This is a genomic window from Mycobacterium sp. SMC-19, from assembly GCF_045310815.1.
Classification (GTDB): Bacteria; Actinomycetota; Actinomycetes; order Mycobacteriales; family Mycobacteriaceae; genus Mycobacterium.
The window spans coordinates 173,015-230,685 of record NZ_JBJIAM010000009.1; the positions used below are offsets into that span (position 1 = coordinate 173,015).

44 protein-coding genes (2 of these 44 running past the window's edge) are annotated in these 57,671 nt (G+C 68.2%); 22 read left to right on the top strand and 22 right to left on the bottom strand.

Features of this window, described 5'->3' with window-relative positions; all coding sequences use genetic code 11:
• The 6 genes in view from ACJH5R_RS19065 to fadD3 are tightly spaced (at most 20 nt apart) and all read right to left on the bottom strand, a layout consistent with a single transcriptional unit that may run on beyond the window.
• A protein-coding gene (locus tag ACJH5R_RS19065; protein WP_406782587.1) for an alpha/beta hydrolase family protein crosses the window boundary here: on the bottom strand, window positions 1–748 show its 5' portion. The gene continues 422 nt to the left of window position 1, outside the view; only the first 748 of its 1,170 coding nucleotides appear in the window; it begins with the start codon at window positions 746–748; its stop codon lies off the left edge, out of view.
• A gap of 14 nt (window positions 749–762) precedes the next feature.
• Window positions 763–1,749 (bottom strand): linear amide C-N hydrolase, encoded by a 987-nt coding sequence (locus ACJH5R_RS19070; protein WP_406759725.1) that lies wholly within the window; start codon window positions 1,747–1,749, stop codon window positions 763–765.
• Between the two features lie 20 nt (window positions 1,750–1,769).
• Window positions 1,770–2,717, bottom strand: coding sequence for an acyl-CoA dehydrogenase family protein (locus tag ACJH5R_RS19075; protein ID WP_406759726.1), 948 nt, complete (start codon window positions 2,715–2,717; stop codon window positions 1,770–1,772).
• Window positions 2,718–3,683, bottom strand: coding sequence for an acyl-CoA dehydrogenase family protein (locus ACJH5R_RS19080; protein WP_406759727.1), 966 nt, complete (start codon window positions 3,681–3,683; stop codon window positions 2,718–2,720).
• A complete protein-coding gene (locus ACJH5R_RS19085; RefSeq protein ID WP_406759728.1) occupies window positions 3,680–4,813 on the bottom strand; it encodes an acyl-CoA dehydrogenase family protein in 1,134 nt (377 codons plus the stop codon). The genes ACJH5R_RS19080 and ACJH5R_RS19085 overlap by 4 nt, the downstream gene beginning before the upstream one ends.
• Window positions 4,814–6,358 (bottom strand): 3-((3aS,4S,7aS)-7a-methyl-1,5-dioxo-octahydro-1H-inden-4-yl)propanoate--CoA ligase FadD3, encoded by a 1,545-nt coding sequence (gene fadD3, locus ACJH5R_RS19090; protein ID WP_406759729.1) that lies wholly within the window; start codon window positions 6,356–6,358, stop codon window positions 4,814–4,816.
• Between the two features lie 106 nt (window positions 6,359–6,464).
• Here fadD3 and ipdE1 point away from each other — a divergent pair, with 106 nt between their 5' ends.
• The 5 genes from ipdE1 to ACJH5R_RS19115 are packed head-to-tail and all read left to right on the top strand — an operon-like array spanning window position 6,465 to window position 10,841.
• A complete protein-coding gene (gene ipdE1 / locus ACJH5R_RS19095) occupies window positions 6,465–7,613 on the top strand; it encodes an acyl-CoA dehydrogenase IpdE1 (protein WP_406759730.1) in 1,149 nt (382 codons plus the stop codon).
• Window positions 7,610–8,413: a (5R,7aS)-5-hydroxy-7a-methyl-1-oxo-2,3,5,6,7,7a-hexahydro-1H-indene-carboxyl-CoA reductase gene (ipdF, locus tag ACJH5R_RS19100; protein ID WP_406759731.1), complete on the top strand. Its 804-nt coding sequence runs from the start codon at window positions 7,610–7,612 to the stop codon at window positions 8,411–8,413. Before ipdE1 ends, ipdF begins: the two co-directional genes overlap by 4 nt.
• 4 nt (window positions 8,414–8,417) lie before the next feature.
• A complete protein-coding gene (kstR2, locus tag ACJH5R_RS19105) occupies window positions 8,418–8,996 on the top strand; it encodes a TetR family transcriptional regulator KstR2 (RefSeq protein WP_406759732.1) in 579 nt (192 codons plus the stop codon).
• A 1-nt stretch (window position 8,997) separates the two neighbouring features.
• On the top strand, window positions 8,998–10,164 hold the full coding sequence (fadA6, locus tag ACJH5R_RS19110; protein ID WP_406759733.1) for a steroid 3-ketoacyl-CoA thiolase FadA6: 1,167 nt from the start codon (window positions 8,998–9,000) through the stop codon (window positions 10,162–10,164).
• A gap of 11 nt (window positions 10,165–10,175) precedes the next feature.
• Window positions 10,176–10,841: a TetR/AcrR family transcriptional regulator gene (locus ACJH5R_RS19115; protein ID WP_406759734.1), complete on the top strand. Its 666-nt coding sequence runs from the start codon at window positions 10,176–10,178 to the stop codon at window positions 10,839–10,841.
• A gap of 18 nt (window positions 10,842–10,859) precedes the next feature.
• On the opposite strand, the gene ACJH5R_RS19120 is transcribed toward ACJH5R_RS19115, so the two are convergent.
• Entirely contained in the window at window positions 10,860–11,465 is a 606-nt protein-coding gene (locus ACJH5R_RS19120) for a TetR/AcrR family transcriptional regulator (RefSeq protein WP_406759735.1), read from the bottom strand.
• 86 nt (window positions 11,466–11,551) lie between these two features.
• On the opposite strand from ACJH5R_RS19120, the gene ACJH5R_RS19125 reads away from it, so the two are divergent.
• From ACJH5R_RS19125 to ACJH5R_RS19135, 3 genes are all read left to right on the top strand, one after another.
• A complete protein-coding gene (locus tag ACJH5R_RS19125) occupies window positions 11,552–12,238 on the top strand; it encodes a DUF899 domain-containing protein (protein ID WP_406759736.1) in 687 nt (228 codons plus the stop codon).
• A gap of 44 nt (window positions 12,239–12,282) precedes the next feature.
• Window positions 12,283–12,672: a VOC family protein gene (locus tag ACJH5R_RS19130; protein ID WP_406759737.1), complete on the top strand. Its 390-nt coding sequence runs from the start codon at window positions 12,283–12,285 to the stop codon at window positions 12,670–12,672.
• A gap of 126 nt (window positions 12,673–12,798) precedes the next feature.
• Window positions 12,799–13,716 carry an endonuclease domain-containing protein gene (locus tag ACJH5R_RS19135; protein WP_406759738.1) on the top strand — a complete coding sequence of 306 codons (918 nt, stop codon included), beginning with the start codon at window positions 12,799–12,801 and terminating at the stop codon, window positions 13,714–13,716.
• A gap of 15 nt (window positions 13,717–13,731) precedes the next feature.
• Here the strand turns inward: ACJH5R_RS19135 and ipdC are convergent, their stop codons facing one another.
• Genes ipdC through echA20 form a run of 4 tightly spaced genes read right to left on the bottom strand, consistent with a single transcriptional unit; the run spans window position 13,732 to window position 17,243 of the window.
• Window positions 13,732–14,802 carry a (3aS,4S,5R,7aS)-5-hydroxy-7a-methyl-1-oxo-octahydro-1H-indene-4-carboxyl-CoA dehydrogenase gene (gene ipdC, locus ACJH5R_RS19140; RefSeq protein ID WP_406782588.1) on the bottom strand — a complete coding sequence of 357 codons (1,071 nt, stop codon included), beginning with the start codon at window positions 14,800–14,802 and terminating at the stop codon, window positions 13,732–13,734.
• A gap of 46 nt (window positions 14,803–14,848) precedes the next feature.
• Window positions 14,849–15,601 carry a cholesterol ring-cleaving hydrolase subunit IpdB gene (gene ipdB / locus ACJH5R_RS19145; protein ID WP_406782589.1) on the bottom strand — a complete coding sequence of 251 codons (753 nt, stop codon included), beginning with the start codon at window positions 15,599–15,601 and terminating at the stop codon, window positions 14,849–14,851.
• A complete protein-coding gene (gene ipdA / locus ACJH5R_RS19150) occupies window positions 15,598–16,488 on the bottom strand; it encodes a cholesterol ring-cleaving hydrolase subunit IpdA (protein WP_406759741.1) in 891 nt (296 codons plus the stop codon). Before ipdA ends, ipdB begins: the two co-directional genes overlap by 4 nt.
• On the bottom strand, window positions 16,485–17,243 hold the full coding sequence (gene echA20, locus ACJH5R_RS19155) for a (7aS)-7a-methyl-1,5-dioxo-2,3,5,6,7,7a-hexahydro-1H-indene-carboxyl-CoA hydrolase (protein ID WP_406759742.1): 759 nt from the start codon (window positions 17,241–17,243) through the stop codon (window positions 16,485–16,487). Before echA20 ends, ipdA begins: the two co-directional genes overlap by 4 nt.
• A 68-nt stretch (window positions 17,244–17,311) precedes the next feature.
• Between echA20 and ACJH5R_RS19160 the strand changes: the two genes are divergently transcribed.
• The 3 genes from ACJH5R_RS19160 (at window position 17,312) to ACJH5R_RS19170 (ending at window position 20,157) form a co-directional block, all read left to right on the top strand.
• Window positions 17,312–18,088 carry an SDR family oxidoreductase gene (locus ACJH5R_RS19160; RefSeq protein WP_406782590.1) on the top strand — a complete coding sequence of 259 codons (777 nt, stop codon included), beginning with the start codon at window positions 17,312–17,314 and terminating at the stop codon, window positions 18,086–18,088.
• Window positions 18,089–18,101: 13 nt separating this feature from the next.
• Entirely contained in the window at window positions 18,102–19,007 is a 906-nt protein-coding gene (locus ACJH5R_RS19165; RefSeq protein WP_406759744.1) for an SDR family oxidoreductase, read from the top strand.
• 184 nt (window positions 19,008–19,191) lie between these two features.
• A complete protein-coding gene (locus ACJH5R_RS19170; protein WP_406759745.1) occupies window positions 19,192–20,157 on the top strand; it encodes a fatty acid desaturase in 966 nt (321 codons plus the stop codon).
• A gap of 23 nt (window positions 20,158–20,180) precedes the next feature.
• On the opposite strand, the gene ACJH5R_RS19175 is transcribed toward ACJH5R_RS19170, so the two are convergent.
• Both ACJH5R_RS19175 and ACJH5R_RS19180 read right to left on the bottom strand, forming a co-directional pair.
• On the bottom strand, window positions 20,181–23,420 hold the full coding sequence (locus ACJH5R_RS19175) for a LuxR C-terminal-related transcriptional regulator (RefSeq protein ID WP_406782599.1): 3,240 nt from the start codon (window positions 23,418–23,420) through the stop codon (window positions 20,181–20,183).
• 150 nt (window positions 23,421–23,570) lie between these two features.
• Window positions 23,571–23,783: a hypothetical protein gene (locus tag ACJH5R_RS19180; RefSeq protein WP_406759746.1), complete on the bottom strand. Its 213-nt coding sequence runs from the start codon at window positions 23,781–23,783 to the stop codon at window positions 23,571–23,573.
• Window positions 23,784–24,269: 486 nt separating this feature from the next.
• On the opposite strand from ACJH5R_RS19180, the gene ACJH5R_RS19185 reads away from it, so the two are divergent.
• Entirely contained in the window at window positions 24,270–35,429 is an 11,160-nt protein-coding gene (locus ACJH5R_RS19185) for a hypothetical protein (protein ID WP_406782591.1), read from the top strand.
• A gap of 87 nt (window positions 35,430–35,516) precedes the next feature.
• Here the strand turns inward: ACJH5R_RS19185 and ACJH5R_RS19190 are convergent, their stop codons facing one another.
• From ACJH5R_RS19190 to ACJH5R_RS19200, 3 genes are all read right to left on the bottom strand, one after another.
• Window positions 35,517–35,933, bottom strand: a complete 417-nt coding sequence (locus tag ACJH5R_RS19190; RefSeq protein WP_406759787.1) for a nitroreductase family deazaflavin-dependent oxidoreductase — start codon at window positions 35,931–35,933, stop codon at window positions 35,517–35,519.
• Window positions 35,934–36,014: 81 nt separating this feature from the next.
• Window positions 36,015–36,404 carry a hypothetical protein gene (locus ACJH5R_RS19195; RefSeq protein WP_406759748.1) on the bottom strand — a complete coding sequence of 130 codons (390 nt, stop codon included), beginning with the start codon at window positions 36,402–36,404 and terminating at the stop codon, window positions 36,015–36,017.
• Window positions 36,404–37,555, bottom strand: coding sequence for a steroid 3-ketoacyl-CoA thiolase (locus ACJH5R_RS19200; protein ID WP_406759749.1), 1,152 nt, complete (start codon window positions 37,553–37,555; stop codon window positions 36,404–36,406). Before ACJH5R_RS19200 ends, ACJH5R_RS19195 begins: the two co-directional genes overlap by 1 nt.
• A gap of 159 nt (window positions 37,556–37,714) precedes the next feature.
• Between ACJH5R_RS19200 and ACJH5R_RS19205 the strand changes: the two genes are divergently transcribed.
• From ACJH5R_RS19205 to ACJH5R_RS19230, 6 genes are read left to right on the top strand one after another with little or no spacing between them, the layout of a single operon-like run.
• Window positions 37,715–38,965: a cytochrome P450 gene (locus tag ACJH5R_RS19205; RefSeq protein ID WP_406759750.1), complete on the top strand. Its 1,251-nt coding sequence runs from the start codon at window positions 37,715–37,717 to the stop codon at window positions 38,963–38,965.
• A 36-nt stretch (window positions 38,966–39,001) separates the two neighbouring features.
• Complete coding sequence (locus ACJH5R_RS19210; protein WP_406782592.1) at window positions 39,002–40,006, top strand: acyl-CoA dehydrogenase family protein; 1,005 nt, start codon at window positions 39,002–39,004, stop codon at window positions 40,004–40,006.
• Window positions 40,007–41,170 (top strand): acyl-CoA dehydrogenase FadE29, encoded by a 1,164-nt coding sequence (fadE29, locus tag ACJH5R_RS19215; RefSeq protein WP_406759752.1) that lies wholly within the window; start codon window positions 40,007–40,009, stop codon window positions 41,168–41,170. It abuts the gene before it with no gap.
• A gap of 13 nt (window positions 41,171–41,183) precedes the next feature.
• Complete coding sequence (locus tag ACJH5R_RS19220; RefSeq protein WP_406759753.1) at window positions 41,184–42,167, top strand: bifunctional MaoC family dehydratase N-terminal/OB-fold nucleic acid binding domain-containing protein; 984 nt, start codon at window positions 41,184–41,186, stop codon at window positions 42,165–42,167.
• On the top strand, window positions 42,164–42,565 hold the full coding sequence (locus tag ACJH5R_RS19225; RefSeq protein WP_406759754.1) for a MaoC family dehydratase: 402 nt from the start codon (window positions 42,164–42,166) through the stop codon (window positions 42,563–42,565). Before ACJH5R_RS19220 ends, ACJH5R_RS19225 begins: the two co-directional genes overlap by 4 nt.
• The gene (locus ACJH5R_RS19230; RefSeq protein WP_065039216.1) at window positions 42,565–43,722 is read left to right on the top strand and encodes a lipid-transfer protein; all 1,158 of its coding nucleotides are present in this window, start codon (window positions 42,565–42,567) and stop codon (window positions 43,720–43,722) included. Before ACJH5R_RS19225 ends, ACJH5R_RS19230 begins: the two co-directional genes overlap by 1 nt.
• A gap of 44 nt (window positions 43,723–43,766) precedes the next feature.
• Here the strand turns inward: ACJH5R_RS19230 and ACJH5R_RS19235 are convergent, their stop codons facing one another.
• From ACJH5R_RS19235 to ACJH5R_RS19245, 3 genes are all read right to left on the bottom strand, one after another.
• The gene (locus ACJH5R_RS19235) at window positions 43,767–45,278 is read right to left on the bottom strand and encodes a PPE domain-containing protein (RefSeq protein ID WP_406782593.1); all 1,512 of its coding nucleotides are present in this window, start codon (window positions 45,276–45,278) and stop codon (window positions 43,767–43,769) included.
• A gap of 383 nt (window positions 45,279–45,661) precedes the next feature.
• Window positions 45,662–47,419 (bottom strand): PE family protein, encoded by a 1,758-nt coding sequence (locus ACJH5R_RS19240; RefSeq protein WP_406782594.1) that lies wholly within the window; start codon window positions 47,417–47,419, stop codon window positions 45,662–45,664.
• Window positions 47,420–47,805: 386 nt separating this feature from the next.
• On the bottom strand, window positions 47,806–49,323 hold the full coding sequence (locus ACJH5R_RS19245) for a PPE domain-containing protein (RefSeq protein ID WP_406782595.1): 1,518 nt from the start codon (window positions 49,321–49,323) through the stop codon (window positions 47,806–47,808).
• Between the two features lie 215 nt (window positions 49,324–49,538).
• Here ACJH5R_RS19245 and ACJH5R_RS19250 point away from each other — a divergent pair, with 215 nt between their 5' ends.
• Entirely contained in the window at window positions 49,539–49,802 is a 264-nt protein-coding gene (locus ACJH5R_RS19250) for a hypothetical protein (protein ID WP_406759758.1), read from the top strand.
• Between the two features lie 234 nt (window positions 49,803–50,036).
• On the opposite strand, the gene ACJH5R_RS19255 is transcribed toward ACJH5R_RS19250, so the two are convergent.
• Together ACJH5R_RS19255 and kstD are read right to left on the bottom strand one after the other, a co-directional pair.
• On the bottom strand, window positions 50,037–50,897 hold the full coding sequence (locus tag ACJH5R_RS19255) for a MaoC/PaaZ C-terminal domain-containing protein (RefSeq protein WP_406759759.1): 861 nt from the start codon (window positions 50,895–50,897) through the stop codon (window positions 50,037–50,039).
• 2 nt (window positions 50,898–50,899) lie between these two features.
• Window positions 50,900–52,582, bottom strand: a complete 1,683-nt coding sequence (gene kstD, locus ACJH5R_RS19260; protein ID WP_406759760.1) for a 3-oxosteroid 1-dehydrogenase — start codon at window positions 52,580–52,582, stop codon at window positions 50,900–50,902.
• A gap of 264 nt (window positions 52,583–52,846) precedes the next feature.
• Between kstD and ACJH5R_RS19265 the strand changes: the two genes are divergently transcribed.
• Complete coding sequence (locus ACJH5R_RS19265) at window positions 52,847–54,106, top strand: cytochrome P450 (RefSeq protein ID WP_406759761.1); 1,260 nt, start codon at window positions 52,847–52,849, stop codon at window positions 54,104–54,106.
• Window position 54,107: 1 nt separating this feature from the next.
• Here ACJH5R_RS19265 and ACJH5R_RS19270 read toward each other — a convergent pair whose 3' ends face one another.
• Window positions 54,108–56,330, bottom strand: a complete 2,223-nt coding sequence (locus ACJH5R_RS19270) for a TIM-barrel domain-containing protein (RefSeq protein ID WP_406759762.1) — start codon at window positions 56,328–56,330, stop codon at window positions 54,108–54,110.
• Window positions 56,331–56,535: 205 nt separating this feature from the next.
• On the opposite strand from ACJH5R_RS19270, the gene ACJH5R_RS19275 reads away from it, so the two are divergent.
• Both ACJH5R_RS19275 and ACJH5R_RS19280 read left to right on the top strand, forming a co-directional pair.
• Window positions 56,536–57,321 carry a 2-keto-4-pentenoate hydratase gene (locus ACJH5R_RS19275; RefSeq protein WP_406759763.1) on the top strand — a complete coding sequence of 262 codons (786 nt, stop codon included), beginning with the start codon at window positions 56,536–56,538 and terminating at the stop codon, window positions 57,319–57,321.
• Window positions 57,322–57,341: 20 nt separating this feature from the next.
• Window positions 57,342–57,671, top strand: partial view of an acetaldehyde dehydrogenase (acetylating) gene (locus tag ACJH5R_RS19280; RefSeq protein ID WP_406759764.1) — the 5' portion only. The gene runs 603 nt beyond the window's last position; only the first 330 of its 933 coding nucleotides appear in the window; its start codon is at window positions 57,342–57,344; the stop codon falls past the right edge of the window.

Consider the following 57,671-nt stretch of genomic DNA (forward strand, 5'->3'; position numbering starts at 1 on the left):
TGTACGAGGTGTAGCTGATCGCCGCCGGTGGCACCGACTGCGGCGGCAGATCGGGGCCGGCCTCCATGACCAGCCGTTCGATGTTGGCCGGGGTCCCGGTGGCCACCACGCCGCGATAGTCCAGGCCGGTGCCGGCGGTGAGCCGGGCGGCCCACCAGGCGCTGTTGATCGCCGCACCGCCGCCCTGGGACTGCCCGACGATCGCCCACTTGGGGGACAGCGGCAGGTCCAGCTGGTGGACGGCTCGCACGGAGTCGATCACCGAGTGCGCTTCGGTGGCACTGTTGAGATAGCTCATCAGGCCTGGAGTACCGAGCCCGACGTAATCGGTGCCGACCACCACATAGCCCTGGTCGAGCCAGTGCGACAGGTATTGGTTGTCGCGGGGGCTGCGTGGCCGGGCCGACGGGGTGCAGTCGTCGCCGAGACCGACGGTGCCGTGCGCCCACGCGATCACCGGCCATCCCCCCGCCGGGGCCGCGCCGCGCGGCACGAAGACCGCTGCGGTGCTCACCGCGGGTCGATCGTGCTGGTCGGGCGTGGCGTACAGGATCCGGAATGCTTGGGCGGCGCCGGTCACCGACAGTGCCGGGTCCAGTGGTGCCGAGGTGATCAGCTCCCCGTCGGCGGGAATGGCACCGGCGTAGGCGCGCGCATCCAGTCCCGACCACTGCGGCCCCGGCTCAGCCGTGGCCGATGCGGCCAGCACCAGGGCGGCCAGCCCGACCGACAGCGAGGCGGTGGCCACGCGACGAAGTGTGCTCACGTGTTCAGGGCCAAGAAGGTGAATGGTTCGGCGACTTCGAAGTTCGCCGATGTCTCACCGGCGAAGATATTGCTGTCGTCGGAGCCGAGGTCGAGTTTGCGCACCGCGGCGCCGTCGGCGAAGTCGAGCTTGGCCAGGTCCACCCAGAACACGTTGGGCGTCAGCGCCGACTCGAAGCAGTACAGCTTGCGGGTGTGGTGGGCGACGGTGCGCCAGCGGGTCGAGGAGATATTCGGCTCGCCCGGTGTGGAGATGCCGAACGGCACCGACACGTTGCGCACCACGCTGAGCACCGAGGCGAGCGCGATCTTCATGTCGTCGGCCTTCGGAATCGCGTTGACGTAGAACGAAGCCCGCGCGAACCGGTCCGCGGCTCGATTGGTGCCCGGCAGCATGACGGTGCCGCCAAGCTGTTCCCAATAGGCGTTCACGGCGAGCTGCTGGTCGAAGATCGGCGAGTTCGTCATCACCTGGTACTGGCGCCCGTGGTGGATCACCTGCTTGCCGTCAACGTATTCCACGATCGCACTGTCACCGGTGGCGTCCGACAGTGACAGGTGCAGAGTGGCCAGCCGGTCCTCGCCGGGTACGCCGTCGGTGACCACCTGGAACGCTTCGGTGCTCAGCGCTGCGACCGCTTCGGCGACCGTGGCGAAGTTGTCCAGGGCGTACTGCGCCCAGACCGAGATGCACAGGCCGGGCCGGCTGCCGTCGTATTGCGGATACACCGATTCGGCCAGCCAGAGCAGGTTGGCGGACAACCCGGCTTCGTTCAAACCGTCGGTGGTGCAGATGTCGTAGCCGGTGGCCACCACACTGCCGTACTTCGCGGTCCACGTGGCGGAGTTCGCCCCGGCCCGGCCGTCGCGCTTGATGCCTCGCGGCAACGACCACAGATTGGTCGCCAGATCCAGCTTCCAGTCCATGGACCGCCCGGTGATGATGTTGCCGTTCGGGCCGAGATAAACCAGTCGGGTGCACATGCGGCTACCGTACGGGGCTGCTACAGCACCTCGGCCTGCAACCGGAGAAGATGTTGTGCCGGCAGGCCGAACAACTGTGAACTGCCGTGCGCGCGTTTGAAGTACAGCTGGATGTCGCTTTCCCAGGTGATCGCGATACCGCCGTGCAGCTGCACGGCCTCGCCGGCCACCTTGGAGAATGCCTCGCTGGCGACCACGCGCGCCAGCGCAGCCGAGGTCGCCGATGGCTCGGCGATCGCGTCGTCGACGACGGCGCGGGCGGCCGACACGGCTACGTACAGGTCGGCCATCCGGTGCTTGAGCGCCTGGAAGCTGCCGATCGGCCGGCCGAACTGCACCCGGCTCTTCGTGTACTCCACGGTGAGCTCCAGGCAGCGGGTCGCGGCGCCGATCTGCTCGGCCGCCAGCAGGATCGCCGCGTAGTCCGCGATGCCCGGGTCGTCACCGATGGTTGCGGTCGCGGTGGGGGTGATCCGGCCCAGGCGCCGGGTGGGGTCCATGGTGGCCACCGGCTCGGTGCTGAATTCGGTCCAGCGCTGCAGTTGCCCGTCTTGGGCGCCCACGACGACATCCGCGATATCACCGTTGGCGGCGTAGTCGTCACCGAAGACGACCGCTCCGATCGCGCCGCCCTCCGCCAGCTGTTCCAGCGTTTCGGCGTCGGGCTCGGGGGCGGCCAGCAGTGCCAGCTCGGCCAGGATGGTGCCCAGCAGCGGGGTGGGCACCAGGGCCTTGCCCAGCTCCTCGAGAACGACTGCGGCATCACCCAGTTCGCCGCCGGCGCCGCCGAGCTCCTCGGGCACCACCAGGGCGGCGGCGCCGACCTGCTCGCACAGCAGCTGCCACAGGGATTCGTCGTAGCCGCGCTCGGACTCCATCGCCACGCGCACGGCTTCGGGTGTGGCGTGCTTGTCGACCAGTGCGGCCACGGTCTGGCGCAGCAGGTCGCGTTCGTCGTTACGGGCCACTTAGATCGCCTCCAACACTCGACGCCGGTGCGCGGTCGGATCTCCCCACGCGGGACGCAGGGCCTGCACCCTCAGTAGCCACAGCGACAGGTCGCACTCGCTGGTGAAGCCGATGGCTCCGTGGGTCTGCAGCGCCGAATGCGCGGCCAGCAGGGCGGCGTCGGATGCGGCCACCTTGGCGGCGCTGACGTCGCGGGCAGTATCGGAAGAGTTGTCGGCGAACGAAAGCGCTGCCCCGTACACCAGCGGGCGGGCCAGCTCGAGCGCGATGTGCACGTCGGCCAGCTTGTGCTTGATGGCTTGGTAGCCGCCGATCACGCGGCCGAACTGGGTGCGCTGCTTGGCGTAGTCGACGGCGGTGTTCAGCATCGCCTGCCCGGCGCCGATCAGCTGCGCGGCGGTGGCCAGGGCGCCCATCTCGTAGGCGCGGGCGGTGTCGGTGTCCCAGGCCGCTCCGTTGGCGGTGACATCGAAAAGCGCCCGGCTGGGGTCCACCGAGGCGTGACGGGTACCGGCCTGGGCGATCGACGCCGTCCCGTTCTCGGCCAGCAGAACAAGGTCGGCGATCTGTGCATCCAGGGCCCGCGGGGTGCGCGGCGGCAGTGCCGCAGTCGCGATCAGCTCACCGGCGGCGAGGCCGGCCAGCTGCGTGCCGGCATCGGGCGAGCCGGCCAGCAGGATTGGCGCCACCGCAATGGACTCCACCACCGGGCCGGGCACGCACCAGCGGCCGAGCGCCTCGATGGCCAGCACCACGTCGACGGGATGGGCGCCGATGCCGTCGAACTCCTCCGGCACCGCCAGCGCAGTCACGCCCAGCTCGGCCAGCTGATTCCACACCTGACGACCCCGCTCGGCGTCGCCCTGCGACCAGGCGCGCACCGCGCCGGGCACGTCGGCGGCACCCAGGGCCGCGTCGATGCTGGCCGCAAAGTCGCGCTGCTCTTGGTCTAGATCGAATTTCATTTCTTCTCCCGGGGCAGGCCCAGCAGCCGCTCGGCGATGATATTGCGCTGAATCTCGTTGGTGCCGGCGTAGATCGGGCCGCCGAGCGAGAACAGGTAGCCGTGGGTCCAGGCGTCGGCGAGTTCGCCGTCGGCGCCGCGGATGTCCAGGCCGGTCTGGTGTAGGGCAACGTCGAGGTCGGACCAGAACACCTTGGTCACCGAGGACTCCGCGCCCAGTTCGCCGCCGGCAGCCAGCCGGGTCACGGTGCCGAACGTCTGCAACCGGTAGGCCTGCGCGTTGATCCAGGCGTCGGCGACGCGGTCGGTGAACACCGGATCGCTGCCGTGCTGCTTCCACATGGCCGCCAGCTTCTCGGCGCCCACCACGAATCGGGCCGGGCTGCGCAGGCTCATGCCGCGCTCGTTGCTCGACGTACTCATCGCCGCGCGCCAGCCTTCGTTGGGCACACCGATCACGTCGTTGTCCGGCACGAAGACATCGTCGAGGAAGATTTCGCCGAAGCCGGTCTCACCGCCGAGCTGTTCGATGGCACGCACGGTGATCCCGTCGGCCTTGAGGTCGAACATGAAGTAGGTCAGGCCGTGGTGGCGCTGGGCCTCGGGGTCGGAGCGGAACAGCCCGAAGCCGCGCTCACCGAACGGGGCGCGTGAGCTCCAGATCTTCTGCCCGTTGAGCTTCCAGCCACCGTCGACCTTGGTGGCCGTCGAACGCAGCGAAGCCAGGTCACTGCCGGACTCCGGCTCCGACCACGCCTGCGCCCAGATCTCTTCGCCGCTGGCCATCTTCGGCAACACCCGGTCCAGCTGCTCTTGCGTGCCGTGCGCGAACAGCGTCGGCGCCAGCATCGAGGTGCCGTTGGCGCTGGCCCGGCCGGGCGCACCGGAGCGGAAGTACTCCTCCTCGTACACCACCCACTGCAGCATGCTGGCGTCGCGCCCGCCGTACTTCTTCGGCCAGGCGATCACCGACAGGCCGGCGTCGAAGAGCACCTTGTCCCAGCGACGGTGCTGCTCGAAACCCTCGGCGGTGTCATAGGACTCAGTCGGGAACTTGTCGGAGTTCGCGGCCAGGAAGTCGCGGACCTCCAAACGGAACTCCTCGACCTCTGCATCAATATTCAGGTCCATCTAGGCCCACTCTCTCAATTCATGCTTGACCACCTTGCCGCCGGGATTGCGCGGTAGGGAGTCGGTGAAGGTCACCGATCGCGGTGCCTTGAAGTTCGCCAAATGTTCACGGGCGTAAGCGATCACCGCTTGCTCGTCCAGAGTCGACCCGGCCCGGCGCACGATGAAGGCGCGGCCCACTTCGCCCATCCGTTCATCGGGCACGCCGATCACCGCCACGTCGGCCACGCCGTCGAGGCGGGCCAGGACCTGCTCGATCTCGGCCGGATAGACATTGAAGCCGCCGGAGATGTACATGTCCTTGAGCCGGTCGGTGATTCGCAGGTTCCCGGCGGCGTCCACGGTCCCGATGTCGCCGGTGTGCAGCCAGCCTTGCTCGTCGATCGCCGCGGCGGTGGCCTCCGGATCATCGAGATAGCCGATCATGATGTTGGCGCTGCGCAGCAGTACTTCGCCGGAATCCGAAGCGCCGCCGGTGCTTTCCAGCCGCAGCTCGAAGTCGCCGATCGGACGCCCGCAGGTGGTGGCGACGGTGACGGCGTCGTCATCGGCGCGGCACATGGTGCCGAACCCGCCGGATTCGGTCAGCCCGTAAGCGGTGAGCACGATGTCGATGTCCAGTTCGGTCTGCATCCGCTCGATCAGCACCACCGGGACGGTGGCCGCTCCGGTGACCGCGAACCGCAGCGAGCTCAGATCGTGTTGGTCACGCTCGGGGTGATCCAGCAGGGTCTGGTAGATGGTGGGCGGTCCGGGCAGCACGGTGATCCGGTGGGATTCGATTGCGCGCAACGCGCCGGCCGGGTCGAAGGTGAGCTGCGGGATCAGCGTGGCCCCGGTCTGCAGGCAGGCCAGGATGCCGGCCTTGTAGCCGAAGTTGTGAAAGAACGGATTGATGCACAGGTAGCGGTCCTGCTCGGTCATCTGGCCGCACTGGGCCCAAGCCGCCGGGCCGGCCAGCGACTGGCGGTGTGCGCAGAGCACGCCTTTGCTGCGGCCGGTGGTCCCGGAGGTGAACAGGATGTCGGAGAGATCGTCAGGTCCGACGGCGGCGGCACGGGCGTCGACGTCGGCGGCCGGCACCGCGGCCCCGGCGGCGATGAACTCGTCCCAGGTTCCGTCGGCGACATCCACCGGAATCCGGATGACGTGCTGCAGATCGGGCAGTTGGTCCCGGTCCAGTTCGGTGAGCCGGTCGGTCTTGAGGAAGCGGCCCATGCCGACCAGCACCTTGGCCTGGCTGCGGGACAGGATGTCGGCGGCCTCTGGCGCGGTGTAGCGGGTGTTCAAAGGCACCAGCACCCCGCCGGCGTAATGGGTGCCCAGGCAGGTGATCACCCAATGCCAGGTGTTGGGCGACCACAGCGCAACCCGGTCGCCGGGCTCCACGCCCAGGGCGATCAGGGCCGCGGCGGCCCGTCGCACTTCATCGCGCAGGCCGGCGTAGGTGAAGCGTTTGTCCTCGGTGACCAGGGCGTCATGGTCGGGAAGCGCACGCGCGATGTGGTCCAGGGCCGCAGGTGTGGTCTGCGGTTCTGTACTCATAGGCGCTGCTCCTCCCCGTCGCTGAACTCTGCATCGCCGTCAGCGCGGGCTCCCGGGGCTCGACGGCTCGTAGCCGAGCAAGTGCTTGGTAGGTTAGCCTACAAGGGTGCAAGCAGTCGAGGAGTTCCGGGCTGAGGTCCGTGCATGGCTGGCCGACAACCTGGTCGGGGAGTTCGCCGAGCTCAAGGGCCTCGGCGGCCCGGGGCGGGAGCATGAGGCGTTCGAGGAGCGGATGGCGTGGAACCGCCATCTGGCCGACGCCGGCCTGACCTGTCTGGGCTGGCCGGTGGAACACGGCGGGCGCGGCCTGTCGGTGGCGCACCGGGTGGCGTTCTATGAGGAGTACGCCAAAGCCGACGCGCCCGACAAGGTCAATCACCTGGGCGAAGAGCTGCTGGGCCCGACCCTGATCGCCTTCGGTACGCCCGAGCAGCAGCAACGGTTCCTGCCCGGCATCCGCAATGTCACCGAGCTGTGGTGCCAGGGCTACTCCGAGCCCGGTGCCGGCAGTGACCTGGCCAATGTGGCCACCACCGCGGTGCTCGACGGCGATGCGTGGGTGATTAATGGCCAGAAGGTCTGGACGTCCCTGGCGCACCTGTCGCAGTGGTGCTTCGTGGTGGCCCGCACCGAGAAGGGCTCCAAGCGGCACAACGGGCTGTCGTACCTGTTGGTGCCGCTGGACCAGCCCGGCGTCGAGATCCGGCCGATCGTGCAGCTCACCGGCACCTCGGAGTTCAACGAGGTGTTCTTCGACGACGCGCGCACCGACGCGGACCTGGTGGTCGGTGAGCCCGGTGACGGCTGGAAGGTCGCGATGGGCACGCTCACCTTCGAGCGTGGCGTGTCGACACTGGGCCAGCAGATCCGTTACGCCCGTGAGCTGTCTTCGCTGGCTGAGCTCGCGGCGCGCAACGGGGCCGCCGAAGACCCGCTGATCCGTGAGCGGTTGACCCGGTCCTGGGTCGGCCTGCGGGCGATGCGGTCGTATGCGATGGCCACCATGGACGTCGAGCAGCCCGGCCAGGACAACGTATCGAAACTGTTGTGGGCCAACTGGCACCGTGACCTGGGCGAGCTGGCGATGGACGTGATCGGGCGCGACTCGCTGGTGCTGCACGAGGGCGAATTCGACGAGTGGCAGCGGCTCTACCTGTTCACCCGCTCGGACACCATCTACGGCGGGTCGAACGAGATTCAGCGCAACATCATCGCCGAGCGGGTTCTCGGCCTACCCCGGGAGGCAAAGGGATGAGCTCGACGTCCAAGGATCTGTCCAAGACGCCGGAAGAGATCGCCGGGCACGGCCTATTGGCGGGCAAGACGGTCCTGGTGACCGCCGCCGCGGGCACCGGGATCGGCTCCACCACCGCGCGGCGTGCGCTGCTCGAAGGCGCGGACGTGGTGGTCTCCGACTACCACGAACGCCGCCTCGGCGAGACCCGCGACGAACTGGCCGGCCTCGGGCTGGGCCGGGTGGAGGCGGTGGTCTGCGATGTCACCTCCACCGCAGCGGTCGACGCGCTGTTCGACGAGGCCGTGGCGAAGATGGGCCGTCTCGACGTGCTGGTCAACAACGCCGGACTCGGCGGGCAGACCCCGGTCATCGACATGACCGACGACGAGTGGGACCGCGTGCTCAACGTGACGCTCACCTCGGTGATGCGGGCGACCCGGGCGGCGCTGCGCTACTTCCGCGACGCCCCGCACGGCGGGGTGATCGTCAACAACGCCAGCGTATTGGGTTGGCGTGCACAGCATTCGCAGTCGCATTACGCCGCGGCCAAGGCCGGCGTGATGGCCCTGACCCGGTGCAGCGCGATCGAGGCCGTCGAGTACGGGGTACGGATCAACGCCGTCTCGCCGTCGATCGCCCGGCACAAGTTCCTGGAGAAGACCAGCTCGTCCGAACTGCTGGACCGGCTTGCCGACGACGAGGCGTTCGGCCGGGCCGCCGAGCCGTGGGAGATCGCCACCACCATCGCGTTCTTGGCGAGTGACTACTCCAGCTACCTGACCGGCGAGGTCATCTCGGTTTCCAGCCAGCGCGCCTGATGCCATGACGCGCCGTGACGAACTCCTGAACCTGGCGGCGGCGATGATCGCCGAGCGTGGCCTGCGTGCCACGACTGTGCGCGACATCGCCGACGCCGCTGGGATCTTGTCCGGCAGTCTGTACCACCACTTCTCCTCCAAAGAGGAGATGGTCGACGAGGTGCTGCGCGACTTCCTGGACTGGTTGTTCGCCCGGTATCAGCAGATCGTCGACAGCGAAACGGATCCGCTGGCGCGCCTCAAGGGACTGTTCTTGGCCTCCTTCGACGCGATCGAGCATCGGCACGCCCAAGTCGTCATCTACCAGGACGAAGCCAAGCGGTTGTCATCTCACGAGCGGTTCTCCTACGTCGAGGAACGCAACCGGCAGCAACGTAAGATGTGGCTTGACGTGCTGCAGCAGGGCATTGAAGCGGGAATCTTCCGCCCCGACCTCGACGTCGACCTGGTCTATCGCTTCATCCGCGACACCACCTGGGTATCGGTGCGTTGGTACCAACCCGGTGGTCCACTGACCGCCGAACAAGTCGGCAGACAATACCTCGCCATCGTGCTGGGTGGTATCACCAAAGAAGGAGTCTGAAATGGCCGCACAAGTTTCGCAGGCGTATGTCATCGACGCCGTTCGTACCGCCGTCGGCAAGCGCAATGGGTCGCTGGCCGGTATCCACCCGATCGACTTGGGCGCGTTGGCCTTTCGCGGCCTGCTGGACCGAGTCGACGTCGACCCGGCCGCCATCGACGATGTGATCGCCGGCTGCGTGGACGCTGTCGGCGGCCAGGCCGGCAACATCGGCCGGCTGGCGTGGCTGGCAGCCGGCTTCCCGGAAGGGGTGCCGGGCGTCACCGTTGACCGGCAGTGCGGTTCGTCCCAGCAGGCCATCTCGTTCGGTGCGCAGGCGATCATGTCGCGCACCGCGGACCTGATTGTGGCCGGCGGGATGCAGAACATGAGCTGGATCCCGATTTCGTCGGCGATGGTCGTCGGTGAGCAGTTCGGCTTCACCTCGCCGACCAACGAGTCGAAGAAGTGGCTGGAACGCTACGGCGACGAGGAGGTCTCGCAGTTCCGCGGCGCCGAGATGATCGCCGAGCGCTGGGACATCTCCCGCGAGGACATGGAGCGCTTCGCGCTGCAGAGCCACCAGCGGGCGTTCACCGCGATCGCCGAGGGCCGTTTCGACAACGAGATCATCGACGTCGACGGTTTCCGGGTGGACGAGTGCCCGCGCGAGTCCACGCTGGAGAAGATGGCCGGTCTCAAGACGCTGGTCGAGGGTGGCCGGCTGACCGCCGCGCTCTCCAGCCAGATCTGCGACGGGTCGGCTGCGGTACTGCTCGCCTCGGAAAGCGCAGTGCAGGCGCACGGTCTCAAGCCGCGCGCCCGCATCCACCACATCAGTGCCCGTGGCGACGACCCGGTGATCATGCTGACCGGCCCGATTCCGGCCACCCGCTACGCGCTGGAGAAGACCGGCCTGAGCATCGACGACATCGACGTCGTGGAGATCAACGAGGCGTTTGCGCCGGTGGTGCAGGCCTGGATGAAGGAATTCCCGATCGACCCGGCCAAGGTCAACCCCAACGGCGGAGCGATCGCGCTGGGCCACCCGCTCGGGGCGACCGGGGCCAAATTGTTCACCACCATGCTCAACGAACTGGAGCGCACCGGCGGCCGGTACGGTTTGCAGACGATGTGCGAAGGCGGGGGCACCGCTAACGTCACGATCATCGAGCGCCTTGGCAGCTAAAATCGGGCCTTATGGAAACACCGACTCCGACGGCACCAGGGGGGCGCCGGATTCGCGGGCTTGACGCTGATCAGCGTCGAGCTCAGCGCCGCGAGCAACTCTTGACCGCAGCGTTCGAATTGTTTGCCCGAGACGGTTACGTCAACACCTCGATCGAGCAGATCTGCCAAACCGCCTACGTGGGCAACAAGGCGTTCTACGAGCTATTCGACAGCAAGGAAGACTGTTACCTGGCGCTGATGAACGAGATCGGCGAGCGCATCGAGGCGCGGGTCTCGGACGAGTTGCTCCACGGTGCTCCCGACGAGACCGAAGAGGCGACGGTGCGCCGTGTCCTAACGGTGTTCGCCCATGAGCTGGTCGTCGACCCCCGAGTGGCCGTCGTTGCGTTCCGGGAAAGCACCGGAATCTCGCCGCGGGTCGAGGCGCAACGGCGGGCGAACCGCAAGTGGGCCGCGAACTTCATCGAGTCGTTCTGGCGCAGCAAGGCCCTACCCGGCCAGACCGTCGACTACCGGGCGATGGCGGTAGCCACCGTCGGGGGACTCTTCGAGATCATCGTTGATTTCTTGCACCAGACCGACCCGCCGCGATCGATCGACGACCTCACGCGCGACCTCACCACGTTCCTGATCACGGTCAGTAACGGGATCCATCTGCCCGCCCAAGCCAGCTGAACCGGCGCGGTCGCGGCCTCACCCCACCAGCCCGGCGATGATGTCGTCGACCGTTCGCCCTGCCAGCGCATCCAGGTCGGGGCGGGGGGCACCGCGCAGCGGCCCGCGCAGGGCCAGTTCGGCGAATCCGTGCACGGCTGACCAGCACGGCCACTCCGCGCCCGCACGCCGGTTCGCGTGCAGCACACCGGCCTCCGTCATCGCATCCAGTGCGGTGACCAGTGCGCGAAACGGTGGTGGGACTCCGTCGTCGTCGACCGAGGTGACACCGGAACCGAAGAAGGCCACGGTGAACCATCCCGGCTCGTCCAACGCGAATCCGATGTAGCCCAGTCCGACCGCACGAAGCTGATTGCGCGCCCGGTTCGCCGGGGTGCCGCGTCGGCCCACCGATGGCAGCATGCGTGCGGCCATGCGGTCTCCGATGGCAATCGCGACGGCTCTCAACAGCGCCTCGCGGTCGGCGAAGTGGCGGTATGCGGCGTTGGGGGAGACCCCGACGCGCCGGGTCGCCTCCCGGACGGTCAGAGCCTCGGGACCGCCGAGGCGGGTCAGCTGTAGGCCGGCGTCGATCAGTGCCGCCCCCAGGTCGCCATGGTGATAACCGGTCTTCGTCGCAGTCACCTCTTGACAGCCCCCTCGGGTCCAAGTGTACGGTGTGAACATAACCAATGTAGACGCCGTACACATACCAATGGGGGTTTTCAGCGATGACGGGTTTCAAGGCGCCGCCGGTCGTGGATCACCAGACCTGGCAACGAGAACTCGACGCGTTGCGTGCCCGGGAGAAGGCGGCCACCCGCGAACTCGACGCGATCGCCGCGCAGCGCCGGCGGCTGCCGATGGTCGCCATGGACGACTATGTGCTCGAAGGCGAGAGCGGACCGGTGCGCCTGCCCGAGGTGTTCGAGGGCAAGAGTCAACTGATCGTCTACCACCACATGTGGTCGCCGGGCCAGGAATGGCAGTGCCCGGGGTGTACCGGCTATACCTCGCAGTTCACCCGGCTCGACTTCCTCGACGCCTATGACGCGCGGTTCGTCATCGTCACGCAGGGGCCTATCGACGAAGCGATCGCCTACAAGCGGCGGGTCGGCAATCAGATGCCCTGGTACAGCACCGCCAACAGCCCGTTCGGGACTGACGTCGGGGTGCCTCCAGGCGGCCAGTTCGGGGTGAATGTCTTTCTGCGCCAAGGTGATGCGGTCTACCGAACCTGGCACACCAACCACCGCGGTGTAGAGCAGCTCAGCCACGTCTTTCCGCTGATCGACGTGTTGCCCTATGGGCGTCAGGAGCAGTGGCAGGACTCGCCCGACGGCTGGCCGCAGGGTCCTACCTACGGTCGCTGGGCCAGCTCGCCGGAGATCGCCCAGCTATACGGCGTCAATTCGTAGTTTCCCCAACCCATCCCAACCCATCCCAACCCCGAAGGAGCATGATGAGCACTGCCAAGATCGGCCTGAAGACGATCAACCTCGTGTGCGTGCCGACGCCCGAGCAGGACAAGGCGGTTGCGTTCTACGAGTCCCTGGGCTTCGAAAAGCGTACCGACATCGACATGGGTGATGGCTACCGCTGGGTGGAGGTCTACCCGCCCGAGGGCAACACCGGGATCGCGCTGGCTCCGCCCCCGCCGGAGAGCGGGCCGGTCGAGCCGACCGACACCGGCATCGCGCTCACCACCGACGACATCGACGCCACGCACGCCGCGATCCGTGAGCTCGGGGTGGACGTGGACGACCAGGTAGCCCGGATGGGTGACCCGGTGCCGCCGATGTTCTGGCTTCGCGACCCGACCGGGCACACCCTGATGGTGGTCGAGGCCTAGCCTTTCACCGCCCCGCCGAGTGTGAATCTCACGACGTCTTCCCAGCGTGTCGCGTCGTGAGATTCACACTCGGCAGGCTGTGGATGGTCGTCGGCACGTTTTCGTCGGTGGCCGCACGCTTCGACCATGGCGGAATTGGACTGGCCGTTCCTGGGTACTGAAGCGTTGGCCGACAGGGCGATCCCCGAGCGGGCGATGCGGAGGCTCTACGAACCGGTCTATCCCGGAGTCTTCGCGCCCTGGGGTATCGAGCTGGATGCGTCGCAACGGGCACTGGCCGCCTGGCTATGGTCGCGGCGCAAGGGAGTGGTAGCCGGCAACTCGGCCGCGGCCCTGCTGGGCGCGAAGTGGGTCAGTCCCAGGCTCGCGGCCGAGTTGGTGCACCTCAACCGCAGGCCGCCGGCCAACCTCGTGGTGCACACCGACACGCTGAAAGCGGGTGAGGTGGCGAACGTCGCCGGGATCGCGGTCACCGTCCCGGCGCGTACCGCTTTCGATATCGGACGGCGAACGTCGTCGAGGCTGCTGGCTGTGCAGCGGCTCGACGCGTTGGCCAACGCCACCGGTCTCGGAATCGACGAAGTCGAGTGCGTTGTCGCCGACCACCCCGGTGCGCGCGGGCTCAACAGGCTGCGGCGGGTCTTGCCGGTGGTGGACAGCGGGGCGGAATCGCCGCAAGAGAGCCGCACCCGGTTGGCGTTGATCGACGCCGGTCTGCCGCGCCCGGAGACCCAGATGATGGTGCATGACGAGTGCGGGGGATTCGTGGCGCGGATCGATATGGGATACCGGCAATTGAAGGTCGGTATCGAATACGACGGCGAGCAACACTGGACGGATCCGGCTCAGCGGCAGCGCGATATCGACCGACACTGGGCGCTGGCCGCCCTGGGCTGGGTGATCATCCGGGTAAGCGCCGAGCTGCTGCGATACCGTCGCGCCGCGCTCATCGGCCGGGTTGAAGACGCCATGCTCGCCGCAGGATGGGCGAGGACCGGCGCGAGTGTGAATCTCGCGACGACGCCTCGGCGAGTCGCGTCGTGAGATTCACACTCGGGGTTAAACGATGTGGGACGAGGCGGCCTTCAGGTGCTCGACGGCCTCGTCGACGATCGAGGTGATCAACTCGGCGCAGGACGGCAGGCTGTCCAGGATGCCCGCCACCTGACCTGAGGCCAGCACACCGGCTTCGGTGTTGCCTTCCACCAGACCGGCTTTGAGCAGCATCGGGGTGTTGCCGGCCATCAGCACCTGCGACCAGGTCAGCTCCTTGCCGTGCCGCATCGCCAGCCCGTCGCGGACCATCGCCGGCCAGCTCATGCCCGACATCTTCTTGAACTTGGCCGCATTGACGATCGCCGCGCTGAAACCGCGCGCCCGCGAGCCGCTTTCGAGCTTCTCCACCAACTCGGTGCGCAGCACGCGGTGCGGCATGCCGTCCACGCGGGTGGAGACCACGGTGCCGCTCAGGTCAGCGGCCAGGTAGCGCTGCTTGACTGCGTCCGGAACGGTGGAGTCGGAAGTCAACAGGAATCGGGTGCCCATCGCGACACCGGTCGCGCCGTAGGACAGCGCGGCGGCCAGGCCGCGGCCGTCGAAGAAGCCGCCGGCGGCGATCACCTGCACATCGGTACCGGCGACGGCGTCGAGCACTGACGGCAGCAGCAGCGTGGTGGCGACCGGGCCGGTGTGCCCACCGCCCTCGCCGCCCTGCACGATCACCGCGTCGGCGCCCCACGAGGCCACCTTCTTGGCGTGCTTGGCCGCACCGACCGACGGGATCACCACGGAGCCGGCCTCTTTGAGCTTGGCGATCAACTCGGCCTTGGGGGCCAGCGCGAACGACGCGACCTTGACGCCCTCACGGATCATCAGATCCACTCGGTCGCCGGCGTCGGCACCGTCGGCGCGGATGTTGACGCCGAACGGCTTGTCGGTGGCGGACTTCACCTTGGAGATCGCGGCGGCCAGCTCGTCGATCGTCATGGTCGCCGAGGCCAGGATCCCCAGTCCGCCGGCGTTGGCGGTGGCCGAGACCAGTCGGGCGCCGGCTACCCAGCCCATCCCGGTCTGCACCACCGGGTGTTCGATGCCGACCAGTTCGGTCAGCGGGGTCTTGATGCGGCTCATTGGCCACCGCCGACGATGCAGAGCGGAGCGATGAGGAGGCGGATCATCATGCTCTGACTTCTTTGTCCCGCAGCGACTTCGGGTCGATGACCTCGCGGATCAGTCGCAGCTCCTCGACCTCAGGCAGTCGGGTCGTTGCCGCGTCGGCCAGGCCGTGTACCTCGAAGGAGGTGTTCTCGGTGACCTCGTCGGCGGTGACGCCGGGGTGCAGCGAGACCGCACGCATCTGGTGGTCCGGGCCGCCGAAGTCGAACACTCCGAGGTTGGTCACCACCCCGCCCAGGTTGAAGAACCGGAACGCCGGGTTGGCCGGATCGACCTTGTCGTAGCCGATGCCCGAGACGATGTCGACGGCCTCGCAGAACACCCGTGACGAGTGCGCGCCCACCCAGTAGCTGGTGGTGTGGTTGATGGTGTTGCCGGGTGCGCCGCGGACCCCGAACATCTGCCGGGTGGGCTGCTGCAGCGGCCCGAATGCCGACAGGTTCTGGTTGCCGTAGCGGTCGATCTGGTTGGCGCCCATGATCACATGGCGCCGGCCCCACGACAGGGTTTCGAAGACCCGGTTGAACGGCATCCAGCCCTCCAGCGGCCCGACCTTGCCGATCGCCGGGGTGTCGGCCAGGATGCGGGCCTCGCCGTCGGTGAGCACCAGGTCGGGGGAGAAGGTGAGGCGGGCCAACCGGGCGCCGACCGAGGGCACCGTGGCCATCGGTGAGGCCATGATCTCGCCGGCGTCGCGGAACAGCTCGGCGCAGGCGACGGCGCAGATCTCGGCGCGTGTGGGTGAGTCGGTCATACTTGTGCCTCCGCTCCGAATGCCTTAACCGCCGCCTGGTAGTCGTCTTCGCTGCCGGACAGGTAGGTGGCCTTGAACTCCGCCCAGGTCTCGTCGGACTTGGCGGCTTCGGCGTAGTGCCGCTGGAACTTCTCGTCGCGGCCGTAATCGGCTGCGCCAATGGTGAAGTGGGCGCCACCCGGGGCTTCCACCACCTTGTCGACCATCATCCGGTTGATCACCTGGGTCTGCGGCGACGTGGTGGCGATCAGCTCTTCGGTGGGCACGATCTTCTCCACCGACAGGAACCGGCGCTGCGCCGACATCAAGAACAGGTCGTCGAAGTACGGGTCGATCCCGGTGTAGGCGGCGTTGCCGCGCTCATCGCCGATGTTCATGTGCACGAACGCGGCGTCCAGGTTCAGCGCCGGCATCGCGACCAGCGTCTCGTGTCCGCCCCCTTCTGCAGCCGAGACCGGGTACGGGGAGGTGACGGTCTTGAGCTCACCCTCCCAGAAGTCGATCACCGAGCTGCCCAGACCGGCGCGGATCGGCAGGAACGGCAGCCGCTGGGCGGCGGCCTGCAGACCGCAGCGCAGCATGCCCTCGTCCATCTCGCGGGCCTGTATGGCACCGGTGGTGCGAGCCTTGGCGAACCACGGGTCGTAGAACGGCGCGGAGTCCAGCGAGACGAAGCCGTAGTAGGCCCGGCGCACCTTGCCCGCCGAGCACAGCAGCCCCAGATCCGGTCCGCCGTAGGTGACTACCGTCAGGTCCTTGACGTCGGTGCGCAGGATGGCGCGAACGAACGCCATCGGCTTACGGCGCGAGCCCCAGCCGCCGATGCCGATCGTCATGCCGTCGCGCAGTTCGGCGACGGCGTCGTCGAGAGTCGTTACCTTGCTCATTTCTTAGCGCCCTTCTCGGTACCGGCGAACTCGTCGCGGTGCTCGTCGGCGACACCGGAGAGGTTGAGTTCAAAGGTGAAACCCTGCTCCATCCGGTAGCTGGAGTTGACCTTCTGCACGTCGATCAGGTTGAGGGCTTCCTTGGCGGCCCGGATCACCCGGGTGTCCTTCGACGCGATGTCGCGGGCCACCCGCAGCGCTGCCTCGTCGAGCTCGGCGCGCGGCACCACCTCGTGCACCGAGCCGTAGTTGGCCAGGACCGAGGCGGGGACGGTGGCTGCGGTGTAGAACAGCCGGCGCATCATGTGCTGCGGCACCAGCCGGGACAGGTGGGTGGCCGCACCCAGGGCGCCGCGCTCCACCTCGGGCAGGCCGAACTTGGCGTCGTCGGAGGCGACGATCACGTCGGCGTTGCCGACCAAGCCGATGCCGCCGCCGACGCAGAAGCCGTTGACTGCGGCGATCACCGGGACTGCGCACTCGTAGACGGCCTTGAACGCCGCGAAGCAGCCGCGGTTGGCGTCGATCAGGGCGGTGAAGCCCTCGGTGGCCTGCATCTCCTTGATGTCCACACCGGCGTTGAAGCCACGGCCCTCGGCGCGCAGGATCACCGCGTGGGTAGACATGTCGTTGCCGGCGGCGGTGATGACCTCGCCGAGCTCGAACCAGGCCCGCGACGGCAGGGCGTTGACCGGGGGGTAGTCGACGGTGACCGCGACGATCCCCGGTTCGACGGTTTTGGATGTGATCGGCATGGGCGGACTTCCCTGTCGTATTGGGGTCTTAGATACCTAAGCAAGCACTTGCTTGGTACGCTAGCACAGTGTCTGACTCTGCGGCTGCCGCTATCAACCTCGGATTGACCGGCAAGGTGGTGCTGGTGACCGGTGGCGTCCGAGGGGTCGGCGCGGGCATCAGCGCCGTCTTCGCCGATCAGGGCGCAACGGTGGTGACCTGCGCCCGACGCCCGGTGGACGGACTGCCGTATGAGTTCCATTCCTGCGACGTCCGCGACGACGACGCGGTGAAGGGCCTGATCGAGGCGATCGTCGCCAAGCACGGCCGGATCGACGCCGTGGTCAACAACGCCGGCGGGTCCCCGTTCGCGTTGGCCGCCGACGCGTCGGCCAACTTCAGCCGCAAGATCATCGAGCTGAACCTGCTCAGCGCCCTGTACGTGTCCACCCACGCCAACGCGGTCATGCAGAACCAAGACGGTGGGGGCGCGATCGTCAACATCACCAGCGTCAGCGGCCGCCGGCCGTCTCCGGGGACCGCCGCCTACGGTGCGGCCAAGGCCGGGGTGGACAGCTTGACCACGTCGCTGGCCGTCGAATGGGCGCCGAAGGTGCGGGTCAACTCGATCGTGGTGGGCATGGTCGAGACCGAGCAGTCCGAACTGTTCTACGGCGACGCCGAATCGGTGGCCGCCGTCGGTGCCACGGTGCCGCTGGGCCGGCTGGCCAAGCCATCCGAAATCGGTTGGACGGCCGCATTTTTGAGTTCCGAACTGGCGTCCTATGTCAGCGGCGCCAGCCTGACCGTGCACGGTGGCGGCGAGAACCCCGCTTACCTCGACGCTTCCAGCGCTAACAAATAAGGAGAGAGCACTCATGGGACTTCTTGACGGCCGCGTGGTCATCGTCACCGGAGCGGGCGGCGGAATCGGGCGGGCGCACGCGCTGGCCTTTGCCGCCGAGGGCGCCCGGGTCGTGGTCAACGACATCGGCGTCGGCCTGGACGGTTCGCCGGCCGGCGGCGGCAGCGCCGCCCAGAACGTGGTCGACGAGATCGTCGCCGCCGGTGGCGAAGCCGTCGCCAACGGTTCGAACGTCGCCGACTGGGGCCAGGCCGAGGCTCTGATCAAGCAGGCTGTCGACACCTACGGCACACTCGACGTGCTGGTGAACAACGCCGGCATCGTCCGTGACCGGATGTTCGCCAACGCCACCGAAGAGGAATTCGACGCCGTCACCGCGGTGCACCTCAAGGGCCACTTCGCGACCATGAAACACGCTGCCGCGTACTGGCGGGCCAAGTCCAAGGCCGGCGAGACCGTTGACGCCCGGATCATCAACACCAGCTCGGGTGCGGGCCTGCAGGGCAGCGTCGGGCAGGCCACCTACAGCGCGTCCAAGGCCGGCATCGCCGCACTGACCCTGGTCGCCGCCGCCGAGATGGGCCGCTACGGCGTCACCGCCAACGCCATCGCCCCGTCGGCGCGGACCCGGATGACCGAGACCGTCTTCGCCGACATGATGGCCACCCAGGGCGATGCCTTCGACGCAATGGCGCCGGAGAACGTGAGCCCGCTGGTGGTCTGGCTGGGCAGTGTCGAATCGCGCGACGTGACCGGCAAGGTCTTCGAAGTCGAAGGCGGCAAGATCCGGGTCGCCGAGGGTTGGGCGCACGGACCGCAGGCTGACAAGGGTTCCCGCTGGGATCCCGCCGAGCTGGGGCCGGTCGTCACCGAGCTGCTGGGCCAGTCGCGGCCGCCGGTGCCGGTGTATGGGGCGTAGCGCCTCAAGGAGACGGAAGTCTCGATGCGCGGACCTGCGACGTTATACGCGGGCGTCAATATTGTGATACTTACTTAGCCGGACAAGTATGCGTTGCGGCCCGGCCCTCATTGGGAAGCGACGTAATCTTTCACCTGCTCTTAGGTGACGCGCTCGTTGTTCATGTCCAGCTGCTGGAGGTCACGTGTCGGTGCTCGAGGTGGAAGACCACCGACCCGCGGCAGTACGGCGTCGGCGCCACCCACACCCCGGCGAGGGCGTACCGACTTTCTCGTGGCCCACATTCGGGCTCGGGGTGGCCGGTGTCACCGTATTCGTGCTGGTGGCCATCGGCGCAGCCCGCGGATCACTTTCGGCCTGGGTCGTCATACCGGTGAGCACCCTGGTGACGTATGTGTTGTTCTCGGTGGCGCACGAAGCCCTGCACCGTTCGTTTTGCTCGGTGCGCTGGGTCAACGCCGTGGTCGGCAGGGTGGCTTGGCTGTTGGTGGTGCTGCCGTTCTCGTTACCGGCTTTCGGTTACGTCCACGGCGAGCATCACCGCCACACCAATGATCCCGAGCGCGATCCCGACATGTTCGCCACCCACGCGCCCACCTGGCAGCTGCCGTTCCGCTGGGCGCTGATGGACCTGTTCAACGCGACCTGGTATGTCCGCAAGCTGTGGCCGCGGATACGCCATTCCTGGCGGCGTCCGGTTGCCGAGCTCGCCGAAACGTCGGTGCTGTTCACGCTGACGATCGTCATGACCGTCGCGGCGATCCTCACCGACCACTTCTGGCTGCTCGCGGAGGTGGTGTTGATCCCGCAGCGCCTCGGTCTCTTCATCATCGGCTGGGCGTTCGACTGGCTACCGCACCACGGCATCGACGTCACCCAGCGTGAGGACCGGTATCGGGCCAGCCGGCTTCGGGTGGGGATGGAATGGCTGATGGCTCCGCTGAGCCTGTCCCAGAATTACCACCTCATCCATCATCTGCACCCGTGGTTGCCGTTCTACCGCTACCTGCCGGCGTGGCGACGTAACCAGGAGCTCTACCTGGAGCACGACGCCGCCGTCACCACCTTGCTCGGCCGGGAACTGACCGCCGAGGAATACCGGCACTGGAAGCAGTGGGCGTACGTGGAGCCCGAGTCCCGCATCGCCTGATACGTCGGGGCAACGCTGCCGGGTCAGGTATGTTGCGCCGCCGCTTGCGCGAGTTGCAAGCGGGACGAGATGTTGAGCTTGGTGTAGATCCGGTTCAGATGCGAATGCACCGTTCGTGGTGAAACGCTCAGTTCGGCGGCGATGTCTTTGTCGCGCAGACCGGCACTGATGAGCCGGACGACATTGCGTTCGGCCGGCGTCAGCGATTCCCAACCGCTGGAGGGGCGTTTGGATTCGCCCTTGGTCTTTTCGTCGCCTCGGCATGCGTAGGCGATGGCCTCAGTCGTCGACAAGGCCTCGCCCTGAGCCCAACGACGCTCAAAATCGTTCAGCTGCATCGCTTCTCGCAACGTGCCCACAGTGGTTTCGTAGTCCGCGTCGTAGACCTTGGCGCGGACCGCGCCGGTGCGACTACGGGCACCCGCTGCTGAGCCGAACATTCGTGCTGCGTCGTGGTGTCGCCCGGCGGCAGTCGCCAATGCCGCCAGCAATTCGATCAGATCCGGGGCGCCCAGAACTGCCTCGGTGTGCGCCGCGATCGCCAGCGCGTCGCGTGCGTCCCGTTCGGCCTGCTCGAACTCTCCTTCGGCCATGGCCACCCGGCCGCGTATCTCCAGCAGCAGTATTCGGTGGATACCCGAACCCACCGACAGTGCCTCGTCAGCCCAACGGCGCGCCGCGACCAAGTCGCCGGATGCCAGTGCCGCCCGGGCGACCGGATTGCCGTTGATGGCCAGCAGTTGGGGTAGCTCGCACGCGTCACACGCCGCCTCGGCTGCACGGATTGCGCCGGGCACATCGCCGGCGGCCAACAGCGTGTCTGTGACCGCGCCGAATCCGAACGCGCGGTGGAAGTCGATCAGTTCGGCCGCGGCCTCGACACATGCGTCCGCTGCCGCGTGCGCCCCGCGGATATCGCCCTGGCATGCAAGGGCTTCGGCCAGGACTGTCAGACTCTGGGAGCTGAACAGCGGATCGTGTGCGTCTTCGGCTTCCATGGCTACCTGTCGGGCCTGCTCGGCGGCCAGTGGGAGCTCCGCGCGGTGCAGGTGCGCAAGTCCCAGGCAAAGGCGGCACAGTCGCGCAACCGACCAGTCACCGACCGCGTCGCCGAGGGTTGCGCCCTTCTCCGCGGCGAGCCGCATCGTCTCCAGGTCCCCGGCCACGAACGCCGAATATGCCTGTACGCCATACAACTGGCTCAACCGCCAGTCGTCGTTCATTGCCGGGGAAAGCGCGATGGCCTGCTCAAAGTAGGGCAGGGCGAGCTCGGGGCTGTAGCTACAGGTGAAGCCGCAGGCGGCCAGGGCCCAGGCGAGCAGTCCCGGTTCATCGAGATTCCGTGCGATCGAGACCGCTTCCTCTGCTTGTTGGACCTGCCCGTAGTTCCCGATCAACGCGTCGAAGATGGCCTTGTCCGCAAGCGCGCGGGCGCGCGCGGCAGGCGCCATCGCGTCGCCGACGGCGAGCACGGCGTTGAACCATGCCAGCCCCTCCAGGGTCCGGCTGTGGATCCACAGCGGGAGCAGTGCTGAGGCGAGCCGCGCGGCAAGCTCCAGCTCGCCATGCTGGCGGCTCCAGGCGAAGGCGGCCCTGAGGTTGTCGATCTCGAGTTCCGCCTGCGCGATGTGCCAGCCGTATCCGGCGGTCACCTCGGAGCCGAACAGGGCTGTGTAGTGATCACGGTGGCGCGCCCGGATGGCCTTTGATTCCCCGGCCTGTTCAAGCTTTTCCAGGGCGTACTGCTGCACGGTCTGCAACATCCGGAAGCGCGTCGACTCTCCGGTGCTGTCGGCTATCACCAGCGATTTGTCGACCAACTGCGTGAGTTTGTCGATGATCTGCCCACGCGGCAGGTCAGTGCCGCCGGCCACGGCGTGGGCGGCATCGATGTCGAAACCGCCACGAAATGGCGCCAAACGGCGAAACACCACGCGCTCGGGTTCGCTCAACAAGTCGTGCGACCAGTCCTCGGAAGCCCGCAGTGTCTGCTGGCGTGGGACCACCGTGCGCGCACCACCGGTCAACAGTTGGAACCGCTCGTCCAGCCCGTCGGCGATCTCGGCCAGCGACAACGCCCGAACCCGCGTCGCGGCAAGCTCGATGGCCAATGGCACCCCGTCCAGGCGGCGACAGATCTCGGCTACCAAGGCGGCATCACCGTCGGTGTCGGTGAATCCGGGCCGGACCAGCCGAGCACGCTGCCGGAACAACTCGACAGCCTCGTCGACGAGCGAGAGTGAAGGGGTCTTCCAGGTCACTTCGCCGGCTACCCCGATGGGCTCGCGACTCGTCGCCAGGATGGTCAGCTCTGCACCCGCGGCCAACAGCGTCGCGGTCAGCTGCGCGCACGCGTCCAGTAGATGCTCACAATTGTCGAGCACCAGCAGCAATTGGCGGTCCGCGATGAAGCGGACGAGGGGGTCCACCGGGGAGCGGTCCGGTCGGTCCGGCAGGCCCAACATGTGCGTCACTCGCTCGGGAACCAGCTCCGGATCGGTGATCGGCGCCAGGTCCACGCACCATGCTCCATCGCGGAACCGGTCGACAAATTCCTCGGCCAGTTGCAGCGCGAGCCGTGTCTTGCCGACGCCGCCGGAGCCGGTCAGCGTCACAAGGCGGTTGCCGTCAACCAGCCGCCGCAGCTCGGCCAACTCCGTTTCGCGTCCGACGAAACTCGTCAGTGGCGTCGGAAAGTAGGGCTCGTGCACCGCATTTCCGGTTCGAAGCGGCGGAAAGTCGATGACAAGCTCGCGGTGGCAGAGCTGCGCGACCCGCTCCGGATACGGTATGCCGCGCAGCCGAAACACACCCAGATCGATCAGCCAAGCCTCTGGTGGGAGTCGGTCAGCCATCAACCGCTGGGCCGTCTCGGACAACAACGTCTGACCGCTATGGGCGAGATCGCAGAGCCGTGCGGCGCGATTCACCAGCGAATGCCGGTGTGCCCAAGGCTCGGCCACCGAGACCTTGTCGGCGTGCACGGCGATCCGCGGACGGATCGGCGCCGAGGGGGCGTGCTGCAATGCGATGGCACAAGCGGCTGCGTCGCCGGCGTCGGCGAACCCGACGGCGAACTTGCCGTTGTGGTCCTGGTCCATCAGACGTTCACCACGATGGGCGGCAACGACTTCGGCGAGCATGCGTTCCAGCCAGGAGAGCCCGGTGGTCATGGACTCTGTCGGAGGTTGCCATTGTGGCCGTGAGTCTCCGGGGCTGACCACGAGGACCGTGCGAGGTGGGGAAGGTGGCAAAAGCGCCACTTTCGCGTGCGACATCATCTACCGTCTCTCAGAGGCAAGGACGCCCGCGCAAGCGGGCAAGCCCTCCATTCCCCCCGGATGGATCAGCTGTGCATCCATGCAGTTGTGCAGTCGTAAGGCTTGCTTCCCGTCATCTAGGTACTTTTACCGCTAAGTTACCGACCAGTCTCGGCGCCACGATACCAGCGCGATTTCGGCAATTTTGCCGATGCTCTTGGGGGGCGCACTGCCGCACAGTGACAGTGGCAGAGCTGCGCTTGCCCAGTCCGCCGCCTCGCAGCGGACGTATTTCGCTGATCTCCAACTGATCGCGAACTCCTGATCGAGGGCAGCGGCAGCAAGGAAGCCCAGGATGTGCTCCATGGCGGCCCCTGGTGGGTCGTCGAGGCCCGTATTCGGCGTCTTATTGCTGCCGAATTTGTCGTGTCAGCAAACTGCGATTGAATATTTGACCCACTGCATGCGTAGGCCTCTTTGACCTACGCATTAAAGGCGTGCAATCAACGCCAATCGCCGTGAAGTAAATGCAAATTTCGTGCCAATGGTTCACATTTTTAGACTGTGACCAACATCACTCTAATCGCGCTAGCCGTGTCCGTAGGGCGGTGACCGGCGGATATAAGACTCCACCTAGAGCTGTGGAGCGTCCTGCCGTGTAGTTGCAACCACATAAGCGGCGCTTGAGTTTGCGATAAGTGAACAGACGGCCATAATTCGAACCTGCGTGAAAGCTTAGTAGAAGTTATGGAGAGGGTCGTCATGAGCCGTCGGATGTCTAGCAAAGGTGTTCATTCGTCCGGCCGGGCCGTGGGCCGTCGGCGTGTGGTGGGTGCGTCGAGTGTTGTGGCGGTGTTTTTGGGGTTTGGGGTGGGGTCGGCGTCGGTGGCGTCGGCGGATGGTTTTGATGTGTTGGATCCGGGGTTTTGGTCGGAGTTGTCGGATCCGGGTTCGGCGTTGTGGGTGGGGTGGGGTGAGCCGGGTGCGGCCGATGGTGGGTTCATCGTCGATGCGTTTGAGCAGTTCGATGTGGCGGTGGCGTCGTTTTATCACGAGGATTTGTATCTGCCGCTGTACAACCTGACGCAGGACTTTATTGCTGGTAATCAGCAGTTTTTGGACTTGGTGAATCAGCCGTTTGTGGACTTGTTCGGTCGGGCGTTGATCGGTAACGGCGTCGATGGCTTCGATGGGACCAATGAGTCGTTGCTGGGTGGGTCGGGGTGGTTCGGCAATCTCGGTGATGGCGGCTTCTTGTTCGGCGATGGTGGTGCCGGTGCGGCCGGTGTCGCTGGGATCGCTGGGGGTGTTGGTGGTGTCGGTGGTAGCGCGGGCATGTTCGGCAACGGCGGCACCGGTGGTGTGGGTGCCGACGGCGGCGATGGTGGCGCTGGTGGCGTGGGTGGGTGGTTGTTCGGCGATGGCGGCGCGGGCGGTGTGGGTGGGGCGTCACTGGATGTGTTGGTGGCCGGCGGTAATGGTGGTGCCGGCGGTGATGTGATCAGCCTGTTCGGGTTCGGTGGCACCGGTGGCGCTGGTGGTGCGGGCGCGGTCGGCACCACGGGCACGGCTGGTGTTGACGGTGTCTTGGGTGCGCTCAATGGCACCGCTGGTGGCGAGGGCCTGACCGGTGGTGTGGGTGGCAATGGCGGCGCGGGTGGTGCGGCCGGCTTCGTGCTCGGCCTGGGCGGCCTGGGCGGCGCAGGTGGTGTCGGGGGCACTGGTGGCACGGGTGGAGCCGGTGGCGCCGGCGCGGTGAGTGCCGATGATCTGGGTGGCAATGGTGGTGTCGGCGGTAACGGTGGCGATGGTGGCGTCGGTGGCCGTGGTGGTGTCGGTGGTGTGGGCGGGCACTTCGGTGCTGCCGGCAATGGTGGTGTGGGCGGTAATGCGGGCTTAGCCGGTGAGGGCGGCGCCGGTGGCCTCGGTGGTGACGGTCTCCTCGGTGGCGGTGATGGTGGCGATGGCGGCGCCGGCGGCCAGATCGGCACGATCGCCGGCGTTGGTGGGGCTGCCGGTGAGAAGTTCATGTCCTGGCTGTGGGGCAACGCGGGCCGTCCGGGCGCCGACGGACAGGTCCCGTCCGGGATCAGTGGCAATGGTGGGGTCGGCGGTAACGGTGGCAACGGCACCGGCACCCTGGCCAACGGTGATGGCGCGTCCGGTGGCAAGGGTGGGGCCGGCGGTGATGGTGGTGCGCACGGCAACGGCGCAACCGGTGGCCTGGGCGGTAACGGTATTGCGGGTGCGATCGGTGCCGATGCCAGCACGGCCGGTGGCTCCGGGGTCTCCGGTGGCAACGGTGGCCATGGTGGCGCCGGGGGTGCGGGCGGCAATGGTGGTGCGGTGGCCGGCAACGCCGGCTCCGGTGGCGCCGGCGGTAAAGGCGCGACCGGTGGCGCGGGTGGCTCGGGTGCTGATGGTGCGACCGGCAGCTTCGCTGACGGTGGTGATGGCCAGGGTGGTGCCGGTGGTGACGCCGGTTCCGGTGGTGCGGGCGGTCATGGCGGTGCCGGCGGTGCGGCCGGCAGCGCCACCAACGGCAACGCCGGTAGCGCGGGTGCCGGTGGTGGCGCCGGGGATGGTGGCAATGCCGGGGTTGCCGGTTCCGGTGGCCAGGGTGCTGCCGGCACGGTCGAGCATCCCGACGCCGGCAATGGTGGAGTCGGTGGCGCCGGTGGCGACTTCGGTGCCGGCGGCACCGGTGGTGACGGCAGCGGTCAGGGTGCTGATGGTGTGGACGGCACCGGCAGTGTGGGTGGCAATGGCGGGGCCGGTGGCGATGGCTTCCTGGGTACCAATGGTGTCGCGGGCAGCATCAATGGCACCGGCGGTGGCCAGGGCGGCAACGGTGGTGATGGTGGTGCCGGCGGCCTGACCGCCGAGGGCTCCCAGGCCGCCCAAGGCGCCGGTGGAGCCGGTGGTGATGGTGGTGCCGGCGGGAACGGCTTCAACGGCTACAACGGCAACACCCCCGGCGGTGATGGCACCCATGCCGGTGATGGTGGCGCGGGTGGCAACGGCGGCCAGGGTGGGCACGGCTCGACCGACGGTGCTCACGGTGTTGGTGGCCTCGGTGGTAACGGCGGCAACGGGGGTAACGGCGCCGACGGTGGTGACGGCGCGAACGGGGACAGCGAGCACGCCGGCGGGTATGCGGGTCAAGACGGCGGCAACGGTGGCAACGCCGGTAAGGGCGGCGCCGGCGGCGACAGCGGTAACGGCACTACCTCGGCCAGCGGTGCTGACGGTGTTGCCGGGATCGGCGGCAACGGTGGCCTCGGCGGCACCGGCCTCGACGGTGTCAACGGCACCGCCGAAAACCCCGACGGCACCGCCGGCGGCAGCGGTGGGGCCGGCGGTAACGGCGGCCAAGGTGGTCTGAACACCGATGGCACGGCAGCCACTACGGGCACTGGTGGTGCCGGCGGTGCTGGTGGCCGCGGCGGTAACGGCATCAACGGCCTCCACGGTGACGAGCCGGGGGCTGATGGCACCCGCGGCGGCAATGGTGGCGCCGGCGGCGCTGGTGGTGTCGGCGGCACCGGCACGATCGAGGGTGCCCACGGCGCCGGTGGTGTCGGCGGTAACGCCGGCAACGGTGGTAGCGGCGCGGACGGCGGCAACGGTGCCAACGGCAATAGTGAGCACACGGCCGGGTATGCCGGCCAAGACGGTGGTGCCGGCGGCAACGCCGGTATCGGTGGCGCCGGCGGCGACAGCGGCGGCGGCACCTCCGCCGCCAATGGCAGTGACGGCACCGCCGGCAACGGCGGCGCCGGTGGCCTAGGCGGTACCGGCCTCGACGGCACCAACGGCACCACCGAGAACCCCGACGGGACTGCCGGTGGCGCCGGAGGGGCCGGCGGTAACGGCGGCACGGGTGGCCTCGAAGCGGACGGCACCACCCAGGCCACCACGGGCACGGGTGGTGCCGGTGGCGCCGGTGGGCGCGGCGGCAACGGCATCAACGGCACCAACGGTGACGAGCCCGGTGCCGATGGCACCCGCGGTGGCAACGGTGGCACCGGTGGCGCCGGCGGGGCCGGTGGCACCGGCTCGAGCACCGGTGCCCACGGTGCTGGTGGTGTGGGTGGTAACGCCGGCAACGGTGGTGCTGGCGCGGACGGCGCTAGCGGTGCCAACGGCGACGCGCAGCACCAGGCGGGCTACGCGGGCCAAGACGGTGGTGCTGGTGGCAACGCCGGCATCGGCGGAGCGGGCGGCGACAACGGCAACGGAACCACCGCCGCCGGCGGCAACTCCGGCACCGCCGGCCAAGGCGGCAACGGTGGCGTCGGTGGCGCCGGTCTGGACGGCACCAACGGCACCGCGGGGAACGTCAACGGCACCGCGGGTGCGGCCGGCGGCGCCGGCGGCAACGGCGGCAAGGGCGGCGTGCAAGCCGACGGCACCGCCCAGGCGGCCGACGGCAACGGCGGCGCCGGTGGCGCCGGTGGCCGTGGTGGTAGCGGCTTCAACGGTGCCAACGGCACCAACCCGGGCGGAGACGGCCAGTCCGGTGGTACGGGTGGCGATGGTGGCGCTGGTGGTGTCGGCGGTACGGGTGCGGCCACCGGTGGCCACGGCGTCGGTGGCGCCGGCGGCAACGGCGGAAACGGCGGTAACGGCGCCGACGGATCCAACGGTGCCAACGGAGACGCCGAGCACGTGGGTGGCTACGACGGTGGCGCCGGTGGTGACGGTGGCAATGCCGGGGCTGGCGGCAAGGGCGGTGACTCCGGCGGCGGTCAGCAGGGCGTCAACGGCGGCAATGGTGCCGCCGGCACCGGCGGTAACGGCGGCGCGGGCGGTTCCGGCCTGGACGGCGCAAACGGCGACCGGGACAATGTCGACGGCACCGCCGGCGGCAATGGCGGTACCGGTGGCGCGGGTGGCGCCGGCGGCCAAGAAGTCGGCGGCGGACATGCGACCGACGGCCACGGTGGCCTCGGCGGTAATGGCGGTCAGGGCGGTGCCGGTTTCGACGGCAACAACGGCGACGCCGGGCACGCGGACGGGTTCGCCGGCGGAAACGGCGGCGGCGGTGGTACCGGTGGCAACGGCGGTGCCGGTGGTGGCACCACCGGGGCCGGCGGCAATGCCGGCAACGGTGGCAACGGCGGTGCTCCCGGCGACGGTGGCGACGGTATCGACGGCACGGCGGCCCACCCCGACGGCGGCGCGGGCGGCCACGGCGGCAACGTCGGCGTCGGCGGCGGCGGCGGAACCGGCGGATCCGGCGCAACCGCAGGCAACAACGGCTCGGCAGGCAACACCCCCGGCAGCGGCGGTAACGGCGGTAACGGCGGGACAGGCTATGACGCCGCGTCCGACCCGACCGCCGCACCGGGAACGGCCGGCGGCAACGGCGGTGCCGGTGGTGCCGCCGGTGACCACGGCAATGGCGGTAACGGCGGCAACGCCGGCAGTGGTGTCGCCGGTGGTGCCGGTGGCAACGGCGAAAACCCGGGCGACGCCGGACAGACCGGCGGATCGGGCGGTAAGGGCGGTACCGGCGGTGCCGGTGGTGCCGGTGGATCGCTCGCCGGTGATGGCGGTAACGGTGGTGCCGGTGGCGCCGGCGCCGACGGTGGTGTCGGTGGCAATGGCGCCAATGGTGCGGACGGCACGTTTGACAACGGCGGAAACGGTAACGGCGGTGCGGGTGGCAGCGCCGGCACCGGTGGTGCCGGTGGCGATGGCGGCGCAGGTGGTGCCGCCGGTGGTTCCACGCACGGTAAGGCGGGCAGCGAGGGTGCCGGCGGCAACGCGGGCGATGGTGCCGATTCCGGCAAGGCCGGCGACGGCGGCACGGGTGCGCACGGCACCGCGGAGAACCCCGACGGTGGCAATGGTGGTCAGGGCGGTAACGCCGCCACCGGCGGTACCGGTGGCACGGGCGGCAGCGGCCTGACCCACGGTACGGACGGTCAGGACGGGGGCATCCCCTCCGGTTCCCAGGGCAACGGCGGCACCGGTGGCGACGGTTACGACGCCTCGACCGACCCGAACGCGGCGCCGGGGACCTCTGGTGGCAACGGTGGTGCCGGTGGTGACGCCGGCGACCACGGCAACGGTGGTCTGGGCGGCAACGGCGGTAGCGGCACCGACGGCAGCACCGGTGCGAACGGCAGCGGCACCGACGGTGACGGCAACGGCAACGCGGGTGGCTCCGGCACGGCCGGCGGCTCCGGCGGCAACGGCGGTGCCGGTGGTAAGGGCGGCTCGGTCGAAGGCGACGGCGGGGCCGGCGGTTTGGCCGGCAACGGCGGCAACGGCGGCTCCGGTGGAACGGGCGCCAACGGTACCGACGCCACCGCACCCGGCCAGGACGGCGGCAACGGCGGTGTCGGTGGCGACGCGGGGGCCGGCGGCAAGGCCGGCAACGGCGGTAACGGCGGCTCGGCGACCAACGGTTCGGCGGGTGCCAACGGCGACGGCGGCAACGGCGGTAACGGCGGCAACGCCGGTGTCGGCGGCAACGGCGGCAAGGGCGCGGACGGCGACGCCAACAACCCCGACGGCGGCAAGGGCGGTGACGGCGGCAACGACGGCGCCATCGGCCAGGGCGCAACCGGCGGTTCGGCGGGCAGCGGCGGTGCCGGCGGTACCGGCACGGCCGGTAATGGCGGGACCGACGGCACAGCGGACGCCGGTGGAGACGGTGGCGCCGGAGGCAACGGCTACGACGCCTCCACCGACCCGAACGCCGCCCCCGGCACGGCCGGTGGCAACGGTGGCGCCGGTGGTAACGCCGGTGACCACGGCAACGGCGGACAGGGCGGCAACGGCGGCTCGGGCTCCAACGGCACAGACGGCAGCGACAGCACGGACCCGTCGCAGGCCGGTGGCGACGGCACCAACGGTGGTGCCGGAGGCAACGGTGGCTCTGGTGGCACCGGCGGTTCGGTCGTGGGCAACGGTGGTGCCGGTGGTAATGCCGGCAGCGGTGGTGACGCCGGCAACGGTGGTGCCGGAGCGGACGGCGGCGACGCCACCACTCCCGGCGCCGACGGCGGTACCGGCAGCAACGGCGGCTCGGGTGGTACCGGCGGTGCCGGTGGTACCGGCGGCAGCGGCGGCGGTGCCAACAACGGCAACGCCGGCAACAACGGCGATGGCGGCGACGGAGGCGCCGGCGGTAACGCCGGTTCGGCCGGCAACGGCGGCAAGGGTGCCGACGGCGACGCCACCAACCCCGACGGCGGCGACGGCGGCAAGGGTGGCGACACCGGTAACGCCGGGTCCGGGGGATCCGGCGGTGGTGCCGGAACCGGTGGTGCAGGTGGCACCGGCAATGCCGGCGGCGACGGTGGCGACGGTGCCGAAGGCACGCCGTCGGGAGATGGCGGCGACGGCGGTAACGGCTACACCAACCCCAACGGCGACGGTGGCAACGGTGGCAATGGTGGCGACGCCGGCAGCCACGGCAACGGCGGCAATGCCGGTAACGGTGGCGATGGGCACGGTGACAACTCCAACGGCGGCTCCGGTGGCTCCGGTGGTGCCGGTGGTACCGACACCGGCAACGGCGGCAACGGCGGCGATGGCGGCAACGGCGACCACAACGGTGGTGCCGGTGGTGGTGGCGGCGACGCCGGCGCCAACGGCAATGGTGGCGACGCCGGAGACGGTGGCACAGGCCAGACCGGTGACGGTGGCAACGGTGGCGACGGTGGTGCCGGCGGCACCCAGACCGGTGATGGTGGCAATGCCGGTGACGGCGGCGACGGCGGCCAGCACGGCGGTGACGGCGGCACCGGTGGCAGCGCCACGGGCGAAGGCAACGGCGGCAACGGTGGCTACGGCGGTGATGGACTGCCGGGCCCGAACGGTCCCAACGGCGCCAACGGCGGCAGCGGAACCCAGCCCGGTGAGGCCGGCGGCGACGGCCAGGCCGGTGGAGCCGGCGGTAAGGGCGGCGACGGCGGTGCCGGCAGCGGCGTCGGTTACCACGCCGGCAGTGGCGGCCTAGGCGGCAACGGCGGCAATGGTGGTGACGGCGGCGATGGCGCCAAGGGCGCTACCGGCACCTTCGCCGGTGGCGACAACGGTGACGGTGGCCAGGGCGGCAACGCCGGCAACGGCGGCGCCGGCGGCGCCGGCGCGGCTGGCGGCAACGCCGGTATCGGCCTCAACGGTGCCACCGATGGCGTCCACGGCGCCGGCGGTGCCGGCGGAAACGGTGGTAACGCCGGTAGCGCCGGTAGCGGCGGCAAGGGCGCCAACGGGACCGCGAGCCACCTCGACGGTGGCAACGGTGGGGCCGGTGGCTCCGGCGGCAGCGCCGGCGCGGCAGGTGCCGGTGGCGACAATGGCGACGGCACCACTGGTGCCGCCGGGCAGGCCGGTAACGGAAGCATCGGTGGCGACGGCGCCGACGGTGGCCGCGGCTACATCGGTGCCAACGGCAAGGCCGGCGACATCAACGGAACGGCCGGTGGTAACGGCGGTGCCGGCGGCAACGGTGGTGCCGGTGGTTTCGCCGGCAACGGAACGCAGCTCAACCAGGGCGACGGCGGCAGCGGTGGCGACGGTGGCGCTGGCGGCAACGGTTACAACGGTCTCAACGGCTCGGCGCCCGGGGCCGACGGCGGCAACGGTGGCAACGGTGGCGCCGGTGGTAACGGCGGTGTCGCAGGCACCGGACACACCGCGGGTGACCACGGTGTCGGCGGGCTCGGTGGCAACGGTGGCAACGGCGGCAACGGCGCCGATGGTGCCAACGGCAGCACCGGTGGCGGCGACGGGCAGAACGGCGGCGCCGGCGGTAACGCCGGAATCGGTGGCCAAGGTGGCGACAGCGGCGGCGGTCAGCACTCCGACAACGGCACCGACGGTTCAGCCGGTGTCGGTGGCAACGGCGGTAGCGGTGCCAAGGGCACCGACGGCGCCGACGGCACCACCGCTGACGTCAACGGTGTCGCCGGTGGCAACGGCGGCAAGGGCGGTAACGGCGGCCTGGGCGGCTTGGAGGCCGACGGTTCCACGCACGCTGCCGCGGGTGCCGGTGGCAGCGGTGGTGCCGGTGGTAAGGGCGGCAACGGTATTGACGGTGCGGCCGGGTCGTTTGTGACCGGTGACGGCAACGGCGGCAACGGCGGTAACGGTGGCTCCGGCGGTAACGGTGGTGTCGGTGGTACCGGTTCGACCACGGGTGCCACGGGTGCTGCGGGCTCGGGTGGTAACGCCGGTAACGGTGGTGCCGGTGACCAGGGGGCTGCGGGTAGTGCCGGGGTTGCGGGTGTGAACAACGGTGCCGGTGGCGCGGGCCATGACGGCGGCAGCGGCGGCAACGCCGGTGTCGGCGGCAAGGCCGGCACCGGGACCGGTGCGGCCACCGATGGAGCCAACGGCGACGCGGGTGTTGGTGGTGCCGGCGGTAAGGGCGGCCAAGGTGCCGCGGGTGTCAACGGTGTCAATGCCGGCGACAGCGGCACCTCCGGTGGCAGCGGTGGCGCCGGCGGTAACGGTGGCAAGGGTGGCCTGGAGGCCGACGGTTCCACGCACGCTGCCTCGGGTGCCGGTGCCGATGGTGGCGCCGGTGGTAAGGGCGGCAACGGTATTGACGGTGCGGCCGGGTCGTTTGTGACCGGTGACGGCAACGGCGGCAACGGCGGTAACGGTGGCTCCGGCGGTAACGGTGGTGTCGGTGGTACCGGTTCGACCACGGGTGCCACGGGTGCTGCGGGCTCGGGTGGTAACGCCGGTAACGGTGGTGCCGGTGACCAGGGGGCTGCGGGTAGTGCCGGGGTTGCGGGTGTGAACAACGGTGCCGGTGGCGCGGGCCATGACGGCGGTAACGGCGGCAACGCCGGTGTCGGCGGCAAGGCCGGCACCGGGACCGGTGCGGCCACCGATGGAGCCAACGGCGACGCGGGTGTTGGTGGTGCCGGTGGCAAGGGCGGCCAGGGGGCCGCCGGTACCGATGCCAGTAGCTCGGCCAACCCCAACGGTGGCACCGGCGGCAGCGGTGGCAAGGGCGGCAGCGGTGGCGTCGGTGGCCTGCAGGCCAACGGGGTGGACCGTGGTGCCGACGGCCAGGGTGCTGATGGTGGTGCCGGCGGGCGGGGTGGCAATGGCTTCACCCAGGCGGCGGGCAGTTCGGCCAACGGCGGCAACGGTGGCCAGGGTGGAGTCGGCGGCGCCGGTGGCGACCGGGGCGCGGTGGCGGCCAGCGGTGGCGCCGGTGGTCAGGGTGGCAACGCCGGCAACGGTGGTTCCGGCGCGGACGGCAAGGCCGGCGCGGATGCCACAGTGGCCGGTGCCGCCGGCGGCACCGGTGGCGACGGCACAAGCGGTGGCAAGGGCGGCAACGGTGGCGCCGGTGGCGCCGGCGGGGCCAGTGGCACCGCCAGCAACGGTGCGGCGAACCATCACGGTGCTGGTGGTGTCGGTGGCAACGCCGGCAGCGGCGGCAATGCCGGCAACGGTGGTGCCGGTGGTAAGGGCCTCGGTGGTGGCACCGGGACGACCGCGGGCGTCGGTGGCGCCGGTGGCGCCGGCGGTAACCGCGGCGCTGCGGGCAGCGCGGGTGCCGGTGGCGACAGTGGCGGTGGGCAGTCGGCCGCCAACGGCGCGGCCGGTGCGGCCGGTACTGCCGGTGGTAACGGCGGTAAGGGCGGCGATGGCGGCACCGGCACCACGCTGGCCAGCGGCGCCGGCCAGAACGGTGGGGCCGGCGGCCAGGGCGGTGCAGCCGGGACGCTCGGCAACGGTGGGGCCGGGGGCAGCGGCGGCAACGGCGGCACCGGCAACAACGCGACCACGGCCGGCTCCAACGGCTCCGCCGGCGGCAACGGCGGCAACGCCGGTGCCGGCGGTAAGGCCGGCGCGGGGGTCGGCGACACCGGTGGCAATGCCGGCAAGGCCGGCAGCGGCGGCGACGGCGGCGACGGGGCCAACGCCACCGCGGCCAGCGGCAAGGGTGGCAACGGCGGCACCGGCGGCAACGCCGGCAACGGCGCCGCCGGCGGCAGTGCGGCCAACGGAACGTCGGGCATCGACAGTAACGGCGGCGTGGCCGGAAACGGTGGCGACGGCGGCGACGGCGCCAAGGGCACCAACGGGGTTGCGTCTCCGGAGTACAACGCCGCTGCCAGCAACGGAACCGTTGGCGGCGCCGGCGGCACCGGTGGTACCGGTGGGTCCGGCGGGGCCGGCGGCGGGACTACCGGTGTGGGCACCAATGGTGGCGACGGCGGTAAGGGCGGCGCGGGCGCGGACGGCGGCAACGGCGGTTACACCACGCACGGCAATGACGGTGAGCCGCTCCAGGGCCACAACATCGGCACCGGCGCGAATGGTGGCGCCGGTGGCGCCGGCGGCAACGGCGGTGCGGCCGGTGCCGGTACCAGCCTGGGCGCTGCCGGCCACGCGGGTAACGGTGGCGACGGCGGTGTCGGCGGCAAGGGTGGCAGCAGTGGAAACCTCCAACCGCTGGGCTACCTCGACACCGCCGGAAACTCCTCGGCGGGGACCCCGGCCAATGTCACCGGCGCCGGTGGTACCGGTGGCAACGGCGGTACCGGATTCGTCGGCGGAGACGGCGGTGCCGGCGGCATGGGCGGCAGCGATCAGTACGCGGCCGGCTCCAACGGCGGCGCGGGCGGTACCGGTGGCAACGGCGGCGCCGGTGTCGGGGCAGGCAGCACCGGTGGCGACGGCGGTGCCGGCGGCAAGGGCGGCGACGGCAGCAACATCCGCTGGGGCTGGACCGGCAAGGGAACGCCTCCGTCCTCGATCAGCAACGGAACCACCAGCGCCTCCGGACCGGTCAACAACGTGCACGGCGGTAATGGCGGTAAGGGCGGCAACGGTGGCGTCGGCCAGGCGACCAACGGTGTCGGCGGTAGCGGCGGGTCCGGCGGCACCGTCATCACCCCGAACCTGCCGACCGGTCCGGGATCCATCGGCACCAACGCCGGTGCGATCAACGGTGGTGCCGGCGGCACGGGTGGGACCGGCGCCACCAACGGCACGACCGGCGCGAGCGGCAAAACGCCTTAAGCGTTTCGCCAACGAGAGCCCCGCACACCGGGTGTGCGGGGCTCTCGTTGGCGGCTGGTCTGATTCGCAGCCCTCGCGAGGTTGCTGCTAGGGCTCGCAGATGACGATCGGGATCTCCCGATCGGTCCAGGCCCGGTAGTTGACGAAGTCCGGGTACATCTTGTCGAGCTTGGGCCAGTAGGCGGCCCGTTCGGCCTCGCTGGCGTCGCGGGCACGCAGGATGAGCACCTCGCTGCGGATCCGGAAGGACACCTGCGGGTTGGCTTTCAGGTTCAGGTACCACATCGGGTTGGTGGCGCGCCCGCCCTGGGAGGCCACCAGGATCACTCGGTCACCTTCGCGCAGGAACAACAGTGGGGATTCGCGCGGCTGACCGGACTTGCGTCCGGTGGTCGTGAGGATGCCGACCTCGGGAACCTCACCGAAGTGCTTGGTGCCCAACCGCCATTTACCGCCGACCCGGCCGCCGGTCGCCTTGTAGGCCCAGGTGTTGGCCTTCGACATCCACTTGATCACCGTTCCGGTGACCGGCGAATCCAGCGACTTCGGCTTCTCTGGTGTGTCTGGGTTGCTCACGGGCTCACTCTAACGGTGGATGAACGGACGAATCCCCGCGCGGATGTGATGGATCACAGCGGTGCCGTCCGCGCTGTCCGCGGGGATCCGGAAAACCTCGTCGACATGCGAGCAGACCCGGACCCCGAACAGCGACGGCTTGGTGATGATGTCGTAGACCGCCCGCACGTCGTCGCCGTCGATGCTGTACTTCGGCAGCGTGGCCGCCGAGATCAACCGGAACTGCGGACCGCGGTTGAGGCTGCGCCGCAAATGATTTCCCGAGAATCCGGTCTTGAGCCCGACCTCGATCCGGACACAGTCGGGTGCGAACCGGACCGCCGAGGCGTCGTGACTGACCAGGGCGTCGATGTAGGCCTGGGCCGCCGCGATGCGGTCAGCCTCCGGAACCGAGGCCACTAGATGCGCTCGATGATGGTGCCGGTGGACAGCGCTCCGCCGGCACACATGGTGATCAGCGCGGTCGACTTGTCGGTGCGCTCGAGCTCGTGCAGCGCCGTGGTGATCAGCCGGCTACCGGTGGAACCCACCGGGTGGCCCAGCGCGATCGCCCCGCCGTTGACGTTGACCCGATCCATGTCCGGCTTGTGCACCGCGGCCCAGGACAGCACCACCGAGGCGAACGCCTCGTTGATCTCGACCAGGTCGATGTCGCCGATCTTCATCCCGGCCTTTTCCAGCACCCGGGCGGTGGACTGCACCGGGCCGTCCAGGTGGTAGTAGGTCTCGGCGCCGACGTTGGCCTGGCTGATGATCCGGGCCCGCGGCCGCAGGCCCAGCGCCTTGGCCTTGTCCTCGTCCATCCACAGCACCGCGGCGGCGCCGTCGGAGATCTGCGACGAGGTACCGGCGGTGTGTGAGCCGCCCTCCATGACGGGGTTGAGCGCCGCGAGGCCCTCGGCCGTGGTGTCACGCAGGCCCTGGTCGCGGCTGACGATGTTCAGCTCGGCGGTGGGTTGCTTGTTCTCGTCGATCACCGGGGCCTCGATCGGGGAGATCTCCCGGTCGAACCGTCCCTCGGCCCAGGCCTGCTTGGCCAGCTGCTGGGACCGCAGCCCCAGGGCGTCCAGGTCGGCGCGGGTGATGCCCCGGCGCTTGGCGATGCGCTCGGCCGCCTCGAACTGGTTGGGCAGGTCGATGTCCCAGGACGCCGCTCGCGCACCGCCGCCGTTCGCGCCCAGCGGGACGCGGCTCATCGCCTCGATGCCGCAGGCGATGCCGATGTCGATGGCGCCGGTGGCGATGAGGCCGGCGATCAGGTGGTTGGCCTGCTGCGCGCTGCCGCACTGGCAGTCGATGCTGGTGGCGCCGACGTGCTCGGGCAGCCCGGCCACCAGCCACGACTGCCGGGTGACGTTGTTGCCCTGCTCGCCGAACTGCGTGACGCAGCCGCCGATGACCTGCTCGACGCTTCCCGCGTCGATCCCGGCCTTCGCGACCAATGCCTTCTGCACCGCCCCGAGAAGTTCGGTGGCGTGCAGGCCGGACAACCAGCCATTACGTTTACCGATGGGGCTGCGGGTGGCTTCGACGATGACAGGATTACCCATGCGGCCAGGCTAGAACACGTTTCATTAGTCTGACAAGCGACGATGCAGCACCGCCTTTGATCTGCGGTCGGGCCGTGTTTCAATGGTCGCAATCAGGCACTAGACGGCGTTGTTCCTGCGTCGTCGAACCTACTAACAGATCACTCTAGGAGTAGACACATGGGCTGCCCCGCCATCCCCAGCGACTTCGACTTCCTCGATTCCGAGATGAGCCTGCAGGGCCTCCCGGTCAAGGAACTCGCCGAGCTGCGTAAGTCCGAACCGGTGCGTTGGGTCGACGTTCCCGGCGGAACCGGAGGCTTCGGCGACAAGGGTTACTGGCTGGTGACCAAGCACAAGGACGTCAAGGACGTCTCGCTGCGCAGCGACGTCTTCTCCAGCGCCATGAACGGCGCGATCCCGGTTTGGCCGCAGGAGATGACCCGCGAGGCGGTCGACCTGCAGCGGGCGGTCCTGCTGAACATGGACGCGCCGCACCACACCCGGCTGCGCAAGATCATCTCCCGGGGCTTCACCCCCCGCGCCCTCTCGCGGCTCGAGGACGAGCTGAAGGCGCGGGCGCAGAAGATCGCCCAGACTGCCGCGGCGTCCAACACCGGCGACTTCGTCGAGCAGGTGTCCTGCGAACTGCCGCTGCAGGCCATCGCCGAACTGCTCGGTGTACCCCAGGACGACCGGGACAAGTTGTTCCGCTGGTCCAACGAGATGACCGCCGGCGAGGACCCGGAGTACGCCGACGTCGACCCGGCGATGTCATCGTTCGAGGTCATCACCTACGCCATGAAGATGGCCGAGGAGCGGGGCAAGAACCCCACCGACGACATCGTGACCAAGCTGATCCAGGCCGACATCGACGGCGAGAAGCTCAGCGATGACGAGTTCGGCTTCTTCGTCATCATGCTGGCGGTTGCCGGCAACGAGACCAGCCGCAACTCGATCACGCACGGCATGGTCGCGTTCTCGCAGAATCCCGACCAGTGGGAGCTGTTCAAGCGGGAACGGCCGCAGACCGCCGTGGACGAGATCATCCGTTGGGCCACCCCGGTTTCGGCATTCCAGCGCACCGCGAGCGAAGACACCGAGATCGACGGCGTCAAGATCAAGGCCGGCGACCGCGTGGTGATGTCCTACCGTTCGGCCAACTTCGACGAGGAGGTGTTCGACGACCCGTTCACCTTCAACATCCTTCGTGACCCGAACCCGCACGTCGGCTTCGGCGGCACCGGGGCGCACTACTGCATCGGTGCCAACCTGGCCCGCCTGACCATCAACCTGATCTTCAACGCGGTCGCCGACCACATGCCCGACCTGAAGCCGATGGGCGACCCCGAGCGGTTGAAGTCCGGCTGGCTCAACGGCATCAAGCACTGGCCGGTCGACTACTCGGGTGCGTGCCCGGTCGCGCACTGACCTGACTGACGGCCTAACGAATCAAGGAGGATTCGGGTGGACTTCACACCGAACCCGGAGCAGCAGGCTGTCGCCGATGTGGTGACGTCGGTGCTCGACCGAGACAACAGCTGGGATGCGCTGGTAGCCGGCGGGGTCGCAGCGCTGGGTGTGCCAGAGCGACTCGGTGGCGACGGTCTGGGCCTGTCGGAACTGGCCACCGCGCTGACCGAGATCGGCCGTCATGGCACCATCGGTCCCGCACTGGCAACGTTGGGCCTGGGGTTGATTCCGCTGCTGGACCTGGCGTCCGATGCCCAGCAGGACCGGTATCTGTCGGGGGTGCCCACCGGCGCGGTGCTGTCGGCCGCGCTGAACGAACCTGGCCGGCAGTTGCCGGAGCACCCCGCGACCAGCTTTGCGGGCGGAAAGCTCAACGGCACCAAGACCGGTGTGCCCTATGCCCAGGCGGCGACTTGGCTGATCGTCACGGCTGACAAGGCGGTGGTGGTCGTCGCCCCGGACGCCGACGGTGTCACGGTCACCAAGACGCCGACTTCCAACGGGTCCGACGAATACGTGGTGACGTTCGCCGACGTCGCGATCGCGGACGCCGACGTGCTCGATGGCGCCAGCGTTGCCCGGGTCAACCAGTTGGCGCTGGCCGCCACCGGGGCCTTCGGGGCCGGGCTGGTGGCAGGCGCCCTGCGGTTGACCGCCGACTACGTCGCCACCCGCGAGCAGTTCGGCCGTCCCCTGTCGACGTTCCAGACGGTGGCCGCGCAGCTTTCCGAGGTGTACATCGCCTCGCGGACCATTGCCTTGCTGTCGACCTCATCGATTTGGCGGTTGGCCCAAGGTCTTGACGCCGGTGATGACATCGGGATCCTGGGTTACTGGCTGACATCGCAGGCTGCACCGGCCATGCGACTCTGTCACCACCTGCACGGCGGTATGGGTATGGACATCACCTACCCGATGGACCGCTACTACTCCTGGATCAAAGACTTGACCCGGCTGTTGGGTGGTCCCGTGCACCGCCTCGATTTGGTGGGAGCGTAAATGTTCATCGACCTGACACCCGAGCAGCGGGCACTGCAAGCCGAACTGCGCGAGTACTTCTCGACCCTCATCACGCCCGAAGAGGCGCAGGCGATGGAGTCGGATCGGCATAACGAGGCCTATCGTGCCGTGATCAAGCGGATGGGCAGTGACGGCAAGTTGGGCGTCGGCTGGCCCAAGGAGTACGGCGGCCTGGGATTCGGTCCGCTCGAGCAGCAGATCTTCATCAACGAAGCCAACCGGGCCGACATCCCGTTGCCGATGGTCACCTTGCAGACTGTCGGCCCCACGCTGCAATTGCTCGGCACCGAAGAGCAGAAGAAGAAGTTCCTGCCTGGAATTCTTTCCGGCGATGTACATTTCGCGATCGGTTACTCCGAACCCGACGCCGGCACCGACCTCGCGTCACTGCGCACGACCGCGGTCAAGCACGGCGATGAATACATCGTCAACGGGCAGAAGATGTGGACCACCGGCGCCCACGACGCCGACTACATCTGGCTGGCCTGCCGAACCGACCCGACCGCTGCCAAGCACAAGGGCATCTCGATCCTCATCGTCGACACGAAGGATCCCGGATACTCCTGGACCCCGATCATCCTGTCCGACGGGGCCCATCACACCAACGCGACGTACTACAACGACGTGCACGTACCCGCCGACATGCTGGTCGGCGAGGAGAACGGCGGCTGGAAGCTCATCACCACGCAGCTCAACCATGAGCGCGTCGGTCTGGGTCCGGCCGGTCGCATCGCCGGCATCTACGACCAGGTGCACCACTGGGCGTCCAAGCCCGGTTCGGACGGCGTTACGCCGATCGAGCAGGACGACGTGAAACATCTTCTGGCGCAGATCAAGTCGATCTGGCGTATCAACGAGTTGCTCAACTGGCAGGTGGCATCCTCTGGTGAGAACATCGCCGTCGCCGACGCTGCGGCCACCAAGGTGTTCTCCACCGAGCGAATCCAGGAAGTCAATCGCCTCGCTGAGGAGATCGTCGGCAGATTCGGCAACCCGGCGGACCCCGAGACCGCCGAAGTCCTCGTCTGGCTGGACAAGATGGCCAAGCGCAACCTGGTGATCACCTTCGGCGGCGGCGTCAACGAGGTCATGCGCGAGATGATCGCCGCTTCTGGGCTGAAGGTTCCGCGGGTTTCACGATGAGTCGAGGAGACAGATGAGCGACCTTTCCTCCGGGATCGAGCAGATACTGGCGTCGGGCCGCAGCAAACCGCGGACCGGCCGGGATCCGGTGAACCAGCCGATGATTCGCCATTGGGTCGATGCGATCGGCGACGCCAACCCGATCTACACCGACGAGGCAGCCGCGCGTGCCGCGGGTCATCCCGGAGTCGTCGCTCCGCCGGCCATGATCCAGGTGTGGACGATGATGGGCCTGGGCGGGGAGCGTCCGGCCGACGACCCGCTCGGCAAGGTCATGGAGCTGTTCGACGGCGCAGGCTATGTCGGCGTAGTGGCCACCAACTGCGAGCAGACCTACCATCGCTACCTGCGCCCCGGCGAAGAGGTCAGCGTCACCGCCGAGGTGACCGACATCGTGGGGCCCAAGAAGACCGGCCTGGGTGAGGGGTACTTCGTCACTCAGAAGATCCGCTGGTGGGTGAACGGCGACGAAGACGCGGAATGCGTGGCCGACATGAATTGGCGCATCCTGAAGTTCCTGCCCGCCGACAAGGAAAACGCGGGCTCCTCAGCCGCGGTGCCCGGGGACCTCGACCCCGACAAGATGATGCGCCCGTCGTGGTCGCGGGATTCCCAGTACTTCTGGGACGGCGTGGCCGCACACGAGTTGCGCATCCAGCTCCGCCCGGACGGCAGCCTGCAGCATCCGCCGGTGCCGGCGGTCTGGAAGGACAAGACCGAGACCACCGACTACGTCGTTTCCAGCGGTGAGGGAACGGTGTTCAGCTACGTGGTGCACCACGCGCCCAAGGTCCCCGGCCGCAGCCTGCCGTTCGTGATCGCGCTGGTCGAGCTCGAAGAGGGCGTGCGGATGCTCGGCGAGCTTCGCGGCGTCGACGCGGCAGCGGTAAAGATCGGAATGCCGGTCCGCGCAACCTATCTCGATTTCCCCGCCAGCGATGTCGGTCCGGCGTGGTCTCTGTACGCCTGGGAGCCTGTGGAAGGAGACGGGGCATGAGCGCTGCGACTGTCGACGTGGGCACCAAGCTGCCCGAACTGAAGATCTACGGTGACCCGACGTTCATCGTCTCTACGGCGATCGCCACTCGCGACTACCAGGACGTGCACCACGACCGGGACAAGGCGCAGGCCAAGGGCTCCAAGGACATCTTCGTCAATATCTTGACCGACACCGGCCTGGTGCAGCGCTACATCACCGACTGGGCGGGATCCAACGCGGTGATCCGTTCGATCGGGCTGCGGCTGGGTGTGCCGTGGTACGCCTATGACACAGTCACATTCTCCGGCGAGGTGACGGCGGTGGAAGACGGCCTGGTCACCGTGAAGGTCGTGGGCAACAACAGTCTTGGTGACCACGTGATCGCTACCGCCACTCTCACCCTCGGGGAGGAATGATGCTGTCCGGTAAGGCGGCTATCGCCGGAATCGGCGCCACCGACTTCTCCAAGGAATCCGGGCGCAGCGAACTGCGTCTGGCGGCCGAGGCGGTGCTCGACGCCCTCGACGATGCGGGCCTGAAGCCCTCCGACGTCGACGGTCTGGTCACCTTCACCATGGACTCCAACCTGGAGACCGCCGTCGCACGTGCCACCGGGATCGGTGAGCTGAAGTTCTTCTCCCAGATCGGTTACGGCGGCGGCGCCGCCGCGGCCACGGTGCAGCAGGCCGCCCTGGCGGTGGCCACGGGAGTCGCTGAAGTCGTGGTGGCGTACCGGGCTTTCAACGAGCGCTCGGAGTTCCGGTTCGGCCAGGTGATGACCGGTTTGACGGTCAACGCCGACTCGCGCGGCGTGGAGTACAGCTGGTCCTACCCGCACGGCCTGAGCACCCCGGCGGCGTCGGTGGCGATGATCGCCCAGCGCTACATGCACGAATACGGCGCCACCAGTGCGGATTTCGGCGCAGTGTCGGTGGCCGACCGCAAGCATGCGGCGACCAACCCGAAGGCGTTCTTCTACGGCAAGCCGATCACGATTGAGGATCATCAGAACTCGCGGTGGATCGCCGAACCGCTGCGGCTGCTGGACTGCTGCCAGGAGAGCGACGGCGGGGTGGCGATCGTCGTCACCACGCCGGAGCGGGCCCGCGACCTCAAGCACCGACCGGCGATCATCGAGGCGGCCGCGCAGGCCGCCGGGGCCGACCAGTTCACCATGTACTCCTACTACCGCGAGGAGCTCGGCCTGCCCGAGATGGGCCTGGTGGGCAAGCAGCTGTGGTCGCAGTCGGGTCTGACGCCCGCCGATATCCAGACCGCGGTGCTCTACGACCACTTCACCCCCTACACGCTGATCCAGTTGGAAGAGCTGGGATTCTGCGGCAAGGGTGAGGCCAAGGACTTCATCGCCGGCGGCGCCATCGAACTCGGCGGCCGGCTGCCGATCAACACCCACGGCGGCCAGCTCGGCGAGGCCTACATCCACGGCATGAACGGCATCGCCGAGGGTGTGCGCCAGCTGCGCGGTACCTCGGTCAACCAGGTTGACGGCGTCGAGCACGTGCTGGTGACCGCTGGTACCGGCGTGCCTACGTCGGGCCTGATTCTGGGCTAGCCGCCCTCGCCTTCACGCTGGGTGGGAGGGGAACCCGGCACCGCTCAATCGTTGGTGGGTTCGCCCCAGCTCTCGGGCAACAGCGGAAGGGTCGGCCCGTCGTTGAGACCGCCGCTCGCCAGCGTGGTCAAACCCGTCGCGGGCAGACCAGGCTTGGCTTGCGCCGCTGCGAATCCCAGGCGACCGGCACTGCTGTCGGAGGCGCGAGTCGCGGCGTCGGGCCCGATATCGGGGGCGCTGTCGGCGTACACGTAGATGTGCGCGTCCGCGTGCCCGCGAGCAGCTCGGCGTCGGCGGGCCCGGGACCGATCCCGTGCCGAGGCGGCGGTGGCCGCATCCTCGGCGGCCGAGTCGGGATTCGATGCCTTCTTCACGGCATGGCGGCGGGCCACGGCGCTCACCTGGCCGGCGACGCCGGGAGGCCCGATCACATACGGGGGGAAGAACGCCGGGCTACTAGCGGCGGGGGGAGCGGCAGGCGGTGCCGCAGCCGGCGCTGCGCTGGTGGTCGGCGCCGAAATGGAGCCACCCGTGGCCGGTGCCGCGGCGGTGTTGGCGACGGTGGTGGACGAACCCGCCGAGCCCCCGGCGGTCAGCGGATTGGCCGGAGGTACGGCCTCGACGGCCAGCGGAACCGGGGCAGGCTGAATTCCGGCCAGTCCGGCCAGGCCGGCCGCCCAGCCCAGGTTGCCGATCGCCAGGCCCAGCGCGGGTTGCAGCAGCGCTGGCGCGAATTGGCTCAAGGTGGCGGCGAGCTGACTGGCGTGGAAGGTGACATCGGCCATGATGACGGGGAGATCGGTCAGCAGCGCTGCCGGGTCGGTCAGCAGATCGTTGATGATGATCTTGGCCCACTCGCCCATTTCGCCGAAGACGTCTTTCCACCATTCCGGGTCGGTCGGATCCAGATCGCCGTCGTGGATCCCGTCGTGGTCGTGGTCGTGGTCGTGGTCGTGGTCGTGGTCGTGGTCGTGGTCGTGGTCGTGGTCGTGATCGTGATCGTGATCGGCCTCGGCATAGCCGACGATCGGCGGTGCCACGGCGAGCTGTGGGGCTGACGCCACGGCTGCGCCGGAGACCGCCTCGTAGGTCGCCATGGTGGTGGCGGCCTGGATCCACATCCGCACATAGTCGGCTTCGTTGACCGCGATCGGGATGGTGTTGACACCAAAGAAGTTGGTGGCGACCAAGATTCCGTGGATAGCGTGGTTGGCCGCCAGTTCGGGCATCGTGGGCATGGCCGCCAATGCGCTGACGTAGGCCGCGGCCGCTGTTTCATGTCGGGATGCTCGCGCGGCGCTGTCCGCGCTGGCCGTCGCCAACCAGGCCAGGTAGGGCACGTGTGCGGCGAGATAGCGCTCGGCGCTAGGCCCCTGCCATGACGCTGCCTGGGTGGCTCCCAGCAGGTCCCGCAACGCCTCCGCGATCGCGGTGTACTCCAGGCTCAGCGACGACCAGGCGCCGGCAGCAGACAACAGGGCCCCGGGCCCGGGGCCGCTGCTCAGCGCAGCCGAATGCACCTCGGGGGGCGAGGCCATCCATACCGGGGCGGTCATGCCGGACAGATTATCCGAAGATGAAAGTCATTTTCAATTAGGGTTGCCTGGGTTCAGGCGGGCGCTGCCGGGAAACCTAGGCCGAAACAAGCTCCACATCGTTGGGGTGACGGCGTCCTTCCGGGCCCGCGCCACCACATTGCCCAGTCGGCCGCCGTCTTTCCACTGAAAAGTTGGGGTTGTCGTTTCGCCTGACCGGGAACGTGACCAAACGGCGGGAGGTGCGCCATAACACTAGCCTCGGAAGTTCATTGCTTGGCATCAGTAACACGGCGAGGGTGGCTGATCGACTTACCGAATGGCAGGGGGGCCCCGCACGCCCGGCGTGCGGGGCCCTCCCCGAAGGACCTCAGAGGCGGCGACTTCCGCCAGCGACTACGACGTTAGTGGTCGTGGTCGTGGTCGTGGTCGTGGTCGTGGTCGTGGTCGTGGTCGTGGTCGTGGTCGTGGTCGTGGTCGTGGTCATGGTCATCGTCTTCGTCGGGATTGATGGGCGGTTCTTCCCCGCTGTGGTCATGGCTGGAATCGTGCTCATGCCCGACTCCGCCAGTACCACCGATACCTCCGAATGCACCATCGGCGAGCCCGCCTGTGGTACCGGCTTCGCCCTCCAAGGGTCCCGAATTACCGCCATGGCCGCCATGACCACCGGCACCACCAGGCGCGAGGGCCGCGACGCCGTTGCCACCGCGACCACCGGCGCCACCGTCGCCACCAGCGCCGTGGGTGCCGATGTTGTTGCCGCCGTCACCACCGGCCCCGCCGTCACCGGCTGCCCCGGAGATCACGGTGGTGTCCGGCAAGGTGATGGTCGCACCGGCAGAGTTGCCCCCGGTGCCCCCGGCGCCGCCGGCCCCGCCATCGCGCGTCTCACTGTCGCCACCGGTTCCACCGGCACCACCGGCACCACCGATATGGCTTCCGTGCCCGCCGTTACCACCGGCGCCACCGGCACCGCCGTGGACTGCACTGCCGATTCCGCCGTTGCCGCCGTTACCGCCTGCACCGCCGGTAATTCCGGCGCTCCCGGCGCCGCCGTTACCGCCTGCGCCTCCGGTGCTGCCGTTTCCGCCGTTTCCGCCCGCGCCGCCAGCGGCTCCGTCCGAGAGGACGTCGGTGCCGTGGACTGCGCCGGCTCCGCCACCGCCGCCGTCACCGCCGTCGCGACCCATCCCTGCGGCCGTAGCGGCGCCCGTGGTTCCGAAGGTGCTACCGAAGAGCGTGCGAGCCAGCCCGCCCTCGCCCGCAGCGCCGCCATTTCCGCCATTTCCGCCGGCCCCACCAGCGGTGGCCTCATGGATGAAGAGCTCATCCTCGTGCTCATGACCGTGGTCATGGCTGTGCGCGACCGCGTCGGCGCCCTCGCCACCGTCACCGCCGTAGCCGCCGTTGCCCCCGCGACCGGCAGCACCGCCGTGGCCGATGATCCACCCACCGTTGCCGCCGGTTCCACCGACACCGCCAACGCCGCCGTCGCCGCCAGCACCGCCGACCTGGTCTATCTGTCCGTCAGCACCCGCTGCGCCGTTGCCGCCGGCGCCGCCCCTGCCGCCCGCACCACCGGAACCGTAGAAGTAGGCGTTCCCTCCCGCGCCACCGGCGCCGCCGACACCACCGTCGAGGCCGTCGGCGATGCTGCCATTCAGACCCAGGCCACCCACGCCGCCGGCGCCGCCGTCACCGACCAGCAGGCCGCCCGATCCTCCTGCCCCGCCAGCAGTCGCTGCGACCAAGGTGTCACCACCGTAGTAACCGGTGGCCAGACCGACGCCGCCGATGCCCCCGTTGCCGATCAGCCCAGCATTGCCGCCCGCGCCGGCGGCGCTCAGAACACCGTCGAGGTAGCTGGCGTCAGTGCCGGTACCACCGTCACCGAACAGGAAACCCCCGTCGCCGAGGTCGCCGATACCGGGCAACCAACCGAACAGCGAGGTGTTGGCGCCAGCGAAGTCGTCGATTCCGTTGCCGATCAACAGCCGCCCGAATAGTGCCTCATAGAGGCCGAAGCCGTTGAGCAACTCAAGCAGCCCAGCATTGGCGGGGTCAACGAGGAATTCCTGTGCTCCAGCATGGAGATTGTCATAGGTCGCGTCAAAGACATTGGCCCAGCTAAAGCCCGATTCCGCCGCCGAGCCGGGCATGTCCGTTGATAGGAAACTGGCATCGGCTAGACCGCTGACATCGGATAGCGTGCTGAAATCTGGCAGGTCGATGAGGATATCGTCCGCGCGCACAACCGGCGCTGATATCAATGGCGACATCCCAAACGCCAAAAACGCACCAACCGTGCTACCTGCACCTATTGCGCGACGCAGCTCGTTGTTCTTCCGCCTGTTGTTGTTGCGATCACTCATCTACACACTCTCAATCTGTGTTGGGACAACCGGTCAAATTGTTATGACTGCATATATGCAACGTTCCATATCTATCCGAAATCAGATATGGGTGGAGTCGCATATGCGCTTGGATATATGTATGCCTTAACACCCCGCTCTACAAATTGTCGCGGTAATTCGCAGGCGGGCCATTAGGCATTGTCGTGCCAGCTTTCGGGTAACAACGGGATTGTCGGCCCGCTACCGAAGTCATCACCGGACAAGGTGGTCAATCCCGCTGCAGGGGAATCCTCCTCGGTATGTGTGCCGGAGAGCCCCAGCCCACCGGCGATACTGGCCGACACGCGAGTCGAGAATGTGGGCTCGGGTTCAGGCAGTGCTGTGTTGTCGGCGTACACCTTGATGAATTCGTCTGCGTGCCCTGGTGCAGTTCGACGCCGCCGGCTTCTGGTCCGATTCCGTGCGGCAGCGGTCGCCGTCGAGTCTTCGGTGGCCGGGTCGGGATTCGATGCCTTGCTCGCGCTGCGGGAACTGGCTTTGGCGTTGGCCCGGGTTACTGCGCCCGTAGGGCCGATAACGTACGGCGGGAAGAACCCCCCGCCTGCTGGCGGAGGTGGAGCCGGTGGTGGCATCGGACTCGGTGGAGCGCTGGTAGGAACCGAAGCCGGCGAAGGCGTGCCGACAGTCGTGGACGCTGGAGCGGGTGGTGCACCCAACGACGCGCCGGTTGCAGGTGTGGTCGGGGCGATCGGTTCGGCGCCGACCGGGACGGAAGCCGGCTGAATTCCGGCTAGGCCTGCCAGGCCGGCAAGGCTCGCCGCCCAACCCAGGTTGCTGATGGACAAGGCCAGCGCCGTCTGCAGCAGCGCCGGGGCCAGCTGGCTAAGCAGCGGGGCGAGCTGGGCGGCATGGAACGTCAGGTCGGCGATGATCCAGGTGAGGTCGGTCATGAACGCGCCAGGATTGGTCAGCAGGTCGATCAGCAGCACTTCGGCGTAGTAGCCCAGTTCGCCCCATACGGCCACCCACCATCTCGGGTCCGTCGGATCCAGGCCCTCGCTGGCGTGATCGTGGTTGTGACCGCCATCCAGGTCGTCGTCGTCGTTGTGCTCGTGCTCGTGCTCGTGCTCGTGGTCGTCGTGCTCGTCGTGCTCGTGGTCGTCGTGACTGTGGTCGACGATCGTTGGCGCTACAGCCGGCTGCGGCGCCGAGGCCAATGCTGCGCCGGACACCGCTTCGTAGGTGGCCATAGTGGTCGCGGCCTGGGCCCACATTCGGAGGTAGTCGGCTTCGTTGAGCGCTATCGGAATGGTGTTGATGCCGAAGAAGTTGGTCGCGACCAATACACCATGGCTGGCGTGATTGGCGGCCAGCTCTGCCAACGTCGGCATGGTCGCCAGCGCGGTGACGTAGGCCGCAGCCGCTGTCTCGTGCTGGGAGGCATGCGCGGCGCTGTCGGCACTGGCTTTGGTCAGCCACGCCAAGTACGGGAGATGCGCGGCGAGGTAGCTCGCAGCGCTGGGTCCCTGCCATGCCCCGGCCTCGGTGGCGGCCAACGATTCCCGCAGCGCTTCGGCGATCGCGGTGTACTCAAGGCTCAGCAATGACCATGCGCCGGCGGCGGACAACAGTGGGCCGGGCCCAGGGCCGCTGCTCAACGCAGCTGAATGAACCTCTGGAGGAGATGCCATCCACATAGGCGCGGTCATAGAGCTCACCATACTGAAAATGAAAATCATTATCAATAACGATAAGAGTTGTGCGCTGGCCGTGGACGCCGAGGACTGCTGGTGGACACGTGACTGGTGGTACTGCTGTTCCCGTGAGACGGATGTCCGTATGTCGGGCAAGCGCAAGACGTACGCCCGGCGTTTCAGGAGCAGGCTGCCCGCCTGGTAATCGAGACCGGTCGGACCATGCCCATGTGGCCGCCGAGATCGGTGTGGGTGAGCAAGCGTTGGGCCGCTGGGTGCGCCTCGCCGGCGAGGCGTCCGACGCCGACGATAATGGTGTGTCGCTTAATGCTGACGAGCGTCTTGAGCGGGTGCTGTTGAGCGAAGAGAACGCTGAATTGCGTTCGGGCTGGCAGCTTTTGAAAAATCCGCAGCTTCGTCGCCTCCGAACGGAACGGTGGAAGCGTACCGGGTCATCGAAGCCGAGAAGGTCAACTTCGCCATCGTGCCGATGACCGGCGTTTCCATGACGCCTCCGGCCAGGTGTATGGCGCACCGCGATCCGGGCTGATCTGCAGATCCGAGTGAGGACGGGAAGTCATTTCCGGTAAGACCGCGGCAGCCTCATGTGCCGGCAGCGACTGGCCGGAATCAGCCCACGGCGGTTCGCTCCGGTGGCCACCCTCGTCGATCCCAGCCGTGACCACTCCAAGCCACGCTCACCAGAAGCCCGTTTCAGGTCGAAGTAGCTAAGCCGAAACAAGCTCCACGTCGTTGAGGATGGCGGCGTCCTCGCGTTCCGGTGCCACGACATTGCCCACCAGTCGACCGCCGTCTTTCCACAGTCGGGCCCGCAGGGTCTCGCCCGGGAAGACCACGCCGGCGAACCGGGCGCCGAAGGAACGGACCGCGCCGGCGTCACCGTCCAGCGCGGTGTCCACCGCCGCCTTGCAGGTCATGCCGTAGGTGCACAGGCCGTGCAGGATCGGCCGGTCGAAACCCGCCGCGGCCGCGAACGCCGGGTCTGAGTGCAGCGGGTTGCGGTCGCCGCAGAGTCGATACAGCAGTGCCTGCTGCGGGGACACCGGGATGTCGACTTCGAAATCCGGTGCCCGGTCGGGCAGTTCGCTCGACGTCGACGGCCCGCGCTCGCCGCCGAAGCCACCCTCGCCGCGGGCGAAGATGGACCGGTGCTGCGTCCACAGTGGCGTGCCGTCGGTGCTGGTCACCGAGGTCTCGAGCACCACTACCGCGGCCTTGCCCTTGTCCCACACCTCGACGATCCGGCTGATCGCGCGGGCGCTGCCCGAGGGCGGCAGCGGCGCGGGCACGGTCACCTTCTCCGAGGCGTGCAGGATCTTGGCCAGGTCGATCTCGACACCGGGCCAGCTCACCTTCGGCGGGTCGACCTCGTTGAACGAGGCTGCGACGCAGCCGAAGGTCGGCAGTACCTGCGGCTTGCCGTCCACTACATAGCTCAGCTCCCGCGGAGCCATCGGGTCCGACCCGGCACCGAGCGCCAGGTTGTAGAGCTGCACATTGGTTGCGGTCCAGGAGAATTCGACCTGGCCGAACTCCGCTCCCAGTGCGACGTCGAGATCGATCGCCATGTCTAGGCCTTTCCGGCGATGTCGAGGGCGGCCAGGTAGCCGAACGTCATGGCGGGTCCGATGGTGCCGCCCGGTCCGGGGTAGGTGTGGCCCATCACCGGTGCGCTCACGTTTCCGGCCGCATACAGCCCGGCGATGACGCTGTCGTCGTCGCGCAGTGCCCGGCCGTTCACGTCGGTGCGGATCCCGCCCTTGGTGCCCAGGTCGCCCGGCACCATCTTGGCCGCGTAGAACGGGCCCTGTGCGATCTGGCCCAGGTTCGGGTTGGGCTTGTTGGTCGGGTCACCGTAGTAGCGGTCGTAGGCGCTCTCGCCGCGGTGGAAGTCCTCGTCCACGCCGGTGCGGGCGAACTCGTTGAACCGCTCGACGGTCGCGGCCAATGCGGTGGCCGGCACGCCGGTCTTGGCGGCCAACTCGTCCAGGGTGTCGGCGGAGACGATCACGCCTGACTCCAGCCACTTCTTCGGGATCCGTTGGCCTGGCTGCAATCCCGCGAAGATGTAGTTGTTGCGGTAGCGCTGGTCGAAGATCAGCCAGGCCGGGATGTTCTCGCCGGGGCCGGGGCCCTGGCCGAATTCGCCGCCGTACATGTGGTGGCAGGCCTCGACGTAGGGCATCGACTCGTTCATGAACCGCTTGCCGGCCATGTTCACGATGATCGATCCGGGCGAGTTGCGCTCCGACAGAGCGAACCACGGTGACCCGGGCAGCGGGACCGTCGGCCCCCACCAGGAGTCCTCCATGATGTCCAGTGCGGCGCCGAGCTTCTCGCCGGCGACGATGCCCTCGCCGGTGTTCGCCTTCGCTCCCACGGTCCACTCGGAGGTGATCGGCGCGCGCTGGTACTTCACCCGCATCTGCTCGTTGTGCTCGAATCCACCGCTGGCCAGGATGACCCCGCGCCGTGCGCGGATCAGCCGTGGCTCGCCCGATTCGGGGTCGCCCGCACCGCGGACGTAGACACCGGAGACCACGCCGTCCTCGACATAGAGGTCGGTCAGCGCGGTGTTGAGTTCCACCGGGACGCCGGCGTCGCGCAGGCCGATGCGCAGCGGCGCGATCAGGGCGCGACCCATACCGACCAGGTTCTTGCCGGTGGCCTGGGCCCACATGGTGCGGGCGCCCACCTTGAGGCTGCGCAGCACACCGCGCGGGTGGCGCTTGAGCTGGTTGAGCCGGACGTAGTCCTGCTGCATGACAACCACATTCAGCGGCACCTTGCCGTAGGCCGGCTCCAGGCCGCCCATGTCGGCGCCCAGCTTCTTGGCGTTGAACGGCTTGGGCTCGATCGAACGGCCGGTGGGCTTGCCGCCCGGCTGCTCGGGGTAGTAGTCGGCGTAGCCGGGAACCCAGCACATCTTCAACGGCGAGTTCTTCAGCACGAACGACAGCATCTCCGGCCCGCGCCGCAGGTAGGTGTCGATCTTCTCGGCCGGAACCACGTCACCGACGATGGTGTGCAGGTAGGTGCGAGCTGCTTGAGCATCATCTTTGACGCCCGCGCGCTGCAGCACCTCGTTGTTGGGGATCCACACGCCACCACCGGAGCGAGCTGTCGAGCCGCCGTAGTGGGCGGCTTTCTCGATGACGATGGTGGACAGTCCCTGGTGGGCGGCGGTGAGGGCGGCGACCATCCCGGCGCCGCCGCTTCCGACCACGACGACGTCGTACTCCTGTTCGGCCATGTAGAACACGTTATAGAATTGCCCCGCCCGGGCGCCAGTTGGCTGGCCCTATTGCTCGGGCGGCCCCCGGACAAGCGTTCCCTACCCTGCTGGTACCCCGTCGGTTCCGGCCAGGTCAGGCCGACCTGGCGAGCCAGTAGAACGTGTTCTAGTTCCGTCCCGGATGCAGGGCCTTTCTGCCCTTTCGCCTGAGGTAAAGGCATGCTTTACTGACGCGAGAACGTATCGTTTTCTCCTGCGGAGCAGTAGTGAGGAGTTGTCATCGTGGCCAGCCCTACTATCTCGTCAGCCACCGGCATTCCGGCCGGTTTCGACCTCACCGACCCGGAAATCTATGCCGAGCGACTGCCCGACGAGGAGTTCGCCGAACTGCGGCGCAGCGAGCCGATCAAGTGGATCGCGCAACCCGACGACAAGAGCGGCGGATTCAAAGACGGCGGTTACTGGGCTATCACCCGGCACGAGGACGTCAAGGAGATCTCGCGGCTCGACGACGTGTTCTCCAGCGAGCGCAACGGGGCCATCCCCAGGTTCCACGACGAGACAACCCGTGAACAGCTCGACGCGCAACGGATCCTGATGCTCAACCAGGACGCGCCGAAGCACACCCGGCAGCGCCGGATCATTTCCCGTGGCTTCACTCCTCGGCACATCTTGCCGCTGCACGATGACCTGCAGGCGCGGGCGCAGGCGATCACCAAGGAGGCATTGGCTCGGGGGAGCGGTGACTTCGTGGTGGAGGTGGCCTCGGAATTGCCGCTGCAGGCGATCGCGGGGCTGATGGGGGTGCCGCAGGAGGACCGCGGCAAGTTGTTCGACTGGACCAACCAGATGACGTCGTACGACGACCCGGAGTTCGCGCACTACGACCCGGCGGCCTCGGCGCTGGAGATCATCACCTACGGGCTCAAGCTCGCGGAGCTCAAGCGGCAGAACCCCGGTCCCGACATCGTGACCACGCTGGTCGAAGCCGACGTCGACGGCGAGAAGCTCAATGACGACGAGTTGGGTTACTTCATCATCCTGCTGGCGGTGGCCGGTAGCGAGACCACCCGCAACTCGATCACTCAGGGGATGATGGCGTTCACCGAGCATCCCGAGCAATGGGAGCTGTTCTGCAAGGAACGCCCGGCGACCACCGCCGACGAGGTGGTGCGCTGGGCCACGCCGGTGACGTCGTTCCAGCGCACCGCAACCCGTGATCACAACCTGAACGGCACGCTGATCAAGGACGGTCAGCGGGTGGTGATGTTCTACCGGGCAGCCAACTTCGACGAGACGGTGTTCGACAAGCCGCAGGAGTTCAACATCTTGCGTGACCCCAACCCGCATGTCGGTTTCGGCGGCACGGGTGCGCACTACTGCATCGGTACGCACCTGGCGCGGATGACTATCGGGTCGATCTTCAACGCGATCGCCGACAACATCCCGAACCTCAAGCCCCTGGAGCGCCCGCAGCGGCTGCGCTCAGGCTGGCTCAACGGCATCAAGCACTGGAACGTCGATTACACCGGCGGTCGGTGATCTAGAAGCCGCCGGTGTTGCAGCGGGCGAAGTAGGGCAGGTCTGTCAGCGGCGCTGCCACGGTGGCCTCCGACGGGCCGGCGTAGCTTCCTTCGCTGTCTTTCCGTGTCCAGCAACCGGGTGGGAAATAGACCTTCCGCGAGGTGGCGCCCTGGGTGACGACCGGGGCAACTAGGACGTCGGATCCGATCATCCATTCCTGGTCGGCCGCCCATGCCCGGGGGTCGTCGGGTGCGGCCAGCCACACCGGCCGGGACAGTGGTATGCCGGTGCTGGCCGCGGTGGCCCAGGTGGCGGAGATCAACGGGATGGCCCGCTGGCGCAGCTCGGCGAGCTGTCGGAAGGTGTCCAACGTCTCCTGGTCGTAGTCCCACGGCATATGGGTGCCGGAGTGCGCCCCGTGTACCCGCATGATCGGTGACAGTGCAGCCATCTGAGACCACCGCACGAACAGCTCCTTGGGGGTGGGGCCGGCCAGCAGGTCCTGGTAGCCGCCGATGTCGGTGCCATAGCCGTAGGCGCCGGCCAGGCCCCGGTTGAGCATGTCCGGGATGAGTGCGGCCAGGCCAGAGGCCACCGAGAAGTCGGTGCTCTCGTCGCCCGGGAAGTTGCCACCTTCGTAGCCGGTCGACCCGGTATAGCCCGCGCGGTTGTAGAACCAGATGTGGCGGCCCGGATGTGATTGTTCGAAGGACTCCACCGCTTCGCGTACGGCCCGCTGGTACAGCGCGGGGTAGGCGTTGTGCATGGTGGCGCCGGTCTGCCCGTTGGCGAAATGCATGTCGGGCAGGGTCTGTTCGCCGAAATCGCTCATGAAACCGTCCGCCCCGGTTTCGAGCTGCTCGATCACGGTGCGTTGGAACCAGGCTTTGGCGGCCGGGTTGGTGAAGTCGATGACGGCGGCCTGTCCGCCGAGCGCCTGGTTGGGGGAGCCGACGATGTAGGGCCTGCCATTGGCGTGGGTCGCCACGTAGTTGTTGGCCACCGCATACCGGTAATCCGCCGGGGAGGTGTTGCGCAGCGGATCCATGCTGACGAAGCTGCGGGTGTAGAGCAGCACGTGAATACCGTGCGAACCGAATTCGCTGATCAGTTGGCGTAGGACCGCCGGGTCCAGGGTGAGCCAGGCCTCGGGGCGGTAGGCGGTGATCGGCAGGTTGTAGGCGACGATGTTGGCCAGGTCGCTGCGGACGACCGCCGCGTAGTCGTCCCCGGTCTGCCCGGTCACGATGCGACGGTCCAACTGCGTGCCCAGCGCCCATGCCGGCGGGACGCGATGGCGGCCGTTGGCCGCGCTGAGTGCACTGATCACCTGTCCCGGGTCGCCGACGGCGACCTCATAGTCCAGGTGGGCGGCGGCGACGTTGACGTGCCAGGCGTCGGGGCGATCGGAGTCCAGATGCCAGTCGGCCAGCTCGGTTTGGGCCAGTAGGAAGCCGTAGCCTGCGGTGGAGGTGAACTGTGGTTGCACGTAGTAGGCGGCCCTTGGACCGCCGGGGAACAGATAGTGCGGGCCGCCGGAGCTGGCCATCAGGACATTGAACACCGGTGCCAATGGCCCGGCGCCGACGTTGGCCTCCTGCACCCAGTTGGTGAATCGGCCCCCATGCTGATCCAGTCCGTTGTGCAGGCCGCCGAAGCCGGCGAACCGCTCACCGGTCGGCGACGCGAAACTGTCTCCCATCGCGACGATGCCCTGGGTGCTGCTGGGGACGACCGACACCCGCAGCCGGCCGGAGTCCTCGCTGAGCGTCACCCCCAGGGTGCGCCCCGACGGGTCGTCGGTACGCAGCGTCAGCTCCAGGCCCTGCGGCAAGGGGCGAGTGGAAAGTACTCCGGTGGCCGCGTACTGCATCCCGCAGCTGGAGGCCTCCCATAGGTCACCCACCCACAACGGGCTGATGAGAAACGGGGTCGCCGAGGACGTACCCACGGTGAAGGTGAATGGCGTGTACCGGGTGGGAAACAGCCACTCGGAGGGGGTCACACCGAGCGGTTTCTGGGCTTCGTTCTTGACCAGTCGCGGCCCACCGTTGCTGGGCACCTGCGTCAAAACCGGTTGACCAGAGGAGTTGAGCACCTGCATGGCAAACGGTGCCTGGTTGACGCGCACGGTGAATCCGGGACCGGCAAAGCTCAGCTCGCCGGCGTCCGGGAGCGCTGCGGTGGGTGGGACAACCGCGATTGCTGCAGCGGCCAGGCCAATACTGGTCACGATGGCCATCGACCGCACGGCGCCTCCGGAGTTTCACAAAGTGGACTGTTGTCCTGACAGTTGTTCCATCGGCAGATCCTGACGGGTACAGATCACGTCCGGGCCGCTACGGGGCTACGGCCTCGTCTCAGTTTGCGGTTTTAGAACACGTTATAGAATTGCCGCTGAACGGCTCGTTTCATCCGGTCAACACCACCCGAGGGGACCATCGAAGATGCTCAGCGCCCAGATCCGTGAGGAACTCGCTGCCGAGTTGGCGCAAGCGGAGCGGAGTCGGGTTCCGATCTCTCCGTTGACGGCGGCTCAGCCCGGTATCGACGTCGTCGACGCCTACGAGATCCAGCTGATCAACATCCGCCAGCGGATCGCCGAGGGCGCCCGCGTCGTCGGACACAAGGTCGGTCTGTCCAGCGAGGCGATGCAGCAGATGATGGGCGTCGACGAACCGGACTACGGCCACTTGCTCAACGAGATGCAGGTGTTCGAGGACAAGCCGGTCAAGGCGTCGAACTACCTCTACCCGCGGGTCGAGGTCGAGGTGGCGTTCATCCTGGCCGCGGATCTGCCGGGCGCGGACTGCACCGAGGAAGACGTGCTGGCCGCCACCGAGGCGTTCGCCCCGGCCATCGAATTGATCGACAGCCGGATCAGCGACTGGAAGATCAAACTCTGCGACACCATCGCCGATAACGCCTCGTCGGCCGGATTCGTGCTGGGCAAGCAGCGGGTCAAGCCGGGTGACATCGATATCCGAGCCATCAACGCCTCTTTGACCAAGAACGGCGAGGTGGTCGCGCAGGGCCGCAGCGACGCGGTGCTGGGCAACCCGGTCACCGCGGTGGCTTGGCTGGCGCGCAAGGTGGAAAGCTTTGGGGTGCGGTTGAAGGCGGGCGACATCGTCTTGCCGGGCACCGCGACCCGGGCCATCGACGTACACGCCGGCGACGACTGTGTCGCCGAGTTCGCCGGGCTGGGTTCAGTCCGGCTGGTTTTCGCATAGATTCGGATAGAGGAGCGTTCATGGCTGCCAAAGCCTCAGTCGCGATCGTCGGGTCGGGCAACATCAGCACCGACCTGCTGTACAAACTGCTGCGTTCGGAGTGGCTGGAGCCGCGCTGGATGATCGGCATCGACCCGGAGTCCGAGGGTCTGGCCCGGGCCCGCAAGCTCGGCTTGGAGACCTCGGCGCAGGGTGCGGACTGGCTGCTGGCCCTGGATGAGAAGCCGGACTTCGTCTTCGAGGCCACCAGCGCCTACGTGCACAAGGCGTATGCGCCCAAGTACGAGGCCGCCGGCATCCGGGCCATTGACCTGACCCCGGCCGCGGTGGGCCCGGCGGTGATTCCGCCG

Bases quoted from the DNA above. Each gene is read 5' to 3' on its own strand.
- ACJH5R_RS19200 (WP_406759749.1), bottom strand. From the start codon at position 37,555: ATGGGTAATCCTGTCATCGTCGAAGCCACCCGCAGCCCCATCGGTAAA.
- ipdF (WP_406759731.1), top strand. From the start codon at position 7,610: ATGAGCTCGACGTCCAAGGATCTGTCCAAGACGCCGGAAGAGATCGCC.
- ACJH5R_RS19070 (WP_406759725.1), bottom strand. From the start codon at position 1,749: ATGTGCACCCGACTGGTTTATCTCGGCCCGAACGGCAACATCATCACC.
- ACJH5R_RS19180 (WP_406759746.1), bottom strand. From the start codon at position 23,783: ATGGAGCACATCCTGGGCTTCCTTGCTGCCGCTGCCCTCGATCAGGAG.
- ACJH5R_RS19255 (WP_406759759.1), bottom strand. From the start codon at position 50,897: ATGGCGATCGATCTCGACGTCGCACTGGGAGCGGAGTTCGGCCAGGTC.
- fadD3 (WP_406759729.1), bottom strand. From the start codon at position 6,358: ATGAGTACAGAACCGCAGACCACACCTGCGGCCCTGGACCACATCGCG.
- kstD (WP_406759760.1), bottom strand. From the start codon at position 52,582: ATGGCCGAACAGGAGTACGACGTCGTCGTGGTCGGAAGCGGCGGCGCC.
- ACJH5R_RS19220 (WP_406759753.1), top strand. From the start codon at position 41,184: ATGAGCGACCTTTCCTCCGGGATCGAGCAGATACTGGCGTCGGGCCGC.
- ACJH5R_RS19270 (WP_406759762.1), bottom strand. From the start codon at position 56,330: ATGGCCATCGTGACCAGTATTGGCCTGGCCGCTGCAGCAATCGCGGTT.
- ACJH5R_RS19190 (WP_406759787.1), bottom strand. From the start codon at position 35,933: ATGTCGAAGGCCAACACCTGGGCCTACAAGGCGACCGGCGGCCGGGTC.
- ACJH5R_RS19225 (WP_406759754.1), top strand. From the start codon at position 42,164: ATGAGCGCTGCGACTGTCGACGTGGGCACCAAGCTGCCCGAACTGAAG.
- ACJH5R_RS19240 (WP_406782594.1), bottom strand. From the start codon at position 47,419: ATGCCCGGCTCGGCGGCGGAATCGGGCTTTAGCTGGGCCAATGTCTTT.
- echA20 (WP_406759742.1), bottom strand. From the start codon at position 17,243: ATGCCGATCACATCCAAAACCGTCGAACCGGGGATCGTCGCGGTCACC.
- ACJH5R_RS19080 (WP_406759727.1), bottom strand. From the start codon at position 3,683: ATGAAATTCGATCTAGACCAAGAGCAGCGCGACTTTGCGGCCAGCATC.
- ipdA (WP_406759741.1), bottom strand. From the start codon at position 16,488: ATGAGCAAGGTAACGACTCTCGACGACGCCGTCGCCGAACTGCGCGAC.
- ACJH5R_RS19245 (WP_406782595.1), bottom strand. From the start codon at position 49,323: ATGACCGCGCCTATGTGGATGGCATCTCCTCCAGAGGTTCATTCAGCT.
- ACJH5R_RS19235 (WP_406782593.1), bottom strand. From the start codon at position 45,278: ATGACCGCCCCGGTATGGATGGCCTCGCCCCCCGAGGTGCATTCGGCT.
- ACJH5R_RS19205 (WP_406759750.1), top strand. From the start codon at position 37,715: ATGGGCTGCCCCGCCATCCCCAGCGACTTCGACTTCCTCGATTCCGAG.
- fadA6 (WP_406759733.1), top strand. From the start codon at position 8,998: ATGGCCGCACAAGTTTCGCAGGCGTATGTCATCGACGCCGTTCGTACC.
- ACJH5R_RS19275 (WP_406759763.1), top strand. From the start codon at position 56,536: ATGCTCAGCGCCCAGATCCGTGAGGAACTCGCTGCCGAGTTGGCGCAA.
- ACJH5R_RS19135 (WP_406759738.1), top strand. From the start codon at position 12,799: ATGGCGGAATTGGACTGGCCGTTCCTGGGTACTGAAGCGTTGGCCGAC.
- ipdC (WP_406782588.1), bottom strand. From the start codon at position 14,802: ATGAGCCGCATCAAGACCCCGCTGACCGAACTGGTCGGCATCGAACAC.
- ACJH5R_RS19230 (WP_065039216.1), top strand. From the start codon at position 42,565: ATGCTGTCCGGTAAGGCGGCTATCGCCGGAATCGGCGCCACCGACTTC.
- ACJH5R_RS19085 (WP_406759728.1), bottom strand. From the start codon at position 4,813: ATGGACCTGAATATTGATGCAGAGGTCGAGGAGTTCCGTTTGGAGGTC.
- ACJH5R_RS19115 (WP_406759734.1), top strand. From the start codon at position 10,176: ATGGAAACACCGACTCCGACGGCACCAGGGGGGCGCCGGATTCGCGGG.
- ACJH5R_RS19130 (WP_406759737.1), top strand. From the start codon at position 12,283: ATGAGCACTGCCAAGATCGGCCTGAAGACGATCAACCTCGTGTGCGTG.
- kstR2 (WP_406759732.1), top strand. From the start codon at position 8,418: ATGACGCGCCGTGACGAACTCCTGAACCTGGCGGCGGCGATGATCGCC.
- ACJH5R_RS19165 (WP_406759744.1), top strand. From the start codon at position 18,102: ATGGGACTTCTTGACGGCCGCGTGGTCATCGTCACCGGAGCGGGCGGC.
- ipdB (WP_406782589.1), bottom strand. From the start codon at position 15,601: ATGACCGACTCACCCACACGCGCCGAGATCTGCGCCGTCGCCTGCGCC.
- fadE29 (WP_406759752.1), top strand. From the start codon at position 40,007: ATGTTCATCGACCTGACACCCGAGCAGCGGGCACTGCAAGCCGAACTG.
- ACJH5R_RS19125 (WP_406759736.1), top strand. From the start codon at position 11,552: ATGACGGGTTTCAAGGCGCCGCCGGTCGTGGATCACCAGACCTGGCAA.